Here is a 42,181-nt window from a genome sequence, read left to right as displayed (position 1 = left end):
TACGCTCTTCCAACACTCCGCTCGCTCTCCAAGGCATGCCTGACTTCTACACGCCTCCGCTCGACCTCGCGAAAGTGTTACCTATCTCCCCGGTCTAATCTGTTACCCATCTGCCCGGTCTGTACCCCCTATACGGCACGGCTAAAGCCGTGCCCTTAAGCAAAACATCGCGCTACGCGCGAACCAGAGATATGTGTTTGTTGCCGACGGATCACACTTATACTGCATCACTCTGTTGCGCGTAGCGCAACCATTTCGCACCAAAGGTGCGAATGTCTTGCTTAAGGGGACGGCTTTAGCCGTCCCGTACAGGAGTTACACGGATGGCGGCTTTAGCCGCTGAGGGCAGAATGGGCAACGAGTGACTGAGACCTACAGAAATAAAACGAACTTTGAGTCTTCCATATCGAGAGGTTCGTTGTCTGAGCTCAGGAACCGAACGCGATAAAGGCAGGTGTCGTCTTCCTGGTTGGCACACTTCAGCCGATCGAGCTCGATGTCATCGCCAAAGTATTCCGCTGCACCCATGGTCAGGCCTTCAACCAATCCGCATAGATTGAGGTGCGAGCGGTAGCCCACCAGCAGCGTTTGGTTGTCACCTTCGCAAACGGTGAGCTCCGGGAAGATCTCCGCCATATTCATCATTCCCAGTTCCGGGTCGAGCAACAGATCCCTCAGTGTAGTTGCCGCTGCGAACAACATAGGATAGTGGATGGCCATCAGAGGCACAGCTCGCCGTCCAAGCCAGAGCCAGGTCTCCACCTCAGTCTTGCCGAGCCGGTTGGCCGTGACCTGCACCAGAAGTATGAGCTCGTCGTCCGGATAACTGCCAAACGAGGCATAGATACCATCGCTCTCGGCCTGATCCAACAGGTCGTCCCACACATCAGAGTCGAACTCCGCGGTGACGATCTCTTCGAGCCAGTTAAATATGATGCCCTTCACAGTTACTTCCCTCAGGTGCTTCTTCGCCTCATCGGCGTGTGGGGGCAAGGGATGAGAGAGCTTGGTGTAAATCGAACCATGGGCACGGTACGAAAGATTTTGGGGTGTGTCGACAGATCGTTTTCGTTTTTTGGATGGGAGAGGTGGGCTTCAGCCCACCGTTATTCGCTCTGAAAGCAATGGGCTTTAGCCCTGGGCTTTTCGTCTCGGAGAATAAAGGCCCAAGGCTAAAGCCTATCTACTTTTTACGCCTTATTCAGCGGGCTGAAGCCCGCTGCTCCCACCCAACCCACCCAACCCACACCCAAAATTCCGTCGTCCTCCTCACCCGACCGCAATGACAAGAGAGTTACATCCATATTCTTCAAGCGCTCAGAAGCGAGCGTCTAAGATACTGAGACATCGTGACCCAGGCCTTTATTCATCGCATTGCAACCGCGGCTCCGGAACATGAGGTTCATGGAGCCTTCGTCGCCTTTGCCGGAAAACTACTGCAGGATGATCGTGCAAGGTCACTCTTTCATCGCATGGCGGCAAAGGCTGAGATCGAGCGGCGCTACTCCGTGCTGCAGGTCGTGCCGCCCTTTGCCGGCGATGCTGTCAATGCGAATGAGTTCTATCAACTGAATCGCTTTCCCGGCACCGAGGAGCGCATGCGCGTCTATGAACGATGGGCTCCGCGGCTGCTTCACAAAACTCTCGATCGCCTTCACCTGACCCCTGAGGAACGGAGCCGCATTCGTCATGTGATCGTGACCTCGTGCACCGGCCACTATGCGCCGGGGTTGGATTTCGCGATCATCGACTATCTCGGTCTGTCACGCGATGTCTCGCGGACGATGGTCGGATTCATGGGTTGCTATGCCGCTATCAACGGTCTGCGTCAGGCGCAACACATTGTCCGGTCCGCGCCGGATGAGAGCGTTCTGCTGGTAAACCTGGAGCTGTGCACCCTGCATCTGCAGGAGTCACAGGATCTGGCGGAGGTGTTGTCTTTTCTGATCTTCGGCGATGGCTGCGCGGTCAGCCTGATCTCGGCCGAGCCGGGTGGTCTGGCCATGGATGCGTTCCGCACTGTCATGGTCGAGGGCACACGCAATCTGATCACCTGGCGTATCGGCGATGGAGGCTTCCTGATGCATCTCTCAGGACAGGTACCCGGCGAGATTGAGAAGTGGCTGCGGCAGGCAGGAGGAGAGCTTGCAAACAATGACACTTCGCTGTGGGCGATTCATCCCGGTGGCAACTCGGTGCTGGATGCGGTGGAACGTGGGCTGGGACTTCCGGCGGAAGCGTTGACCGCGTCACGTCAGGTGCTGCGCAGTTATGGCAATATGTCTTCCGCGACAGTGATGTTTGTCCTGGAGGAGCTGATGCGCTCGGCACAGGCGGGAGAGAAAGGTCTGGCGATGTCGTTCGGCCCGGGGCTTACGGCGGAGACGATGGAGTTCCATGCTGTCTGAACGGAAGGACTTCAGCCAGCGGGCCCACCTTTCGGAGTGGATGGATGAGCCGTGTGCCTATCCGGTGTTTCGTGACTGCCTGCGTGATCTGGAAGAGGTGAATCGCGTGCTGAGTGGATATGCGCCCTCGCTCGCATGGATTGAAGAGTCGCTGCAGTGCTGCAGCGGTCCCGTTCACCTGCTGGATGTAGGCAGCGGCGGTGGAGGTCTGCTGCGTGCCGTGGAAGCTTCGGAGTTCGCTCGTGGACGCAGCGTAAAGCTCACAGGCATCGATCTGAATCCGCATGCGGCTCAGGCGGCGAAAGAGTTCACTCCGAAGGACTCTGCCATTGCGTGGATGACCGGAGATGTCTTCACGTACCGGGGACCCGCGACGTTGATTGTCAGCTCGCTGCTGACGCATCATCTGACCGAAGAGCAGATTGTGCGTTTCCTGGCATGGATGGAGGCGAAGGCCACCGGCGGATGGTTCATCAACGATCTTCGCCGCAGCGCCCGGGCGTATTACAGCTTCAAGGTGATGGCCTGGGCGTTGCGATGGCATCGCTTCGTGCGTCATGATGGGCCGGTATCGGTTCGCAGAGCGTTTCTGGCGGAGGACTGGGAGCGGATGTGTCGTGCGGCAGGACTTCCCATGAGCGAGATCCGCATTGAGGAAAAGCCATTTGCCCGCCTGTGTGTTTCGAGGCGGAAGCTATGAGGGCGATGCTCGATGTCATCATCGCCGGCGGCGGCCCTGCCGGCGCGGCGCTTGGCACAATGCTTGCCGGCCAGGGCCGCAGCGTCATGCTGTTTGAGAAGACAACTGCAGCGCAGGACAAGATGTGCGGCGAGTTCTTCAGCGAAGAAGGAGTTCGCTATCTTGCCGCTCTGGGCGTGGACCTACGTGCGCTTGGAGCTGTCCCCATCGGTGCGGTACGGCTGGCGGCGCGGGAGGTTCTTGCCGAGTGTCCTCTTCCCTTCGCCGGGCTTTCTCTTCCGCGCAGGATCGTCGACGAACATCTGCTGCAGCGTGCCGCTGAAAGTGGTGTTGCCGTGGTACGAGGAACGAGCGTGGAGCAGCTTACAGGTGCCCCAGGTGAATGGAGCATACGTCTTAGCGATGGAACGGAGGAGACAGCGAAGGACGCCTTTCTCGCTACGGGCAAGCACGATCTTCGCGGACGGAAGCGTACCGGGGGTTCACAGAACGACCTTGTCGCCTTCAAGATGTACTTCCGGTTGGCTGCGGAACAAGAGGAGCGCTTACGTGACTGGGTAGAGCTGATTCTCTTCCCCGGCGGCTACGCAGGGTTGCAACTCGCCGGCTCGGGCTGCGCCAACCTCAGCCTATTGCTCACCAAAAAATCCTTACGAGATTGCGGCGCCGAGTGGAGCCGCGTGCTTGCACATGCGGTGGTATCGTCCGCTCATTTGGAACGCAGGCTTGCGGGTGCAGTGCAGTTACGTTCCAGGCCGATCACGCTGTCATCCATTCCCTACGGATATCGTCGCATCTCCTCCGAGACTGAGCCGTGGTATCTCGGTGACCAGAGTGCAGTGATGCCGTCTTTTACGGGCGACGGTATGTCGATCGCGCTGCACTCCGCGTTTCTCGCCGCGGATGCGTATCGTCGCGGCGTGACGGCGCACACGTATCAGGCTATCCTGGCGCGGCAACTAAAGCGGCCCGTGCGGTTTGCGACGGCGCTCTCGCGATGCATGGTTTCGATGCCTGTGCTTGCGCATGCGCTCCGTCTGTATCCGGGCGCGATGGCGTGGATTGCCTCATGGACCCGCGTTCCATCACACTTTTTGAAGATTGGTGACAGTCACCGCAGTTCGCCTTACCCCTCATTTCACCGCTGTGCAGGAGATATCTGATGGAGATGGAAAAAATCCAGCAACTGGAAACAATCCAGCAACGCTGCATTGAACTGATCGCTGCGGCCAAGAAGGTTCCGCCGGAGACGCTCTCACCTGCTTCGACCTTTAAGGAGATCGGGCTCGACTCGCTGGATAAGGTAACGCTGGCCTTCGATGTGGAAGAAGCGTACGACATCGCCATTCCAGAGAGCGCGCTGGCCACGGTTCATACCATTGGCGCCATGGCGGCGGCGATTCAACAGGCGGTTGCGGCGAAACCTGTCACGGCCGATTCGCAAACGAGCCCGGTATGAGACGTGTTGCGATTACGGGCATGGGCTGTGTGACCGCCATCGGCATCGGCACGGAGAGATTCTTCCATGCGCTGCGCGAAGGCAGAGACGGCTTTCTTCCTCTCCCGGAGGAGGAGCGCGTTGGGTTGAACTTCAGCTCTACGGCACGGGTGGAGGATTTCCGGCCCGAGGAGCTGCTCTCTCCTGACCAGATGCTGCTCTCCGAGCGCTCATCGCAGTTTGCTCTCGTGGCGGCGCATGAGGCGATTGAAGAGTCTGGCATGCCGGCTACGCTCGACGGCAGCCGTATTGCTGTTGTCTTCGGCTGCTCCGCGGGCGGCAGAACGGCGGAAGAGCCGGCGCTGGAGAAGCTTTACACGCAGGGCGCGCGCGTTCATCCGCTTACGGTGCCGCGTGCGATGGCCAATGCGGGCACCAGCCTGGTCTCGATGGAGTATGGCATCACCGGGCCTGCCTATACTGTCTCCACCGCATGTGCGTCCGCGACGCACGCTATTGGCCAGGCCTTTCACATGGTGCGCTCCGGCATGGTAGACGCTGCGATCACCGGGGGTCATGACGCTCCCTTGACCTTCGGCTTTCTGCGGGCATGGAACAGCCTGCGTGTGGTCTCACCCACCTTCAGCCGTCCTTTCGCCAAAGACCGCGACGGCATGACGCTGGGGGAAGGCTCGGCTGTGCTGGTTCTGGAAGAGATGGAGAGCGCGCTACGGCGAGGAGCGCTTGTACTGGGAGAGATCGCCGGCTTCGGTATGTCTTCGGATGCGCGGCACATCACCCAGCCTGCACCCAGTGGAGCGGCCGCCGCCATGCGCACTGCTCTGCTGGACTGCGGCGATCTACGCGCACCCGTTCGCCACATCAATGCACACGGCACAGGAACCGTCGTCAATGACGGGACAGAGGCGGAGGCGATCCACATGGTCTTTGAAGAGGAGACAGGCAGGATTCCGGTGACCTCCACCAAGTCGACGCACGGCCATGCGATGGGCGCCTCTGGAGCGCTGGAGGCCGTAGCGACTGTGCTTGCCTTACAGCATGGCGAACTGCCGCATACAGCGCATGCCAGCGAGATCGACCCAGAGCTCGCACTCGATGTGATTACCGGTGAACCGCGAGCGCTAGAGCGAACCAGTGAGCCGGTGCTCGCACTGTCTAACTCCTTCGCCTTTGGCGGACTGAATGCGGTGCTGGCCTTTCGCTCCGTTTGAGGGATCTATGCTGAGGCTGATTGCCGGTATCTTTCTCATAATTGCGGCCACATTGCAGGCCGAGCAGCCCGGTGTGTTGGGTGATTGGGTGGAGCCCACGGGATCCGTCATCCGTATTGCGCCGTGCGGTCAGGAGTTGTGTGCGCGGCTGATTGCGATCAGCCGCCAGGCCCCTACGCCGTTCGATAGCAATAATCCGGATGCGGCGAAACGTAACCAGCCATTGTGTGGCCTGATGATCGGGCATGGCTTTCATCTCTCGGATCAGAACCATGCGGACGGTGGTTATCTTTACGATCCGAAATCGGGGAAGACGTATCACGGCTCGATGACGCGGAGTGGAGATCGATTGGAGTTGCGTGGGTATGTTGGGATCAAGCTGTTTGGAAGGACTGAGGTGTGGAGCAGGCCGGGGAATGTGAGTGCTTGTACGGGTGATGGTTTTTTAAGCGGTACCTCAGCGGCTAAAGCCGCGTGTTTTGCGGCTTCTGTTTCGGCACGGCTGAAGCCGTGCCCTTAAGCAAGGCATTCGCGCGGAGCGCGAACGGAAAAGCGTCTCGTTAGGGTTTGTGAGGCTGACATTCTGATAGCCTTCGCTAGAATATTTCCCTGCAGGTGTATTGCAGGGCTTCTGCATCAATAGGCGTTTCCCGCAATGAAAACGCCACGGCACTCCTATTCCGAGATACCCAGCAACGGGAAAATGCTCTGTCATCGAACGAACTTGTTCGTTCGATGTCCGTTCGCGCGACGCGCGAATGTCTTGCTTAAGGGGGCGGCTTTTAGCCGTCCCGTACAGAGCCGGGGAGAAAGGCGGCTTTAGCCGCTGAGGTACTCGTCCACGTCAAATACAATTCATCTTATGGCGATCCCGACACGTACAGCGAGACCCGGGACGTATTTCGTCACATCTCTGGTCGCCAATCGACGTAGAGTCTTTCAAGTTACGCGGAATGCTGAGTTGCTTCTCGAGACGCTGGATCATTACCGGGAGAACTATCTTCTACACGCGTACGTCGTGATGCCGGATCATATCCATCTGCTGCTGACTCCGACACAGATAACACTCGAACGAACAATGCAACTGATCAAGGGTGGGTTCTCTTATCGCTTCCATGCATCGCAATCTGTATGGCAGCGAGGATTTACAGACCATCGAATTCGGAATGCAGAAGAATACGTAACACGCCTTGCATACATCGCGCAGAATCCTGTGCGAGCAAGGCTGTGTACTACAGCTGAGGAGTATCCGTATTCTTCTGTCAATCCAACGATTCGGCTGGACGAGTACCTCAGCGGCTAAAGCCGCGTGTTTTGTGGCTTTTACGGCACGGCTGAAGCCGTGCCCTTAAGCAAGACGATCGCGCGGAGCGCGATGGATGCTTTTACGACGCTTTGCGCAATGTCGAGCGGTAGTCTTCGACGAACTTGCGGATGCCCTTGTCCGTGAGCTCGTGCTTGATGTTGAAGTTCTGCCAGGGCTGATTCAGATCGATCTCGCGATACTCCATCGGTTTTCCGTTGAACTGGTAATGGAAGTTCTCATCCGGCATCTGCTTGCCGGCTTCGACCCATTCCAGAATCACCTTTGCCGGAACCGTGACCAGGTCAACGCCGATCTGGAAACAACGCATCAGATGCGGCAGACTGCGAATGCTTGCGCCCAGGATATGGACGTGGCCGTCACCTGAGGCGAACATGCGTTTGATGTTCGCCAGCAGGTCCATGCCGTTCCATCCGATGTCGTCGAGACGCCCGACGAAGGGTGAAACATAAACCGGGAACTTCGAACCTTTGGTCGCCGCATAAACTGCGGCGGCCTGTTCCTGCGAGAAGCACAGGGTCATGTTCACGCGCATTCCCTGCGCGACGGAGCGCTGCGCTGCCTTCAGACCTTCGGTCGTGCAGGGATATTTGATGTAGGCGTTCGGAATCCAGGTAAACATCTCCTGGCCTTGCTTCAGCATCTGGTCGGCGGTGGTGTCGAAGTCGGCAAAGACCTCGATCGAGACACCGGCGCTTCCCACCATGGGTGAGATCTCCTGCACAATTTTGCGGTAGGCGGCGCGTTCCTCAGCTTCGCTCAGCGAACGGCCGGACTCGACCCGCTTTTTTACCTCGGGGTTCTTGGCGATCAGGGACGGATTGGTGGTCTGGCCGTCGACATATCCGAGCGCTTCCTTGACCCGCATCGTCTCTGCCGGATCGCCACCATCGACGAGAATCTTCGGGCCCGGATGGGTGGAACGGCCATCTTTGGTTTGAGCGGTATCAACGTTTGCCATGTGATTTCCCCCTGACGGGGTTGCGGCTCACAGACTCAGGCGACGCAAGGTTGACGATAGATTCAATGGAATCCGCACCGCCCGGAGATATCGCCGAAATGGCGTGTGTCTATGCGAACCCTCTCCCGTTGTAGGTTAGACGCCGGGGTCCTTCAGCCCGTGGCCTCATGATGCAAATTTGATAATCGGGAAACGGGCACAGCGCACAGGATGAAGACCTGAGCATTTTCCGGGAACCGATCTACGCAATCTTTCGTATTCCCTTAAGACCTGAAAGATCTTTCATAGCAAGGTGGTGTCGTGAGGAAGCCAAACCGTCTTTTTCTACAGTGCGTCTTTTGGGGCGTAGTTGCTGCTCTGTGCTGGACCGTTCGCCTGCAAGCGCAGACTCCGGATACCGGCGGCACACCGTATACCTATCGCGAAGTGCAGGGAGAGGCTCTGAAGGCGTATGTCTTCTCTCCTCAAGAGAGGAGCGGGACGCGGCATCCAGCGATCCTGATGTTTCACGGCGGAGCCTGGCAGCTTGGCGATGCCTCCTGGATGTTCCAACGAGCCAGAGAGTTTGCCCAAGACGGCATGGTTGCGATTGCCGTCGAGTACCGGCTCAGCCTGCATGGCCAATCTCCAGTAGAAGGCGTGGACGACGCCTGTGCAGCGTTTCTATGGGTACGCGCGCATGCCGCCGAGCTCCATATCGATCCGGACAGAGTGGCGGGGTATGGTGTCTCGGCCGGCGGACATCTGGTTGCCGCCGCCGCGACGCTTCCCGCGATCAGCGGCGTTCCCATTCCCGCGGAAGCGCGGCCGAATGCGATGCTGCTCTACTCCCCTGCCTTGAATACGGGAACTGATGCTTACTTCATGCGGCTGATGAACGGTCACGGAGATCCGCACCAGTACTCTCCATCGGACTTTATCTCCTCTACTCTGCCGCCGACACTTATCATCCAGGGAGAGAAGGACTCCATCGTCTATGCCGACGATGCCAAGACCTTCTGCGCGAAAGCGACACAATTACACGCGCGGTGCGAGCTGCACGTCTATCCGAATGTGGGTCACCTGCTGACGCGCAACCTGAAGGTGCAATACAAGGATTTCGACAGTGATCCTGAAGACGCCGCCGACGCACACAAGCGCGAGGATGAGTTTCTGCGCTCGCTTCATTATGTGACGAGGTGAAGCATCACGCTCGGTGGGCATTGGGGTGACCCGCGTATTGCCATCATTTCGCCAGAATCATTTACATGCGGCAACACAATGGAGTCAATCCCGGTGGGAGCAGCGGGCTTCAGCCCGCTGATTCAGGAGCTAAATGAGACGGGCTTTAGCCCTGGGCATTCTCCTATGGGAAGCAAAAAGCCCAGGGCTAAAGCCCATTTTTTGTTGGGAACGGATAAACCGAGGGCTAAAAGCCCTCGGCTCCCACCGGAGCCAGCAAAGCTGGCTCCATTTATCTCTCACGCTCTTCGCGCGATGTGCAGGAGCTCTTCCCATTCTTAGGATAGCAAGCCACACCTTTCAGAAACAGACTGTTTTTCGGTCCCGTTTCCGGATACGTTCAACCCTCGGGCTGGAGGAGGAACGTGCATCTACGCACGTCTTACCACCCCAGGAGGGAAAACATGTTGGTTGCGGCGAACAGGTTCGAAGGTTCCACGGTTGATGCCATCGCACCCCAGGTTGGACCGGCAGGCGTCGATATCGCCTATCAGCGTCTCGGCGATCCGCTGGCGCCCGCGGTGCTGCTGATCATGGGAGTAGCGGCACAGTCGATCCACTGGCCGGATCCTTTGTGCAATGCCCTGCTCGACTGCGGGCTGCAGGTGATTCGCTTCGATAACCGCGATTCTGGACTGTCCACACATCTCAGCGATGCTCCGGTTCCGAATCTTCACGCTGTGCTCGCCGGAGATCTGTCGTCGGTGTCCTACACGCTCTCTGATATGGCGGCCGATGCAGTGGGACTGCTTGATGCACTGGAGATTGAGGAGGCTCATGTTGTGGGAGCTTCGATGGGCGGACAGATCGCGCAGACCATGGCCATTGAGCATCCCACACGCGTGCGCTCCTTGTGTTCGATCATGTCCACGACCGGGAACATGACCGTAGGCCAGCCCGCTCCGGAGGTGCTGCGGGAGTTGTTCTCCGGAGGTCCGGTGGAGACGCGCGAGCAGGCCATCGAGCAATCTCTACGGGCGATGCGTATCGTTGGCTCGCCGGGGTATCCGATTGATGAAGACGAAGTGGCAGCTCGCGCTGGCATTGCCTTTGACCGGTCACATGATCGTGTCGCGACAGCTCGCCAGGCAATTGCGGCTGTTGCCTCGGGAGACAGGACAGAACGGCTGCGGCAACTACAGCTTCCAACGCTGGTGATTCACGGACTGGCCGATCGTATGTGCGACGTCAGCGGAGGACGCGCGACCGCGGATGCGATCTCCGGGGCGAAGCTCGTACTGATCGAAGGAATGGGACACAATCTTCCGCCGGGACTGCGGCTGCAGCTGGCTGCACGGATCACCGAATTTGTTTGGCATGTGGAGCGCGTCTCGTTGCGGTGAGTTTAAGATTTCGTCTATGTCTGCAGACATCACGATCAATCTCTGGAAACAGCGGCTCGGTACGGTACCCGCTGAAATATGGGAACGGACAGAGGCCACGGTCTTGATTCTGGCCGACAACGGCCTGACGGAGATCTCGCCGCGCATCGGCAACATGCAGCGTCTGCGAACGCTGGATCTTGGGCACAACCAGATTGCGTCATTGCCGGAAGAGATCGGAGAGCTCACCGCGCTCTCCGACTTTCTCTATCTTCATGACAACCGGCTGACGTCATTGCCAGCTTCGATCGCAAGACTTACACGGGTGCGCTATCTGAATATCAGTGAGAACCAGCTCTCGGTATTCCCCGAGAGCATCTGTCAGATGTCCGGTCTGTTAGAACTTCGAATGACAGACAATCAGATCTCGCAGCTCCCGGCATCGATTGGAACAATGGCGCAATTGAGGGAGCTTCATCTTCGGAATAATCGGTTGCGCACGCTTCCGGAGGAGATTGCTGGTTTATCAGAGCTACGGCAGATCGATCTTCGCGGGAATCCGATTGAGACTCTTCCGGATGCAATGGCGCGGCTTCCTAAATTGGAGAAGCTGGATCTGCGATGGGTAACGACGCTTGCGGAGCCGGCGTGGTTGGGTGATCTGGAAACGCGTGGCTGTTTGGTTTATCGGTGATGAATGGAGTACGTTTGAGCTTGAATACGGACCTCAGCGGCTAAAGCCGCGTTTTCTTCAGGCACGGCTGAAGCCATGCCCTTAAGCAAAACATCGCGCTGCGCGCGAACGGGTGTGCGGATAGCGTCTTGCCGGATTGCGCTGATGCGCGTAGCGCAACCATTTCACACTGCAAGTGCGAATGTCTTGCTTAAGGGGACGGCTTCAGCCGTCCCGTAAAAAGCTTGAGTGAGATGGCGGCTTTAGCCGCTGAGGTACATGGGGCACCCAGTTTCGTGGTGAACAACAAAGCGGGTCCTTCGCTTACGCTCAGGATGACAGGCTACCTTCATCCCATAAGCCGTTTCGCAACTTGCCTGTCCGGTTTGCAACATTTCAGAAGACGCAGCGATAACTCCCGCATAGGCTCGGCGCATGCAAATTCATTCGCCAGCGCTCCTTTCGGAATGCGGCTCGTCGTATCGCCGCCTGTTCTCTCTCTGGATAGTTTTAACGCTCTTTGTCCTGGCCGCCGGGCAACTTGCTTATGCGGCCGACACCATCAAGGTTCCCATGACCCGTGACGGCTGGACGGTTACGGCGGGCACGGTGGACTTCGCTGAATACATGGGCCGTCCGGCGATCTCCCTGAAGGCAGGCGACTATGCCAAACACATCCCAACCGGGGCGGCCGTGCTGAAGTCGATCAACTTCCACAACGGCACCATTGAATACGACGTCGTCGCCACCAGCAGCATGGGCGCGGGCTTCATCTTCCGCCGCGCCGATAAAGACAACTACGAGATGTTCTACCTGCGTCCGCGTCCGAAATGCGAGGATGCTCCAGACTGCATCCAGTACGCTCCGGAGACGCATGGCGCTCTGCTGTGGGATGTCTTTCCGCAGTACCAGGGACCGGCGCCGCTCCAACAGGACGGGTGGAACCATGTGAAGCTTGTAGTAAACGGCAAGCGCATGAATATCTTCGTCAATGGAGCCGCGACGCCCACACTGAAGGTCGGCCGGCTGGAAGGAGACGCGGAAGAAGGCTCCATCATGATTGAGGGTCCCGGCGTCTTCTCCAACATCACCGTCACTCCGGATGCGACCGAAGGCCTCACCGCCGAGCCGGAAAAAGATGACACTGACGCCGACAACTGTTATGTGCGGCACTGGCAGATCTCATCCGTCTCGAAACTGGAAGCGAATAAGGCTCCTGCTTACGGCGGCATGCCCGCCGCCTCCGCGGAATGGAGGCCGGTTGACGCCGAACGCGATGGCTTCATCAATGTCAGCCGCATCTATGGCGTTCCGGTCGACCGGCCGAAGCGGTCTGTCGTGTGGCTGAAGACCACCATCCACTCCAGTAAGGCGCAGGTAAAACATCTCTCCTTCGGATGGCTCCGCGAGGCCTTCGTCTACGTCAACGGAGACCTGGTCTTTGCCGACAAAAATCTATACATGCAGGCCGCATCTGGACGCAAGACGCCCGACGGACGTCTCTCGCTCCAGAACGGAGGTCTAACCCTGCCGTTGAAAGAAGGTGATAACGAAGTGGCGATTGCCGTCGTCAATGACTTCTATGGATGGGGCATCGTGATGCACCTGGACGATATGGATAACGTCACCCTGGCAACACGGTAGAAGGCTACACGGTAACATTGGCGGGACAGAGATTCAGACGAGGAGGTGTGGTGATCGAAAAGCAACCCCGGTCGTTCGTAGACAGCCGCCTGATGACCACACGCTGGGGCCGCTGGCTGCCGGCGGTTCCGCTCTGGAGCCTTATTGGTCTGTTGTTTGCTTTGCCCCAGCTATCCACTCCGCAGCGGCACAGCATGCTGCTGATGTCGCTGACGCAGTGGTGGTCATGGGGGTTGGTCACTCCGCTTCTTTTCTGGGTCGACGACCGCCTTCCATTGCGGGAGCGGCAACTGGGGCTTCGCATCCTGGTCCAGATCGTTCCCAGTCTGCTGCTCACCACGTTCTATCTCTACGTTCTGATGGCAATGCGCGCCCTGATGGGCTTATCCCATTGGAGCGCGCTCGCCGGAACGCGCCTGATCGTCAGCGCGTTTACCGGCGGCATTCTATGGAACTGGCTGATCTACTGGCTGATCTTCGGCGCACGCCAGACCTTTCTCTATTACAAGCACTACATCGACAGCGAGCTGCGGCTGGAGAGGATGGAGCGCAGCTTCTCGCAGGCGCGGCTGAATGCTCTGCGTATGCAACTGGATCCGCACTTCCTCTTCAATGCGCTCAACGCCGTCTCCTCCCAGGTGGAGCGTGATCCTCGCCTGGCGCGGCGCATGATTGAACACCTGGGCGATCTTCTACGCCTCTCGCTTGAATCCCGTGACCGTCAGGAAGTTCCTCTGGTGGAGGAGATGGCTTTTCTGGATCACTACGTCGCGATCCAGAAGATCCGCTTCGGCAATGCATTGCATATCGAAACCTGTATCGATCCCGAGGTGAAGTACGCACTGGTTCCCTGCTTCATCGTGCAGCCGCTGGTGGAAAACGCGATTCGCCACGGCATCTCACGGCGTTCTGCAGGAGGCTCCGTGACGGTGACGGCGCAACGCCGCGCGGAGCAGGTCGAGATCCGCATCGCTGACGATGGCGTCGGGCTGCCGCCGGAGTGGTCACTGGAGACATCTGCGGGCCTGGGGCTTTCGGTCACTCGCGAGCGGATTACCACGCTCCACAACGGCTCCAGTAGTTTTTCCGTGACACGCCGCCCTACCGGCGGAACAGAAGTTGAGATCGTACTTCCACTCCGCTCTGCGAACGAGAACCGGGAAGCATGACGTCACAATCTTCGGAACGGCTGCGCGTACTTGTTGTCGACGACGAAGCGCCCGCGCGTCAGCGCATCATCGATCTGCTGAAGAAGGATACGCAGATCGAGACGGTGCTGGAGGCGGGCGACGGTCTGGCTGCGGTGCAAGCAATCGAACGCGAGGCGCTCGATCTCGTCTTCCTCGATGTCCAGATGCCGGAGCTCGATGGTCTTGGCGTGATTGAAGCGATTGGCGCGGAACGGATGCCGCTGACCATCTTCGTCACGGCGTACGATCAACACGCGATCCGCGCCTTTGAAGCCAACGCGCTCGATTATCTGTTGAAGCCCTTCAGTGATGAACGCCTGGAAGCAGCAGTTGCCCGTGCAAAGACTCGCCATCTGGAGCGCAACATGCAGGCGCTGGGATTGGGCATGCTGCGCATGGTCGCCGCGGCGGGCTCGTCAGGACGCAGTATCGATCGTCTGGTGGTGAAGTCGGCCGGCGTGACCCGTTTTCTTCGCGTCGTCGAGATCGACTGGATTGAAGCGGCGGGGGTGTATGCCAATCTGCATGTGGGTGGGAAAGAGATTCTCTATCGTGCGAGCTTGAACGAACTTGCCGAGAGTTTGGATGCGATGCGGTTTATCCGCGTTCATCGATCGGCGATTGTGAACATCGACAGCATTCTTGAGCTGCACTCACTTTCGCATGGCGAGTTTGAGCTGGTATTGAAGGATGGTCATCGGTCGCGCGTGAGCAGGACGTATCGGGCGGAGTTGGAGAAACGGTTGGGGCAGTCGCTGTAGAGGAACGCTGATAGGCAGTACTCCACAATCTGAGTTCGGGTGTGCCGAGAGTCAAGCGCTGAAGGCGCGCTCTATACCAGCCTGGGGCAACGCCCCAGGTTTGATACCCACAAGAAGTTAAAGGGCTGAAGGCCCGCCCCATAGTAAGAGTCTTCAATCCGACCGTATCGTCCGATAGGCATACAACGCTTTCACGAACTGTTTCGTTTGTGACGATTGGGAATTATAAATCGGGCCTTCAGCCCTCTTAGGCTTTTCTGCCTTCGTACCTGGGGCGTTGCCCCAGGCTGGTATAGGACGCGCCTTCAGCGCTAAACACATCTATCTGGCTCAAGCTTCGTTTCATCCCAATGCTCGAACGTTTCCACCTGCCATAAAATTAACTGAGTCACCAGGAAGAAGCTGCCCTTGAACGCACCTCAGAATATCTATGACGATCCGGAGTTCTTTGCGGGATACGCAAGCTGCGTGAGATCTCCGTTCCTATTGATTGGTGCGAACCGAAATTGATTTGGTGGCGTGAGAACAGCTAAGTATCGAGCGCAAGCTCGATCCGGTGGGAGCCGTGGGCTTCAGCCCACGGGTTAGCGGTCTAAAAGAATTGGGCTTTAGCCCTGGGCTTTCTGATTCCATAAGCGAAAGCCCATTCATTTTTGTGTGTCAATCAGCGGGCTGAAGCCCGCTGCTCCCACCCGATTCGTGACTTCCCCGCCCACCCTAGCGTTGCGAGGGTGGGGCACCCACTAGGGGAAGATCTCCTTCCCTCTACGGCATCAAGACAAAGTTCTGGATCGCGATCTTCGAACCTCCGCGAGCACGCTCTTTATCGGGAGCAATCACCAGCGTGATCTCGTCGAACTGGCGATGTCTTGCCGCTGCGGGAAGCTCAAAGCGCATCGATTCATGCACCGGCGGGCGTGTCAGCGAGATGTGTTTGGCCTGGCTGGATGGAATCACGATGCTCCCGAGCGAGATCGATTGCCGGCTCTTGAGCGAAGTATCTCTCAACCGCACTTCGAGACGAATGATTCCCGGACGCGCGTCGCCGTTCAGCAGGTCCACGCGCAGTGCATGGCAGCATTCCAGGCTCACAGGCGTGGGCAGCAGCTGGTGTGCCTCCATCTGCAGGGGATATTCATCCGTGGAGCGGACGTTGGCCTTGATGGGATCGCCGCGCTGCACTCTGGCATCCCGTCTCGGTTGCAGGTCAGGGTGTTTGAAGTACCAGTAGACGCCGTCGAATGGAATCACGACCGGCTTGGCGATCGCTGTCGCGAACGATGTCTGTTCGCCCCGGGTCGGCGGCACAATAGGCGGATGCGGCTTTGGCGGAAGCATCAAGATAACGCCGGAGTAGCCACTACTCGGGACGCTCGCCTGAGTGGATTTGATGACTGGCGGCCGGATCGCGAGCAATCCGCTCAACGACTGCACGCCATAGGCACGTTGGAGAAAGGGTGTGAGCGCAGTCGCCAGCAGCAAGAAGGCCGTCGCCGTCTGCACGAAGGCGGCTTTGGAGAAACGGCGGCGCTGACGGCGCAGGCGATTGGGACGAACGATAGGATGACGCAGCAGCAGGATCAGCAGGCAGATGGAGAACAGGCCCGCGGCCATCCACGGGCTGCCGTTCATCAGGGATGCAACGCCTGCCTGTGCAGCGACAACGACGACCACATACGGCAGGAGCGTACGCCACAGCGGCACGACTGTCTCTGTCTGGAAGAGCGGCCGTGGAGAGGGAGTGATTGGGCTCTCCGGTTCCGGCGTCTCGGCACGATCATTCCAAAGCGCGAGATAGATCATGGCATTCGCACATGCCCAGGGCACGATACAGCAGAGCCAGAGGGAGTGTTCCGCATTCAGCAGCGAGACCAGCGGCAGCCAAACAATCGCCGCCCAGATATGGAGCATGAGCAGGCTGACCGGCGCGTGCAGATACTCGCGGATCAGTCGCCAGATCGCCCAGACCGTTGCCAGGTGAATGCAGGCGGCGATGGCGAGATCGATAGCCGCTCGCAGAAAGAGCTGCGCCAGGCTGAGGCTTGGCCGGGATGGAGGCACCAGAACCAGCGTGACGGCGACGCTGGTGGCGAGAATGCTGCCGATGAGCGGCAGCAGCATGGGTGATGAGATCTGATTGGAGCGCGTGAACATCGGTAAGCCCTCAGAGCGGAAATCACGAGCGTTACCCATCTTGCCTGTATTTTCGCGATTGCGAAAGTGCCTTAAACGAAAAAGCCCGGCAGACATGCCGGGCCTTTCTTTGGTTACCGCTTTTAGAAACTGAGTTTCGCAGCGAATTGGATGTTGAACGGTTCGCCGACACCGAGACCCGGAGCCGAAGAAGCATTACGCGTATTGGTGATCAGGCCGAAGGAGCTTGAGGTTGGCGTCACCGTTGGATTGGCAAAATTGTTCAGGTTGAAGACGTTGAAGATCTCCGCACGGAACTCGCTCATCACCCGTTCGGTTACCGGGGTGCGCTTGATCAGGGAGAAATCAACTGTGTGGAAGATCGGTCCCGTGAAGGCGTCGCGCCGCAGGTTGCCGTAGGTAAAGGATGCAGGTGTGCTGAACGCGACGCTTGCAGGCTGAAGATAGCGATACGTGCGGCCGGAGGAAGAGCTGGTGGCAAGCTGCGTGCCGCCGACATACGGACTTACACCGTTCCAGTTCGGGCGGTTCTTCAGCTCGCCGGTGCCATCCACGTTGGTGGAGTACTGCGGGCTGATGGGCGTCCCCGATGTGAACTGCAGCAGTGCATTCACCTGGTAGCCCTGCGTGATCCGCTTGGCCTTATCGGTGAACTTGGGCAGGTTGTAATAGACGTACCCGGTCAGTACATGGCGATTGTCGAAGGTGCTGGGACCGTAGTCGGCCTTCAGGTCATAGCTGTTCATCGGCGTCGTGTTGCTTGATGCGTAGTCCAGCGACTTCGACCAGGTGTAGTTGAAGGTGGTGATCAGGCCCTTCCACGCCGCCTGCTTGATAGTCGTCTGCAGCGAATGGAAGTTCGAGTTCGCGGCAAAGTTCAACTGGTTGATGGCCAGCAGCCTTTGCCCGGCAAACTTGGCATTCATGTTCGGAAAGGTCGTCTGTTGGTAGGGCCGCGCATTTGCCAGTGAGATGCCGGCTGCCAGATCGCTGATCTTCGGCTGGTTGATGTTGTACAGCACTTCCAAATGACGTCCGAAGGTGCCGACGTAGCCGAAGGTAAAGAGCGTGGTGCGCGAAAGCTGTTGTTCAATGTTGAAGCTAACAGTGGAAGACCGAGGCATCTTGAAGTTCTGATTGACGCCGTATGCTCCCACCTGCGGAGCCGTGGAGGCGGCAAACGGATTGACGTTCACTGCCCAACGGACGTTGGTCTGGTTGTAGATTGCCGCGGCATCAGGCCCGGCGGGATTGTTCTGCGCATATGCACCGCCACCGTTGGTGGTGGTGCCGGAGATCCAGCTGCTCATCGCCGGGAAATCGTAGAACAGGCCATAGGAACCACGAATGACGGTGCGGTCGTTATCGAACGGCGAATAAGAGAAGCCGACGCGCGGAGCAGCGCCGGAGAAGTAGTTCGGGTAGTAGCCCTTGTTGAAGCCGGGAGTTGAGCCCGGAACGAACATATAGATATCGTCGGCTTCAGCATTGATGACGCCTGGAATGGTGTAACGCACACCGAGGTTGAGGTTCAGACGCTTGTTGAGCTTGATGTTGTCCTGTGCCCACAGGTCTTCGGTATTCAGAGTCCACACGCGCTGCGCGTTGCCCTGAAGCAGGCGCGCACCGGAGGAGTTGGAGGGCATACCGGCAAGGAAGTCAGAGAGAGCGCCAAGCGCTGTACCGGAACCTCCCCACGGACCACGCGAGCCGTCGAAGGCAAAGGTGCCGCGGGCGCTGGAGAAGTAGAGCTGATTGACGTTGGAGTGGCGGTACTCGCCACCGAATTTCATATCGTGGCGGCCGAGAGTCCAGTGCAGATTGTCCGTCACGTGGCCGGTGACGTCGGTACGGCCCGAGGGCTGGGTGACGCCGACGCCATCAAACTGCGACATCGTAATGGTGGGCGCACCCGCGGCGACGATGCCGGAGAGCCCAAGATTCAGACCGGCGTTCTGCTGCGGATAGAAGTTCTGGTTAGCGTCGTTGAAGGTTTGCAGGAAGTAGTTAGTCGCCAGCGTGACCTGATTCAGCACGCGTGGGGTGATGGTGTAGGTATCGACGACGGAGAAGTTATGAATGTGCATCGGCGCGGTCTGGAAATAATCCGCGTAGTATGACGTCGTCAGTGGAGCCGTCTGCTTACCGGTGGTCCCCAGGTAGCGGGCAGACAGCGTATGAGCATCGCTGAAGTGATGGTCGATCTTGAGGATGCCGTTGAAGCTGTTGTAGTTCGCCGTGTTGTTCATGATGATGTTGTTCGCGGCGGCAGGGGCAGACTTGGTGTTTGCGGGATACAGCAGCTTGTAGAGATTCAGGCTGAGCTGGTTCGCGGCGTATGGAGCGTTCGTTGCCGGATCGGTGTACCTGGCGATATTGGCCGTTGCAGCCGCAATCCACGGATCGGAGACGACCGTATCGACGATGGCGGTATTTGCTTTCGCGATCTGTACTTCTCCGGCGATGAAGAAGAAGGTGCGGTCTCTCCAGATGGGTCCACCGACCGTAAAGCCACCCTGGTGATTACGGATCAGCGGCTTCTTACTGCCAACCGCAGCTACCGGCGAGATGGCGGCAAAGTATTCGTTGCGGTCGAAGTAGAAGAGATCGCCATGCAGGCTGTTGGTGCCCGACTTGATCACCATGTTGGAGTTCGCGCCAGCGTTGCGGCCTTGATCCGCCTCGCCACCCGACTGCATGGAGAACTGGTCGATCGCCTCAATCGGAATCAGGCCGCCGGCAATACCGGCGATCCCGCCCTGGTTAGACGCGACGATACCAAGCCACGGATCAACATTGTCCGCGCCGTCCACCTGGAAGTTGATACTGGCGGTACGTGAACCGTTGACGGAGTTAGTGAGAGCGCTGGCGCCGGGAACGAACTTCACCATCTGGGTGAAGTTACGTCCGTTCATCGGCATCTCCTGTACCGACTTGGAATCAATCACAGCGACCAGAGCGCTGGAGGTGGTATCGGCCTGAATGGCATCGGCCTGCACATCGACGATCATGTCCTGGGCACCAACGGCCAGCTCGACGCGAAGTGCGGTGGTCTTCGAGACGGCAATGTCGATGTCGTCAATCTTCTTGGTAGCAAAGCCAGGACTGCTGACACTGAGTGAATACTTGCCGACAGGCAGCTCCGTAAAGGTGAAGTCACCGGTTCCCGTCGATGTCGAGTTCAATACCGTGCCCGTCGCAGGATTGGTAAGAACCACTTTGACATTTGCAAGCACAGCGCCCTGAGCATCTGTCACGTTGCCTGAGAGCGTACCGCGGAAGGTCTGCCCCATTGCCGAAACGGGTATGAGATAGAGAAGTATCCAGAGAAGACGTCGCATCTAACCTCCAAAGAAAAACAGCAAAGATGTGGGTTTACCGGAACTAAAGTATGTGTTTTAGACAGTGGGGCCCGTGTAGAGACACGTATCCTGTCTGCGCCGGAGGACGCATTCAGGTGCTCTTGGAGCGTTTTCCCTGTTGCCGGGTATCCCGGAAAGGGCGTGCAGAGCGCGTTTTCATTGAGGAAAACGCTCGTAGATGCAGAAGCCCTACTCTACACCTACAGGGAAATGCTCTAGAGACATCGACACAGATGCAGAGCGAACGTGTGCTGACTGGTGGTTCGCAAAGAGGGCCGTCCAGACTGTCTGAATTGTGAAACGAATTAGATGTACTTTACGAATGACCTCGAACGAAGTCAAGCGTTCCAACGCTTGATATTTGCTGGTTGCGACGTTTGAGCAGGATCTTTCCGTAGATCTGCTGCATGCAATGCGTAGCTCTACTGAATGCACCGCGTACCCCGATACGCGATGGGTGGGATGTTCGAGCGAAGCTCGAATCGGTGGGAGCATCGGGGTCCCCGGCCAGCATTGCTGGCTGGGGTAAAGGCGTGGGCTTTTTAGCTTGGCTGAAGCCCGCTGTTACAGTGCGCCCTATCTTCCTCGTGTCGGCCACAGACTGACCCTATGGAGGACCAAGCGCTGAAGGCGCGCTCTATACCAGCCTGGGGCAACGCCCCAGGTGCGTGATACCCACAAGTTGTTAAAGGGCTGAAGGCCCGTCCCATATTAAGCGCCCTCAAGCGGACCGTATCTTTTCGATAGATATACAACGGTTCCACAACGGTTTTCGGTGACTATAGATCGGGCCTTCAGCCCTCATACCGTTCAACTATCCGGAACCTGGGGCGTTGCCCCAGGCTGGTATAGGTCGCGCCTTCAGCGCTCAACACATGTTTCTTGCTCAACAAAGAATGGGACTTTAAGCCTAGCTGAAGCCGGCTGAACACCCCATCCAGCAAAGCTGGTTGGGGACCCGCTGCTCCCACCCGTTTCGGTCATGCTGTGTCAGATCAACTGAATTTGTCGATACGCACTGAAGCTTTCCGTAGATCGATCTACTGCATTGGATACGTAGATCGTGCCGTAGCTCTACTGAATGCACCGCGTCGGAGGGACCGCGAAGCGAAGCGCTTCTTCCGAAGTGAACGATCGCTGCACCGAGCTGAATGCGGCCTGGTTGCGACCGTTTCGCTTTGCCTCATACAAGCCGGCGTCGGCGACCGCGACCAGCGCGGAGGACGTCATTCCGACCTGCCATGTTGCCACACCGATGCTGATGGTCACGCCGTGCAGCGCGCCCTCCTGCCGCGGAATGGCGTTACAGATGCGTGTGGCAAGCATCAGAGCATTTTCCGGAGTGGTATCCGGAAGCAGGACGGCAAACTCTTCTCCACCATAGCGGCAGATGTGATCGGCACTGCGGAACAGCCGGGGCAGCACCATCCCGAACTCGCGCAATACTTCATCTCCATAGAGATGCCCCTTGGTATCGTTGATCTGCTTGAAGTGGTCGACGTCAAGCATGATCAGCGAGAGAGGGCGCCTGCTTCTCGCAGCATAGGAGGCGCACTGTTCCAGCCACTGGTCAAAACATCTGCGGTTCGGAAGTCCGGTCAGCGTATCGGTAATGCTCAGCTTGCCGAGCTCAATGGTTGCAGCCGTAAGCTCTTCCTTCTTACGTTCCAGCTCCTCTTCGTAGAGCCGCTCACGGGTTACATCGATGGCAATGCCGGCGAGAAAACGCTCGCCGTGCGCATCGGTAAACGGAAACTTATAACTCTTCCAGTAGATATAGTCGCCATGTGCACCGGGAGATCTCTCTTCCAGTTCCACAGCATGATTGCCGGTCAGAACAGCGAGATCGGTCGCGCGATACTCGTCTGCCAGATGCGCCGGCCAGATCTCGTGATCCGTCCTGTTGAGCCATTCCTTGCTGGTCACGCCATACAACGCCGCAAGCCGCCGGTTGTAGAAGCGCATCCGGCCTTCCGCATCTTTAATAAAAGCGACGATGGGGCTATGGTCCATGAACGCGCAGAACCGGTCATTGCTGGAGAGAAGATCTTTCGTCAGCGCCTCAGTATTTTCGACAAGCTGCTGCACCTGCTGCATGCGCTGCCGCAGGGCAATCTGCGCCTCCACCTGTTTGGCCAGCATGCGGAGTGTCTCAATCTGTTCCCCACTGAAGGAGCGTGGAACCAGGTCGACGGCGCAGAGCGCGCCAAAGCAGAAGCCATTGAGATCGCGCAGCGGTACACCGGCGTACGCCCGCAGATGCGGTTTGCCCACAACAAACGGACTTAGGGCAAACCGTTCATCTGCCGTAAGATCGGGCACAACCAGGGGGACGGTCTGCCGGATGGTATAGGTGCACATGGCTCCCTCGCGTGCCGTCTGCCGGCATGCCAGCCCCTGCACCGATTTAAACCATTGCCGATCTGTATCTACCAGAGAAACAAGGGCGATCGGCACTTCGCACAACCGGGTTACCAGCCTGGTAATGTCATCAAATGACTCTTCCGGATCGGTATCCAGCAATCCACTGGTATGCAGGGCCGCCAACCGGGCTGATTCCAGCAACTGAGCCGCCAATGTTCCATCGGGATCGAGAATCTTCGGCATATTTCTAACTCTGAAAGAGCTTTTCGGCAGAACCGGGTGAACCTTTAGCCCAAGAACCACAAAAATTTTAAAAAGATTCCCTTTTCAAAAAACTCACGCGGGCGGCAGAGCTTTCCTCGAGAGCCTGCGTCCGTGCCAAGCGCACCATTTGTCGGCTATGATGGCTCTTCCGGGCCAGCTTCGATGAGTTCCAAGAGCATTTTCCCTGATGCTGGGTATCCCGGAAGAGGAGTGCAGCGGCGTTTTCATTGCGGAAAACGTCCATAGATGTGGAAGCCCTACACTACACCCACAGGGAAAATGCTCCAGTGCAAGCCTGTTGCGAGGTGAATCATGCCATTCCAGCTCACTATTAATCGGAAGCCCAGATCGGTCGACGCACCGGCCGATATGCCGTTGCTCTGGGTTTTGCGCGACGTCCTTGATCTGAAGGGCGCCAAATATGGCTGCGGGATCGGGGCGTGCGGCGCCTGCACGGTCCTGATGAACGGTGAGGCGGTACGTTCCTGCCAGATCCCGGTCTCCGCAGTGAAAGGCAACATCACCACCATCGAAGGCCTGGCGGAAGAAGGCAAGCTGCATCCTCTGCAAAAGGCGTGGATTGACCTGGATGTTGCCCAGTGCGGTTACTGCCAGGGTGGACAGATCCTGAGCGCGGCGTCTCTGCTGGCAAAGAATCCTCATCCCAGCGATGCCGACATCAATGCGGCGATGACCGGCAATATCTGCCGTTGCGCCACCTATAACCGCATCCGCGCGGCGATTCATCAGGCTGCCGGAGACTCCGCCACCAAGGAAGGAGGCAGCCATGCCGGTGCTTGAGAAGTTTGCTCAATACGACGCCGAGATGCAGGCCCTGATCGCCGAGGTCGAGATGATCTCGCCTTCCGTGGTCACCACGATGGGACGGCGCTCGTTCCTGAAGCTGGCCGGACTGGCCGGCGGCGGCCTGGTGCTCGCCTTCAACCTCGATACCCGCTCGGCCAAAGCTGAGATGGCGGCGACGGGAGATGCGGCCAACACGGAGCTGAATGCCTTCGTCCGCATCGCTCCGGACAACACCGTGACCGTCTACTCCAAAGGGCCGGAGATCGGCCAGGGCATTAAGACGGCCTTCGGCCTGATCATCGCCGAGGAGCTCGACGCTGACTGGAAGACGGTGAAGGTCGATCAGGCTGCCATCAATCCCAAGGTCTATGGCTACCAGGGCGCGGGTGGTTCTACCTCGATTCCGCGTGGATGGGACCAGTTGCGCCAGGCGGGAGCGACGGCGCGCGCCATGCTAATTGCTGCCGCTGCCAAGCAGTGGAACGTTCCGGTGAGCGAGTGCACCGCTTCGGAGAGCACCGTCATCCATACTCCTTCAAAACGCAAGCTGACCTACGGTGAGCTGGCAAAGGCCGCGGCAGCCCAGCCGGTGCCCGATGTCGCGAAGGTTCCGCTGAAGACCCGCGCTGAGTACAAGCTGCTGGGCAAGCGTTACACCGGGGTCGACAACCTTAAAGTAGTGACCGGCCAGCCGCTCTTCGGCATCGATGTCACCATGCCGGGCATGGTGTATGCCAACTACACCAAGTGTCCCGCGGTCGGCGGTAAGGTAAAGTCCGCCAACCTGGACGAGATCAAGAAGATGCCGGGCGTGCTCGATGCCTTCGTGCTGGAGGGCACCGGAAGCCCCGCCGAGGTAATGCCGGGCGTTGCGATCATCGCCAAGACCACCTGGGAGGCCTTCAAGGCGAAGGCCGCGCTGAAGGTGGAGTGGGATGAGAGCTCGGCCTCGAAGGACTCACTGACGCAGGCCGCAGCGAAGGCCAAAGAGCTTGGCCCCAACCTGCCGACACCTGCAGTCAATATCGGCGACGTCGATGCCGCCTTTGCCGCCGGCAAGGTAGTAGAGGCTGCCTACGACTACGCCATGGTCTCGCACCAGCAGCTTGAGCCCGAGGTCACCACCGGCTGGTGGCATGACGGAACCATGGAGCTGTGGACGCCGAGCCAGCAATCCGACCGCGGTCTCGGCCAGGTCACCAAGATGCTGAACCTGCCGGAAGACAAGGTGATCGTGCACCAGACCCGCGCCGGTGGCGGCTTTGGCCGCAGGTTGGCCAATGACTACATGTGCGAGGCCGCGGCCATTGCGATGAAGGTCAACGCTCCGGTCAAGCTGCAGTGGAAGCGTGAAGACGACTTTGCTCACGACATGTTCCGCGTGGGCGGCTATCACTTCCTGAAGGGAGCGGTGAAGGACGGAAAGCTTACCGCCTTCCAGCAGCATCTGGTCACCTTCTCCGCGGATGGCAGCCGTCCGGTCTCCGGCGGCGCGCGCAGCAACAACAGCTTCCCTGTCGATATCGCTCCGAATGTCCGTTATGCCGTCAGCCTGATGCCGCTGCAGATTCCCTGCGGCCCATGGCGTGCGCCTACCGATAACACGCAGATGTTTGTCATCGGCAGCTTCCTGCATGAGCTCTCGGTTGCCGCTGAGTGCGACCATGTCACCTTCCTTCTCGACTGGCTGGCTCGTCCGCTGGCTCCTCCGCCAAGTGGAGGCCCGCCGCAGGACCCGAGCCGTACCTTCAATCCCACGCGCGCCGCGGGTGTCGTGAAGCTGGCCGCGGAGAAATCCGGCTGGGGCAAGAAGCTGCCGCCAGGTCATGGTCTGGGCATCGCGTTTGGATTTTCTTACGGCGGACACATCGCCGAAGCGGTGGAGCTGAGCGTCGATGCCAAGAAGAAGATCACCGTGCACAAGATCACGGTGGCCGCGGATATCGGTCCGATCATCAACCTGAGCAGCGCGGAGAACCAGGCACAGGGCGGCGCCATCGATGGTCTGTCGACCGCGATGGGCCTGGAGATCGGCGTGGAGCAGGGCCGCATTCAAGAGACAAACTTCGGTGACTACCCGATTCTGCGCATGCGCAGCGCTCCTCCAGTGGAGGCTCACTTCATCCAGTCGGACTTCCGTCCGTCGGGTCTGGGTGAGCCGTGTTTGCCGCCGCTGGCTGCAGCGCTTGGCAACGCACTGTTTGCCGCGACAGGCGAACGTGTACGGACGATGCCATTCAAACGAGCGGGGTATACGATCTGATAGAAAAGCCGCCCTTGAGGCGGCTTTTCTGTTTGTGTAACCAATGCACCGGGTGCACCATCCATTGCGTAGCAATGGGTGGGATCGTTCGAGCGACAGGTACCTCAGCGAACTTGTTTCGCTGGGGTGAATCGGAGCTCGAATCGAGCGCTGAAGGCGCGCTCTATACCAGCCTGGGGCAACGCCCCAGGTTACGGAGCCCACAACATGTTAAAGGGCTGAAGGCCCGCTCCATAATTCCGCGGCTCCGAACCCACCCTAACTCCGTGAGGCTTTTACCCCGATGTGGGGCACCGGGTGGGGATGAACCGTCTCGTTTAGAGATGTGGCGTTGCGACGATTGGGAACTATAGATCGGGCTTTCAGCCCTCTTACCGTTTTGCTATCCGTTACCTGGGGCGTTGCCCCAGGCTGGTATAGGGCGCGCGTTTCCACCCCAACGAACACGTTCGTCGGGGACCCCGGCCTTCAGCACTTTTCATCGATGGGTTTTATCTGTATCGCCCTTTCTACTACTCGCTCGCCATTGTCCAACGCATGCCGAAGGAAACCGTTGGGCGATAGTACTCGCGCTGCACCGGATAGATGGTGCTGCCGTTATAGAAGCCGAAGACTTCATTGCTGAGATTCAGTCCGGAGGCGACTACCTGCCATCCCTTATGCACGCGATAGCTCCCCTGCACATCGAACTGCGTATGTGCATAGAAGTAGTTATCCCCAGTAGGCCCCTTCAATCCAAGGATCGGATCGTTGGCCGCCCCTGTCGTCGCATTCCACTGATAAGCCGCGATGCTCGCATCGTTGTGGCTGATGGCGAAGCGGCCTGAAAAGCGGCTCTTATCATAGGTGAGATTGAAGTTGTAGTTATTGGGTGAGGTGCGGTCCAGCGCTGGATGGTCTCCACGGTCGCCATCGAACCCCGACGGAAAGGTCACCCGCGAGGTTGCATAGCTGTAGTTCGCATTGACACCGAAGCCATTCAGCATGCCGGGAAGGAAGGAGAAGCGCTGCTGCCATTGCAGCTCGATCCCCTGCAGATGCGCATTCGGACCGTTGATGGAGAGCGTCTCCTGATAGGTTCTGCTCGTGCCGTTGTAGTTGTTGACCAGGCTGGCAACCGGATAGATGGGGTTATGCAGCTCCTTGAAGAAGTAGCCGGCCTGCACGATGCCCAGTGGCTGGAAGTAGTGTTCGGCAAGGATGTCTATGTTGTCTGACAGTGTAGGCACCAGATTTGGATTGCCCGTCGACACCGTTGGATAAGGCGTCTGATTGGGATCGACGATCGTCGCCGGCACCAGGTCGCCGATGTTTGGCCGGGCCAATCCGCGGCTGTAGACGAAGCGCAGGTTGCTGTCCTTCTGGAACTGCCACTGCAGCGCTGCACTGGGAAGCGGATTGAAGTAACTCGCGTCCTGCCTGGTGGGTGTTACCTCGGGACAGACCTGCGTTGGGTCCTTGAAGCAGGGGCCGGTGGTCGCACTGTTGATGGTGTTGGCGAGGAAGTGTGTGCTGCCCGCATCGAAGCGAAGGCCGCCTTCCAGGCGCAGATTGCCGATGAAGATCACATCCTGTAGATACCCTGCCGTAATACGCTCATCGGCATTGAAGAAGGCTTGTGCATAGGTGACGGAATCACCCACAACATCTTCCGTAAAACCACCTGAGTTCGCAGCAACCGCATGCAGAATGCTGCCATAGGACGACGCAGGACCATACGCCTTTCCATTGATGGCGAAGCTGTTGTTGTAATACGTCGGATTGCTGTAAGTGCCGACTACGCTGGCGAGCGTAAACGGCGTGGCTCCGGTGTATGCAAGATGGTTGTCGTTCTCCCGCTGGGTCGAGTACGAGTTGCGTATCTTGGCTCCGAAGGAGAAGGTGCTGGGATGGCCGCCCGCGTTGTAGTTGTGCGCGTAAGAGGCTGTGCCCTGAATATTGAGCTGCGTCGCGTGATAGCTGCCGCCATCCGATTCGTTGACGGTATACTGCGTCGCATCAAAGCCGTTGGTGCCATCGGCGGCGGAGAACTTCGGCCGGTTCGGATTGCTCAGGTCCTCGGTAAAAGCAACGTTGCTGGGACCGCTGAAGTAGGTGCTGGGAAAGACCTGTCCGCCGATGTTATGACCGCGCGAGACAGCAAAGTCGTACGTCAGCACATCTTTGGAGATACCCTGACTTGCTCCCGCCAGCATGCTGAAGACCTGTTGGTCAGGACGGCGGATGTAGTGGCGGTACTGCCACGAGCCGGTATTGTCAAAGATCAGATGAGAAGCGCTGCCGCCGATGATATTTCCTGCATTGGGGGTGTAGACACGCGTCTCGCCGAAGTCATGGAAGTCGGCATAGAGACCTTTGATATACATGGAGGTGTTCGGGTTGATCTTGTAATCGATACCGGTTACAAAGCCGTAGCGAGTGCGGTAGTACTCGTAGGAGCGCAGGTCTTCGCTGTTGACGTAGGCGACGTTGGCGCCGTTGGGCAGCACTCCAACTCCCTGGCTGGGCTCAAGGTCATCGATGCCGCGGTTGGTGCGGTCCCAGTTTCCTCCCAGCAGGAATCCGAACTTCTTTCCGGGGCCAAAACGCTTGCCGAAGGTTCCGTCGAATCCGCCGCGCCAGAAGCCGTTTTGCAGCGGGTTGTAGCCCGCGGTGCCGTTGAGAGCGTAGGTTGCTTTGTCCTGCGCCGTGGGGGTTACAAGGTTCACGGTTCCACCCACGCCGTCGGCATCCTGATCGGCAGCGAGAGTTTTATAGACCTCAATGCGGTCAATGCCATTCGATGGAATCGCATCCATCTTGACGTTGCGTACGGTGACCTCTACGGATGGAACGTTGACGCCGTTGATGGTGAGATTCGATAGACGAGGTTCGGTCCCACGGATCTGCACGTACTTTCCTTCGCCCTCATCCCGTTCCAACGAGACGCTGGGCAAACGGCCAATGGCATCGGCGATATTCGTATTGGGAAGACTGGTGATCACACCCGCCGGCGCAACCTGAACGATTTGAGCCGACATGCGTTCAATGTTGATGGCTTCGGCATCTCCGCGAAGGCGAGGTGCGGTAACAATCACGGTATCGCTGTCGGACGCGACCTCGAGCATTGCCGCAACGTTCTGCGTCTGATTGGAGACGACATTCACGGTCGTGATGAATTGTTTGAACCCCACATACGATGCGGTAAGCGTGTATGTCCCTGGAGCAAGGTTGGGGAAACGAAACTCTCCATGATTATCCGTGGCTACCTGACGTTGCGATGGTTCAAGAACCACCTTTGCACTGACCAGAACTGCTCCCGCGGTATCGCGTACGTTTCCTGCGATTCCACCAGAGATTGTTTGTGCAGCGAGATGCCTATCTGCCGATAGACAGACAAATAGAAGAACGAAACTTTGCCAGAAAAGTTTGCGCATACGCTCTTATCCCTTTGAAAGATCCGGGTTGGAGTAATCGGTTCCCAACATCGCCGGCCTCTTTGCGTACAAGGGGAGAGGTCTCTACGATGTGGTGTTCGTTGGGGGTACTGACTGAACTTCAGCGTAGGCGGTTGAGACTTAACTCAAACTTAAGGGGAGATGGCTGCGCCGGTCATTTCACGTGAAATTCATTGAGCCGATGCGTTAGGTGCATGGGTTGGTCTAGAAAGAGGACCTCAGCATATCGAAGCGGGAAGAAAGGCGGTTTAGGCGCCGAGGTATCCTTTTAGGCAGTTAAAGCGCTGAAGGCGCGCTCTATACCAGCCTGGGGCAACGCCCCAGGTTGCAGTACCCACAAGATGTAAAGGGCCGAAGGCCCGCTCCATAATTCCGTCGCTCCGTACCCACCGTGCCTCCGTGAGGCCCACCCAGCAAGCTGGCTAGGGACCCGATGTGAGGCACTCGGGTTGGGGATAAACCGCCTCATTAGAGAGATGGTGGCATTACAAAATTGGTGACTATAGGTCGGGCCTTCAGCCCTCTCGCCCTTTCGCTATCCGTTACCTGGGGCGTTGCCCCAGGCTGGTATAGAACGCGCCTTCAGCGCTTCACCATCGCGTCGTCCGCCTTCAACTCTCCACGAACGGAACGCGATCGCTGGAGGACACCTACGGCACAATCTGACGCCGTGACACTGCCGTAAACCACAACGCGCGGCCGCAATCGCTTCCGTAGACGATGTGCTTCGAGTCCTGCTCCCACGATGGCTGAATCTGGTTGCATGGAAGCTCGGTGATCCGCTGCGTCGCGCCGTTCGAAAGATCGCGCAGCCACAGGTTCCAGAAGCCCTCTTCGAAACGGCTATACACGAGCCACTTCCCATCCGGTGAGATCGCAGGATAACGAGCTTCGCCGACAGGCAACATCGTGAGTGCACTGTCCGAAGACTTCAGATAGAGTGCCGGTATTCCTCCGCTCTGCACAGCGGAGACGGCATACAGATCGCGTGAGTGGAATGCGGCCTCGTAGACGTTGAGCGATTCCGGCGTCAGCGGTTGCGATGATCCTGCCAGCCACAGTTGTCCACGGCCGAGATGATCGCGCAGGTAGACAGCTCCGGACGTCGCGGAAAATGCCGGATCGTGTGCACCGGTCACGAGCGGACGGACATCCGACTGTCTCACGATGACTGACTGCCGGGCCTGTGCCCGTTCCACCCAGACATCGTTTCCGTTGACTGCGAAGGAGAGGTCGTCGGTCCCCGCTTCGCTCCAGGTACGCGAGACACCATCTTCAGTCACCAGACGATAACCCGCAGGCATCATCGCGATATATCGAAGTTTGCCATCGGAACTCTGCGGCGAGGACCGCAGGTAGCCCATGGCATGAACGGCCGGTAGCCGGTATGCCATTTCTGTTCGGGCGAGTGTCTCCAGGTTGAAAGTACGCATCATGGTCAATCCAGCAATGAGCAGGAAGAGACAGGCGAAGGCACGATTCTCCAGTGTCCAGAAGCGTGCGGAGCCTTCTCGCTCTCTCCACAATAGGCTCGCTATCGCCACCGTCGCCGCCATCATCGTGGGAAGGCGTGGCATGAAGAAGAGGATCGAGAGTCCATGCCCCGGTCCTGCCGATGGAAAAGGAACTCCGATCACAGCAAAGGCGAGCAGTATGACGAACAACCATCTGCAGCGTTGTTGTGCGATGGCGCGTGCAGCCAGGACACAGAGCGGAAGCACTATGAGGACAAAGTTGTATGACGCTGGAATGGTGGAGACGGTCACCGCGGTGGTTAGCAGAGCGCACCACTCCAGAATGGCGATGCTTCTGCTCTCCCCGCGGGATGCCAGCAGCAAAACGACTGGAGCCATGATCAACATCTGCACCAGCGGCAGCAGGACAGAGTATGCCATGACCGATGCATGCCATGGATGGGGGTTCCACTCCGGGTCAGAAAGAAAGAGATAGTGCATCAGCGTCGTGATCGATCCACTTGCCGTGGCATATGGTGGCAGCGCCTCGCCGCGAAGCGTTGCCGGCAGCACCTCATGAAGATAGACGTGATGAATCTGCGTGCCAAAGACCGCGAGGGCCAAGGCAACGCAGAGGGCACAAGCCAGCAGGCCGGAGACGAGCGTTTTCCAGGCACGCCTTTTCCAGAAGAGGATGAACAAGACAGCGGGAAAGATCTTGCATGCTGCCGCCAGGCCAACCAGCGCTCCGGCTGTAGCGTCGTGACCTTCCACATACGACCAGAGCGCAGCCACGATCAGCAGGAGAAGCAGGATATAGAACTGCCCATCGACCAGATTGCGATGCAGCGGCAGCGACAGAGCGAGTGCCAGGGCGATCCGTGTATACGAAAGTTCGGTCAGGCGCCTCAGGAACCAGGCAATGGGAATCAACAGCAGAAGATTACCGATGATCCATACATGTTTCGCCGTAAGCGGCTCGAGGCCGGTGAACGGATACAGGATGAGCGTGGAGAAGGGTGTGATGGGCACAAGCGCGATCAGCGGAAGCGGGATGGCGTGAAGGTCCTTCTGACGCTGCAGCCATACCCACTCCTGCGCGCGGGCCATGTCGGTGTGCTCGTCCACCAGCTTTGCCGTGAGGTAGTAGTTCGGGAAGTCGGTATTGAGCTGCTTCCATGCGTGCGGCAGCGTGTGCAGCGAGAGATAGAGGACTGCGAGCAGGAGGATGCCGCGTTCTATCCAGACGAAGTACGGCGCTGTCCTCGCTACGCGCACGTCTCATGATGGATGACAACGGCGTGATGAGTTGTCACGTTTTTGTCAGGATTGGTTGAAGGCCGTTGCCGATTGTTTTCGGTGGGAGCAGCGGGCTTTAGCCCCGCTGATATGAGCCAAGGAATGGGCGTAACCCTGGGCTTTTGCTCACGATCAAGAAGAGAGCCCAGGGCTAAAGCATGACATTTTTTGATCTCAAATCAGCGGGCTGAAGCCCGCTGCTCCCACCGGTTCGAGCTTCCCTCGAATGTTTTGATATGCAACGTCTATCTCTCCGCAAGCGAGCGGGCGAATTGCTCTACCCACTTCATCTGCTGCAGCGTCTCGGGCACAGGAAATCCGCGAGCGGCTCCCAGACGGAAGAATGCGTCATGTGCGGAGATACCCTGCGCGCACATCAGGGAAGCCATCAGAACGGAAGACCGTCCGATGCAGGCAAAACAGTGGGCGCCGATATGCTTTCCTGCATCGAGTTTGTTCTGAAGCCGTTTCACCAGGAGACTAAATTCCTGGTTTGATGCCGGCAGCCCATGGTCGGTGATCGGGAAGTTCACATATTCGATGCCGACCTTCTTACACGTTTCGCCTTCCAGCGAGAGACCGAGATCCTCTTGCTCCGTCGTCGTCAGCAGAGAGACCAGCACGTCGATTCCCTCACGGCGCATGGCGAGTAATTCGTCTTCCAACGATCCGTTTCCCCGGGGACGCGAAACAATGGCCATCGACTTCGGTGCGGTAGATTCAACCCAATAGATATTCATTGTTTACTCCGTGATGGGACTCCGGTCTTTGGTGCCTGCAGACTTGGCCGATTCTATCGCCTCATTGCATCCGAATGCTATATTGCGCCACAGTCGATGCTGTAAGCCACAGCCGTTACTTTAGCTCGCTGATAGAAGCCCATTCTTTATTGAGCAAGAAGGGTGTTGAGCGCTGAAGGCGCGACCTATACCAGCCTGGGGCAACGCCCCAGGTATGAGGCACCCAAAAGATGTTAAAGGGCCGAAGGCCCGTCCTATATTAAGAGCCCTCAATCCGACCGTATCATTTCGACAGGCATACAGAGCTTTCACGAACTGTTTCGTCTGTGACGATTGGGAATTATAGAGCGGGCCTTCAGCCCTCTTACCGTTCCCTATCTCCATACCCTGGGGCGCTGCCCCAGGCTGATATAGAACGCGCCTTCAGCGCTTGATTCGTTACCCGATGAATTCCTTAAGCCAGACTTAAGCTGCATCTCCATAAAATAAAGGCACGTGAAGCGCCTCTTTCGCTCGCAGTGCACACATGCACGCATCCTGTGTCTTGCACCTCGTCTGCGTGCGTGCGAAAGCGGATCTCCCCTGAATTCAGCCCTGCCACAATCCTGACCCAACCTTGATCCGATTTTGGAGGCCATTGCTTTGTCTATCTCTTTCACGCGAGCATCGTTGTTCGCACTCGCCATCGTTGTCACCGCACCGCTCTGCCAGGCACAGAGTGCGGAACAGCCGTTGCCCGATGCTCCTCAGCCCAGCCAGCGGAAGATCCTTCTCGGGATGCCGATGGAGATTCTGAAAGACCAGGCAGGGATATGGACCAGTCCGGCACGTATCCGGTCGAAGGACCTGTTGTGGCTGACGCCTCTGGCAGCAGCGACCGGAGTTGCCATTGCCACCGATCATCACACGATGAGTTCGGTGGTCTCGCACGATACCAACTTCAATCAGAGCAGCGTGGATGCTTCTAATGCACTGACCGGCACGCTCGTCGCGATTCCCGCGGTGCTCTACAGTGGGGGTCTGTTACGCAATAACCCGCATCAGCGCGAGACCGGCATTCTGACCGGTGAGGCGCTGGTCGACGGCTACGTGGTGCAGGAGGGCATGAAGCTGATCTTCTGGCGAGAACGGCCGGCGATGGACAACAGCCGCGGTCTGTTCTTCCAGCGCTCTGCAGGAGTGGATTCCTCGTTCCCCTCGAACCACAGCGTGCTCGCATGGTCGTCGGCAGCTGTGATAGCCAGCGAGTATAAGTCGCCCTGGGTGCAGGCCGGTGTCTATACGATGGCTACCGGAGTCAGCCTGACGCGCGTGATGGGCCAGCAACACTTTCCCACGGACGTTCTGATTGGCAGCGCGACCGGATGGTTGATTGGACGGTATGTCGTCCATCGCCATCATGGACGGGCTTATTGAGGTTGCGAATGATGCGGTCCGTTGATATCGGCCCTACACGAAATCAAGCGCTGAAGGCGCGCTCTATACCAGCCTGGGGCAACGCCCCGGGTACTGGATAGCGAAACAATAAGAGGGCTGAAGGCCCGATCTATAGTTCTCAATTGTCGCAAACGAAAACGGTTTGTGACTTCATTGTATGTCTACCGAAACGATACGGTCGGATTGAAGACTGTTATATAGGGCGGGCCTTCAGCCCTTTAACATCTTGTGGGTACCGTAACCTGGGGCGATGCCCCAGGCTGGTATAGGTCGCGCCTTCAGCGCTCAAAAACGGATGCGCCTTAGCTGGCTTTCCGACAAATCATCTCGCCCTGTTCGAACTCGTCGTAGGCCTTCCGCAGGCCGAGAAGGATCTCGGCGGTTGTTTTCAGAAGAGCGCGAGCCCTGGGATCGTCGATCTTTCCGACGTCATGCCAGGCATAGTCAGCAACCCCTGACAACATTGCTTTCAGCTTCGCGGTATAGCGGCGTGGATCATCTTCTCCGTAGAGTACGCGGTGGCTCATGAAAACCTCCGTGACCATATCAGATGAGGTGATCGTTCCAAAACGATGCCCGGCCGGCGCGATTTCATACGCATTGCGTAAGACCCTCATCGCCTGATGCGGGCGCTTGCGCTAGAGCATTTTTCTGTAGGTGTAGTGTAGGGCTTCCGCATCTATGGGCGTTTTCCGCAATGAAAACGCCGCTGCACTCCTCTTCCGGGAGACCCAGTAACAGGAAAAATGCTATACGCTGTGTGAGTGCCGAAGACATATCGGGATATTTACTCAGGTCTGGTCCGGTTGCATGTGCTTCATCATGCAAGCCGTGAACTGATCTATGGTCTGGAGATGATGCGTGAGCTTCGTCATCACGGCTACCATCTCGGCCCAGGAACGCTCTATCCTCTACTGCACGGCATGGAAGCGAGCGGACTTCTGCGATCGAAGATCACCAATGGTCCAGGCCGCCCGCGGCGCGTCTATACCGTTACCGCCGCGGGCCGCAGAGCTTTGAAAGAAGGGCATGAGAAGGTCCGGGAGTTGTTGCGTGAGATGGATGAGGATTAGGGGTAACGAGAAGTTCGTCTGGTGTTTTTGGAAAGAGTTTTGAGGTATTCCTAACCCACCCTAGCGTTGCGAGGGTGGGGCACCCGGGAGGTATGAACACCCAGTGTGGGCATTCGAGCGAAGCTCGAATTTGTAGTGCTTAAGGGGACGGCTTCAGCCGTCCCGTATGGAGCCCCAAAGATATGCGGCTTTAGCCGCTGAGGTCATAGCTTCCGGTACCTCAGCGGCTAAAGCCGCCCTTCTTGCCGGCCTTTTACGGCACGGCTGAAGCCGTGCCCTTAAGCAAAACGAAGCGCCTATGGCGCTTTGGTAAAACAAGAGCGGGCTGATAGCCCATTGAGAATGTCACGGCTCCCACCTGATTCTCCATCGAATGTCGTGCCAGCCGCATATTCCATGCCCACGCCTCGGGACATCCGCCAACACATTAAGCCTCCATTAAGTTGTGTCAGAACTATGTAATAAAAGCGGCCGACAGTTGCCTAAGTATCGAAATTCGATATAGCGTTTACCCATAGGAAAAGACAAGGACGTCTTATCGATGAACCTGCTTCGGATCTCCTGCTTCGCGTCTCTGGGAATGCTTGTCTCTGTTGCGTCCTCAGGTGCGCGCGCTCAGGAGGCAGCCACTCCGCTCACCCTGGCTGCTGTCGTCGACGATGCCGCGAAGAACTATCCCGCCATCCACATCTCGCAGGAAGAGCTGAACGCCTCGGTCGCCCGCATTCATCTGGCGCGCACCGCCTATCTTCCGCGTCTCGATGCCACCGCCCAGTTCAATCGCGGAACCCGTAACAATGTCTTCGGAAGTCTGCTGCCGCAGAGCATTCTTCCCCCCATGTCGGGACCGGTGATTGGCACCAACAATGGCGGTTCCGTATGGGGCAGTGCGGCCGGTGTGCTCATCAACTGGCAGCCCTTCGACTTCGGCACACGCAGCGCCAATGTTCATGCAGCCGAGGCCGCGCGTGATCGCGCCGCTGCCGCCAATCTCCGCACGCAGCTTGAAGTTGAGACAGCATCCGCCGATGCCTATCTCTCCGTGCTCGCTTCCACGCAGGCAGTGAAGGCGGCGCAGACCGCAGTCGAAAACTGGGAGACCCTGCGCCAGAGCATCCATGCCCTCGCGTCCGCTGAACTTCGCCCCGGAGCCGATGAGTCGCGTGTCAATGCCGAGAAGGCTGCTGCCGCCAATCAGCTTGCACTCGCGCAGCAGGCGGTCGAGATGAGCGTTGCAACACTTCACAAGTTCCAGAGCGCGCCTGTTGCCAGTGTGACACCGCAGGCAAAGCTCCTGAGCAGCGTGCCCACGTCGACCGGAGCGGAAAATCCTCTCGCTGTCTCAGAGAATCCGCTGATGGCTGAGCGCAAGGCAGCAACCGCCGAGAACGCGGCTCAGCTCCACGCCATCGAACGAAGCTGGGCTCCGCAATTTAACCTCGAAGGCGCAGCCTATGGCCGCGGCACCGGAGCAGAGACCGATGGACGCCGTCTGACTGGAACCAACGGTCTGGCGCCCAACGTCGGCAACTATGTCGCCGGCATCAACATTGCGTTCCCGGTGATGGACTTTGCCAGCATGCATGCGAAGGCCGCAGCGCAGTCGGCTACACTCCGCGCCGCGCGTGCGAATGAAGATCTGACAGCACGTAACCTGCAGGAACAGTTTGCCCAGGCGCAGGCTGAGCTTCGCGCCTCCGAGACCATCGCCCAGAACACACCCACTCAGCTTGAGGCCGCACAAACAGCGCTCAATCAAGCCACCGCCCGCTACAAGGCCGGCCTAGTTCCCGTGGATGATGTCGCGCAGGCGCAGCGGCTGCAGGTGCAGGCAGAGATCGACAACGCCATCGCCCGGCTCAACGTCTGGCGCGCCTTTCTCAAATTGCAGTATCTCCGGGGCGATCTGCAGCCCTTTCTGCAGGAAGCCAACCGCTAAAGGAACCGACTCGTCATGCGCCTTGTCCTCGCAGCTCTCAGCCGTCCGCTCACCGTGATCGTCGCGCTGCTCGCGATCGTCGGCGGCTTCTTCATGGCCGTTGGACGCATGCGGATGGATATCTTCCCGCAGGTCGGTAACCCGGTCATCTACGTGGCCCAGCCCTACGGCGGCATGAACCCCGCGCAGATGGAGGGCTACCTCACCTATTACTACGAGTACCACTTCCTTTACATCACCGGCATTCAGTCAGTCGACAGCAAGAGCGTCCAGGGTGCGGCCTTGATGAAGCTGACCTTCCGCGAAGGCACCAATATGGAACAAGCGATGGCGGAAACCGTTGGCTACGTCAATCGCTCCCGTGCCTTCATGCCGCCGGGAACGGTGCCGCCCTTCATCACCCGCTTCGACCCAGGCAGCGTCGCGGTCGGCCTGTTGCTCTTCTCCAGCAATACCCACTCGCAGGGCGAGCTGCAGAACTTCGCGCTCAACCAGGTGCGTCCGCTCTTTGCCACGCTCCCTGGCGTCTCCGCACCGCCGCCGTTCGGTGGCAACCAGCGCACCATCGTGGTCACGCTTGATCCCGAGAAGCTGAAACAGTACGGCGTCTCGCCGGAACAGGCCATCTCCGCCGTCAGCAACGGATCGGTAGTTGCTCCCACAGGCAATCTCTACGACGGCACGCTCAATCGCATCGTCCGCACCAACTCAGCCCTGGGACCTGACCTTGCGGAGCTGATGAGTGCGCCCATCCATCCGCGCTCCGGAGCCAATATCTATTTGCGTGACATCGGCACCGTCGAGAACGGAACCGATATCGTCACGGCGTATGCCCATGTCGATGGCAAACGCACCGTATACATTCCGGTCACGAAGCGCTCCGATGCCTCGACACTCGCCGTGATCGCCGCCGTCAAAGCCGCCATTCCCAGCTTCAAGAAGGCCATTCCTGACGACGTCGATGTGCAGCTCGCTTTCGACCAGTCCGGCTATGTCTCCAACGCCATCAGCGGACTGGTGCGTGAAGCGCTGCTGGGCGCAGTCCTGACCGGCCTTGTCGTCTTCCTCTTCCTGCGCGACTGGCGCGGAGCGCTGATCGTCGTCGCCAACATTCCCTTTGCCCTCTTCACCGCGGTCGTCGCGCTGTGGGCCACGGGTCAGACCATCAACATCATGACGCTAGGCGGCCTGGCGCTGGCGGTCGGTGTGCTGGTCGATGAAGCCACGGTCGAGATCGAGAACATCCATACGCAGCTGATGCCTGGAGTCTCGCGCGCGAAGGCAGTGCTGGAAGCCTGCCGCCGCACCATCATCGCGCGGCTGCTCTCGATGCTCTGTGTCCTCGCCGTCTTCGTCCCCTCGTTCTTTATGAAGGGCGTAGGCCGCCAGCTCTTCACACCGCTCTCGCTGGCCGTTGGCTTTGCGATGATTGCGTCCTACCTGCTCTCCAGCACGCTGGTGCCGGTCTTCGCGGTCTGGATCATGTCGGAGACGCATCGCGGTGAAGAACATGAAGGCCGCTTCGGTAAGCTACGCACCTGGTACGAAGGCTACCTGACGCGCATCCTCAAGCGCGGCCGGCTGATCTATCTCGGCTACTTCGGCGTCTGCGCACTGATACTCTTCCTGCTGGCGCCCACACTGGGCACAGAGATCTTCCCCGATGCCAATGGCCCGGTGCTGCGCCTGCGCATCAAGGCTCCTGTCGGAACACGCATTGAAGAGACCGAGCCACAGATCCTGCATGCGCTTGATCTCATCCGCAAAACCGCGGGCGAGCACAACGTCGCCATCACCTCGGACTACGTAGGCGTGCAGCCCTCCAGCTATCCCGTCAACCTGATCCATCTGTTCACCTCAGGTCCGGAAGAGTCGATCGTGCAGGTGCAGCTCGCGTCCGGCCATCCGGAGGATGAGAAGCTACGCGAAGATCTTCGTGCAGCCTTCCAGAAGCAGATGCCGAATCTAAGAGTAGCGTTCGAGGGCGGTGACATTGTCTCGCAGGTGATGAGCTTCGGCTCGCCCACACCCATCCAGATCGATGTGCAGGGCGTCGACCTCGACCAGGACTACGCCTACCTGGCAAAGATCGAGGCCGAGATCAAGAAGCTGAGCTTCCTGCGCGATGTCTCCATCCCGCAGGAGCAGAAGTATCCCACGGCTGAGATTAAGATCGACCGCGACTATGCCGGACAGTTCGGCCTCACCATGGCCGATGTTACTACCTCACTGATACCGGCCACTGGATCATCACGCTTCATCGCACCGAACTACTGGCGAGACCCGCGGACAGGCAATGCCTTCCAGATCCAGGTACAGCTCCCTTCCAACCGCGTACAGGGCCTGGGAGCGTTGTCAACGCTTCCTCTTATGCGCGACGGACAGGCCCAGCCGCAGCTAGACCAGGTGGCAAGCCTGCAATATGGCTCGATGCCGGAGATGATTGAGCGCTTCAGCGGACAACGCATCGTCAGCGTCACCGCCAACCTGCACGGCATCACACTCGGTGACGCCCGCGCCCAGATCAACGCCGCATTGCAGCATCTCGCTGCGCCTCCCAAAGGGGTGACCGTCGTAGTTCGAGGGCAAGTGCCGGCGCTCGAAGATACCATCTCCGGTCTGCGCATCGGTCTGCTGATCGCCATTGCAGCCATCTTCCTGCTGCTGATGGCTAACTTCCAGTCGCTTCGTCTGCCGCTGGCGGTGTTATCGACCATCCCCGGTGTGCTGGTAGGCGTAGTGCTGATGCTGCTGATCACGCGCACCACGTTGAATATTCAATCGTATATGGGAGCGATCATGGCGGTGGGCATCTCGGTGGCGAACTCCATCCTGCTGATCAGCTTCGCGGAGCACGCCAGACGTGAGAACAAGGATGTCGAAGCTGCTGCCTTTGAAGGCGCCACCGGCCGCATGCGTGCCATCCTGATGACAGCGACGGCGATGATCTGCGGCATGATCCCCATGGCCATCGGCCTGGGAGAAGGTGGAGCGCAGACCGCTCCACTGGGCCGCGCCGTGGTCGGCGGCCTGTTCTTCTCGACGCTGACGACGCTGACTGTTCTGCCCACCATCTATGCCGCGCTGCAGCGCAAGGCCAAACACGAGTCCAACTCACTTAATCCGGAAGATCCTACGAGCCGCTACTATGAACACGTTTAGACACGCCGCCGTCCTTCTGCCGTTCGTCAGCATCTCTCTTGCCGTGGCGCAAGGCGCGCCGAAGATCGCGCTGGCGAAGGTGGAGAGCCGCAGCCTCTCCCGCACTGTCCCGCTGACTGCGGAGCTGACGCCCTATCTGCAGACCGATATCGAGGCCCGCGTTCCAGGCTATGTGGAGAAGGTTCTCGTCGATCGCGGCAGCAAGGTGCGGCGCGGCCAGTTGCTCGTCGTTCTTTCTGCACCGGAGATGGGTTCGCAGACTTCTGCTTCAGAGGCGACCCTTCATCAGGCCGAAGCAGAGGCAGCCCAGGCCAAGGCCAACGCAGCAGCAGCGGCCAGCACCTATGAGCGTCTGCTGGAGGCATCGAAGACTCCCGGCGCTGTTGCCGGCAACGAGCTGATCCAGGCGCAGAAGCAGAAAGAGGCGGCCGAGGCAATCGTGCAGGCCCGGGAAGCTTCGGTGAAGTCGGCAGGGAGCCAGCTCACCTCGACGAAAGAGATGCAGGGATATCTTCGTGTCACGGCTCCCTTCGACGGCATCGTCACCGAGAGGCTGGTTCACCCCGGCATGATGGTCGCCGCGGGGAGTCATCAGGCGCTGTTGCGGCTGCAGCAGATCTCGCATCTTCGCCTGGTGGTACCCGTGCCCGAGAGCTATTCCGGCAGCATCGCACGGGGCAAACAGGTCACCTTCCATGTGCCGGCGCATCCGGGCAAGAGCTATACCGGTGCTGTCGCACGCATTCCTAACTCACTCGACCCGCAGAGCCGGGCCATGATGGTGGAGCTTGATGTCGCGAATACCGACGGAGCGCTCTCGCCCGGCATGTACCCGACGGTAGACTGGCCGGTCGCCTCTGGTGATGACCTGCTGTTTGTGCCCACAACCAGCGTGGTTACGACGACGGAGCGCACCTTTGTCATTGAGGCACGCGGCGGACATGCTCACTGGGTAGATGTGCGCAAGGGCCCCGTCTCCGGCGATCAGGTCTCGGTTCGTGGAGAGTTGAAGGCGGGCGATACGGTGGTGAAGCAGGCAACGGATGAGATTCGCGAAGGCGTGGCGCTGCAGTAATGGGCAGAGATTGCGGCAAAGGGATTAGCCGATAAAAGCGCTGAAGGCGCGTTCTATAGAAGAGTCTTCAATCCCATGCGGATTAGCCGATCAGTGCACGAGGCGCAACCGTTTCGTGCCACAGGCGCGAATGCCTTGCTTAAGGGCACGGCTTCAGCCGTCCCGTACCGAGCCCCGAAGATATGCGGCTTTAGCCGCTGAGGTACCAAAGCTATGACCTCAGCGCTAAAGCCGCGTTTCTTTCCGATCTTGTGCAGCCTGGAAGATAGGTAACAGTTTAGACCGGGCAGATGGGTAACACTTTTTGCTCGGCAGGTTTTATAAAACTGAGCTTTTTTTGAGCTCAGGTGGTGGTGGAGGCGGTGGGAATCTGGGAATTTCGGTTGTATGAAATTTCCAGATTTCCATCGCCTTGTTGTTGGGGTAGGTTGCCGACGTGAAGTTGCTGTGCGTCGAAGTAGGCGATGGGGAAGGTTG

Annotated in this window: 29 protein-coding genes; 20 read left to right on the top strand and 9 right to left on the bottom strand. The window is 58.4% G+C overall.

Going from position 1 to position 42,181, the window contains the following annotated elements; genetic code table 11:
- Window positions 1–372 precede the first annotated feature (372 nt).
- Window positions 373–945 (bottom strand): heme NO-binding domain-containing protein, encoded by a 573-nt coding sequence (locus tag OHL21_RS07060; protein ID WP_263416551.1) that lies wholly within the window; start codon window positions 943–945, stop codon window positions 373–375.
- Between the two features lie 404 nt (window positions 946–1,349).
- Between OHL21_RS07060 and OHL21_RS07055 the strand changes: the two genes are divergently transcribed.
- From OHL21_RS07055 to OHL21_RS07025, 7 genes are all read left to right on the top strand, one after another.
- Complete coding sequence (locus tag OHL21_RS07055; protein WP_263416550.1) at window positions 1,350–2,408, top strand: type III polyketide synthase; 1,059 nt, start codon at window positions 1,350–1,352, stop codon at window positions 2,406–2,408.
- The gene (locus OHL21_RS07050; protein WP_263416549.1) at window positions 2,398–3,108 is read left to right on the top strand and encodes a methyltransferase domain-containing protein; all 711 of its coding nucleotides are present in this window, start codon (window positions 2,398–2,400) and stop codon (window positions 3,106–3,108) included. Before OHL21_RS07055 ends, OHL21_RS07050 begins: the two co-directional genes overlap by 11 nt.
- Window positions 3,105–4,271 carry an NAD(P)/FAD-dependent oxidoreductase gene (locus tag OHL21_RS07045; RefSeq protein ID WP_263416548.1) on the top strand — a complete coding sequence of 389 codons (1,167 nt, stop codon included), beginning with the start codon at window positions 3,105–3,107 and terminating at the stop codon, window positions 4,269–4,271. Before OHL21_RS07050 ends, OHL21_RS07045 begins: the two co-directional genes overlap by 4 nt.
- Window positions 4,271–4,567 carry an acyl carrier protein gene (locus OHL21_RS07040; protein WP_263416547.1) on the top strand — a complete coding sequence of 99 codons (297 nt, stop codon included), beginning with the start codon at window positions 4,271–4,273 and terminating at the stop codon, window positions 4,565–4,567. Before OHL21_RS07045 ends, OHL21_RS07040 begins: the two co-directional genes overlap by 1 nt.
- Window positions 4,564–5,778: a beta-ketoacyl-[acyl-carrier-protein] synthase family protein gene (locus OHL21_RS07035; protein WP_263416546.1), complete on the top strand. Its 1,215-nt coding sequence runs from the start codon at window positions 4,564–4,566 to the stop codon at window positions 5,776–5,778. Before OHL21_RS07040 ends, OHL21_RS07035 begins: the two co-directional genes overlap by 4 nt.
- Before the next feature lie 7 nt (window positions 5,779–5,785).
- Complete coding sequence (locus OHL21_RS07030) at window positions 5,786–6,298, top strand: DUF2147 domain-containing protein (RefSeq protein WP_263416545.1); 513 nt, start codon at window positions 5,786–5,788, stop codon at window positions 6,296–6,298.
- Window positions 6,299–6,640: 342 nt separating this feature from the next.
- Window positions 6,641–7,081: an REP-associated tyrosine transposase gene (locus OHL21_RS07025; RefSeq protein WP_263416544.1), complete on the top strand. Its 441-nt coding sequence runs from the start codon at window positions 6,641–6,643 to the stop codon at window positions 7,079–7,081.
- Window positions 7,082–7,163: 82 nt separating this feature from the next.
- Here OHL21_RS07025 and OHL21_RS07020 read toward each other — a convergent pair whose 3' ends face one another.
- On the bottom strand, window positions 7,164–8,063 hold the full coding sequence (locus OHL21_RS07020; RefSeq protein ID WP_263416543.1) for a transaldolase family protein: 900 nt from the start codon (window positions 8,061–8,063) through the stop codon (window positions 7,164–7,166).
- A 300-nt stretch (window positions 8,064–8,363) separates the two neighbouring features.
- On the opposite strand from OHL21_RS07020, the gene OHL21_RS07015 reads away from it, so the two are divergent.
- The 6 genes from OHL21_RS07015 to OHL21_RS06990 all read left to right on the top strand — a co-directional run bounded on the left by OHL21_RS07015 (window position 8,364) and on the right by OHL21_RS06990 (window position 14,874).
- Window positions 8,364–9,245, top strand: a complete 882-nt coding sequence (locus tag OHL21_RS07015; protein ID WP_263416542.1) for an alpha/beta hydrolase — start codon at window positions 8,364–8,366, stop codon at window positions 9,243–9,245.
- Window positions 9,246–9,688: 443 nt separating this feature from the next.
- Window positions 9,689–10,627, top strand: coding sequence for an alpha/beta fold hydrolase (locus OHL21_RS07010; RefSeq protein WP_263416541.1), 939 nt, complete (start codon window positions 9,689–9,691; stop codon window positions 10,625–10,627).
- 16 nt (window positions 10,628–10,643) lie between these two features.
- Complete coding sequence (locus OHL21_RS07005; protein WP_263416540.1) at window positions 10,644–11,300, top strand: leucine-rich repeat domain-containing protein; 657 nt, start codon at window positions 10,644–10,646, stop codon at window positions 11,298–11,300.
- Window positions 11,301–11,714: 414 nt separating this feature from the next.
- On the top strand, window positions 11,715–12,923 hold the full coding sequence (locus OHL21_RS07000) for a DUF1080 domain-containing protein (protein ID WP_263416539.1): 1,209 nt from the start codon (window positions 11,715–11,717) through the stop codon (window positions 12,921–12,923).
- 50 nt (window positions 12,924–12,973) lie between these two features.
- Window positions 12,974–14,092, top strand: a complete 1,119-nt coding sequence (locus tag OHL21_RS06995) for a sensor histidine kinase (RefSeq protein ID WP_263416538.1) — start codon at window positions 12,974–12,976, stop codon at window positions 14,090–14,092.
- Window positions 14,089–14,874 carry a LytR/AlgR family response regulator transcription factor gene (locus OHL21_RS06990; RefSeq protein ID WP_263416537.1) on the top strand — a complete coding sequence of 262 codons (786 nt, stop codon included), beginning with the start codon at window positions 14,089–14,091 and terminating at the stop codon, window positions 14,872–14,874. The genes OHL21_RS06995 and OHL21_RS06990 overlap by 4 nt, the downstream gene beginning before the upstream one ends.
- A 765-nt stretch (window positions 14,875–15,639) precedes the next feature.
- On the opposite strand, the gene OHL21_RS06985 is transcribed toward OHL21_RS06990, so the two are convergent.
- The 3 genes from OHL21_RS06985 to OHL21_RS06975 all read right to left on the bottom strand — a co-directional run bounded on the left by OHL21_RS06985 (window position 15,640) and on the right by OHL21_RS06975 (window position 22,997).
- Window positions 15,640–17,028: a hypothetical protein gene (locus tag OHL21_RS06985; RefSeq protein WP_263416536.1), complete on the bottom strand. Its 1,389-nt coding sequence runs from the start codon at window positions 17,026–17,028 to the stop codon at window positions 15,640–15,642.
- Window positions 17,029–17,150: 122 nt separating this feature from the next.
- Window positions 17,151–20,369 carry a TonB-dependent receptor gene (locus OHL21_RS06980; RefSeq protein WP_263416535.1) on the bottom strand — a complete coding sequence of 1,073 codons (3,219 nt, stop codon included), beginning with the start codon at window positions 20,367–20,369 and terminating at the stop codon, window positions 17,151–17,153.
- 1,095 nt (window positions 20,370–21,464) lie between these two features.
- A complete protein-coding gene (locus tag OHL21_RS06975; protein WP_263416534.1) occupies window positions 21,465–22,997 on the bottom strand; it encodes a sensor domain-containing diguanylate cyclase in 1,533 nt (510 codons plus the stop codon).
- 333 nt (window positions 22,998–23,330) lie between these two features.
- Between OHL21_RS06975 and OHL21_RS06970 the strand changes: the two genes are divergently transcribed.
- Both OHL21_RS06970 and OHL21_RS06965 read left to right on the top strand, forming a co-directional pair.
- The gene (locus OHL21_RS06970; RefSeq protein ID WP_263416533.1) at window positions 23,331–23,819 is read left to right on the top strand and encodes a (2Fe-2S)-binding protein; all 489 of its coding nucleotides are present in this window, start codon (window positions 23,331–23,333) and stop codon (window positions 23,817–23,819) included.
- The gene (locus OHL21_RS06965; protein WP_263416532.1) at window positions 23,806–26,088 is read left to right on the top strand and encodes a xanthine dehydrogenase family protein molybdopterin-binding subunit; all 2,283 of its coding nucleotides are present in this window, start codon (window positions 23,806–23,808) and stop codon (window positions 26,086–26,088) included. The genes OHL21_RS06970 and OHL21_RS06965 overlap by 14 nt, the downstream gene beginning before the upstream one ends.
- A gap of 512 nt (window positions 26,089–26,600) precedes the next feature.
- Here OHL21_RS06965 and OHL21_RS06960 read toward each other — a convergent pair.
- From OHL21_RS06960 to OHL21_RS06950, 3 genes are all read right to left on the bottom strand, one after another.
- Entirely contained in the window at window positions 26,601–29,504 is a 2,904-nt protein-coding gene (locus OHL21_RS06960; RefSeq protein WP_263416531.1) for a TonB-dependent receptor, read from the bottom strand.
- Window positions 29,505–30,175: 671 nt separating this feature from the next.
- Window positions 30,176–32,257, bottom strand: coding sequence for a glycosyltransferase 87 family protein (locus tag OHL21_RS06955; RefSeq protein WP_263416530.1), 2,082 nt, complete (start codon window positions 32,255–32,257; stop codon window positions 30,176–30,178).
- Window positions 32,258–32,523: 266 nt separating this feature from the next.
- Window positions 32,524–33,018 carry a protein-tyrosine phosphatase family protein gene (locus OHL21_RS06950; RefSeq protein ID WP_263416529.1) on the bottom strand — a complete coding sequence of 165 codons (495 nt, stop codon included), beginning with the start codon at window positions 33,016–33,018 and terminating at the stop codon, window positions 32,524–32,526.
- Between the two features lie 642 nt (window positions 33,019–33,660).
- Here OHL21_RS06950 and OHL21_RS06945 point away from each other — a divergent pair.
- Window positions 33,661–34,434, top strand: a complete 774-nt coding sequence (locus OHL21_RS06945) for a phosphatase PAP2 family protein (RefSeq protein ID WP_263416528.1) — start codon at window positions 33,661–33,663, stop codon at window positions 34,432–34,434.
- A 323-nt stretch (window positions 34,435–34,757) separates the two neighbouring features.
- Here the strand turns inward: OHL21_RS06945 and OHL21_RS06940 are convergent, their stop codons facing one another.
- Entirely contained in the window at window positions 34,758–34,982 is a 225-nt protein-coding gene (locus OHL21_RS06940) for a hypothetical protein (protein ID WP_263416527.1), read from the bottom strand.
- 237 nt (window positions 34,983–35,219) lie between these two features.
- Between OHL21_RS06940 and OHL21_RS06935 the strand changes: the two genes are divergently transcribed.
- The 4 genes from OHL21_RS06935 to OHL21_RS06920 all read left to right on the top strand — a co-directional run bounded on the left by OHL21_RS06935 (window position 35,220) and on the right by OHL21_RS06920 (window position 41,704).
- The gene (locus OHL21_RS06935; protein ID WP_263416526.1) at window positions 35,220–35,528 is read left to right on the top strand and encodes a PadR family transcriptional regulator; all 309 of its coding nucleotides are present in this window, start codon (window positions 35,220–35,222) and stop codon (window positions 35,526–35,528) included.
- 541 nt (window positions 35,529–36,069) lie between these two features.
- Window positions 36,070–37,467: a TolC family protein gene (locus OHL21_RS06930; protein WP_263416525.1), complete on the top strand. Its 1,398-nt coding sequence runs from the start codon at window positions 36,070–36,072 to the stop codon at window positions 37,465–37,467.
- A gap of 15 nt (window positions 37,468–37,482) precedes the next feature.
- A complete protein-coding gene (locus OHL21_RS06925) occupies window positions 37,483–40,629 on the top strand; it encodes an efflux RND transporter permease subunit (protein WP_263416524.1) in 3,147 nt (1,048 codons plus the stop codon).
- A complete protein-coding gene (locus OHL21_RS06920) occupies window positions 40,616–41,704 on the top strand; it encodes an efflux RND transporter periplasmic adaptor subunit (protein WP_263416523.1) in 1,089 nt (362 codons plus the stop codon). Before OHL21_RS06925 ends, OHL21_RS06920 begins: the two co-directional genes overlap by 14 nt.
- Window positions 41,705–42,181: the final 477 nt, after the last annotated feature.

The sequence above is a fragment of the Terriglobus albidus genome (assembly GCF_025685425.1).
GTDB classification, from domain to species: domain Bacteria; phylum Acidobacteriota; class Terriglobia; order Terriglobales; family Acidobacteriaceae; genus Terriglobus; species Terriglobus albidus.
This window is presented reverse-complemented; position numbering and strand designations above follow the sequence as displayed.

Bases quoted from the DNA above. Each gene is read 5' to 3' on its own strand.
- OHL21_RS07050 (WP_263416549.1), top strand. From the start codon at position 2,398: ATGCTGTCTGAACGGAAGGACTTCAGCCAGCGGGCCCACCTTTCGGAG.
- OHL21_RS07045 (WP_263416548.1), top strand. From the start codon at position 3,105: ATGAGGGCGATGCTCGATGTCATCATCGCCGGCGGCGGCCCTGCCGGC.
- OHL21_RS07040 (WP_263416547.1), top strand. From the start codon at position 4,271: ATGGAGATGGAAAAAATCCAGCAACTGGAAACAATCCAGCAACGCTGC.
- OHL21_RS07035 (WP_263416546.1), top strand. From the start codon at position 4,564: ATGAGACGTGTTGCGATTACGGGCATGGGCTGTGTGACCGCCATCGGC.
- OHL21_RS07030 (WP_263416545.1), top strand. From the start codon at position 5,786: ATGCTGAGGCTGATTGCCGGTATCTTTCTCATAATTGCGGCCACATTG.
- OHL21_RS07025 (WP_263416544.1), top strand. From the start codon at position 6,641: ATGGCGATCCCGACACGTACAGCGAGACCCGGGACGTATTTCGTCACA.
- OHL21_RS07020 (WP_263416543.1), bottom strand. From the start codon at position 8,063: ATGGCAAACGTTGATACCGCTCAAACCAAAGATGGCCGTTCCACCCAT.
- OHL21_RS07010 (WP_263416541.1), top strand. From the start codon at position 9,689: ATGTTGGTTGCGGCGAACAGGTTCGAAGGTTCCACGGTTGATGCCATC.
- OHL21_RS07005 (WP_263416540.1), top strand. From the start codon at position 10,644: ATGTCTGCAGACATCACGATCAATCTCTGGAAACAGCGGCTCGGTACG.
- OHL21_RS07000 (WP_263416539.1), top strand. From the start codon at position 11,715: ATGCAAATTCATTCGCCAGCGCTCCTTTCGGAATGCGGCTCGTCGTAT.
- OHL21_RS06990 (WP_263416537.1), top strand. From the start codon at position 14,089: ATGACGTCACAATCTTCGGAACGGCTGCGCGTACTTGTTGTCGACGAC.
- OHL21_RS06985 (WP_263416536.1), bottom strand. From the start codon at position 17,028: ATGTTCACGCGCTCCAATCAGATCTCATCACCCATGCTGCTGCCGCTC.
- OHL21_RS06980 (WP_263416535.1), bottom strand. From the start codon at position 20,369: ATGCGACGTCTTCTCTGGATACTTCTCTATCTCATACCCGTTTCGGCA.
- OHL21_RS06975 (WP_263416534.1), bottom strand. From the start codon at position 22,997: ATGCCGAAGATTCTCGATCCCGATGGAACATTGGCGGCTCAGTTGCTG.
- OHL21_RS06970 (WP_263416533.1), top strand. From the start codon at position 23,331: ATGCCATTCCAGCTCACTATTAATCGGAAGCCCAGATCGGTCGACGCA.
- OHL21_RS06965 (WP_263416532.1), top strand. From the start codon at position 23,806: ATGCCGGTGCTTGAGAAGTTTGCTCAATACGACGCCGAGATGCAGGCC.
- OHL21_RS06960 (WP_263416531.1), bottom strand. From the start codon at position 29,504: ATGCGCAAACTTTTCTGGCAAAGTTTCGTTCTTCTATTTGTCTGTCTA.
- OHL21_RS06950 (WP_263416529.1), bottom strand. From the start codon at position 33,018: ATGAATATCTATTGGGTTGAATCTACCGCACCGAAGTCGATGGCCATT.
- OHL21_RS06940 (WP_263416527.1), bottom strand. From the start codon at position 34,982: ATGAGCCACCGCGTACTCTACGGAGAAGATGATCCACGCCGCTATACC.
- OHL21_RS06930 (WP_263416525.1), top strand. From the start codon at position 36,070: ATGAACCTGCTTCGGATCTCCTGCTTCGCGTCTCTGGGAATGCTTGTC.
- OHL21_RS06925 (WP_263416524.1), top strand. From the start codon at position 37,483: ATGCGCCTTGTCCTCGCAGCTCTCAGCCGTCCGCTCACCGTGATCGTC.
- OHL21_RS06920 (WP_263416523.1), top strand. From the start codon at position 40,616: ATGAACACGTTTAGACACGCCGCCGTCCTTCTGCCGTTCGTCAGCATC.